This window comes from Microlunatus kandeliicorticis, from assembly GCF_014137855.1.
In the GTDB taxonomy this organism is placed as follows: domain Bacteria; phylum Actinomycetota; class Actinomycetes; order Propionibacteriales; family Propionibacteriaceae; genus Microlunatus; species Microlunatus kandeliicorticis.
The window spans coordinates 346029-403699 of record NZ_JACGWT010000004.1 but is presented as its reverse complement, the minus strand read 5'-3'; the positions used below and the strand labels follow the sequence as shown (position 1 = coordinate 403699).

The following is a 57671-nucleotide window of genomic DNA, read 5'->3' as shown; positions in this document are numbered from 1 at the left end:
GGGCTCAGCGCGGCGCTGGCCGACCCCGGGCAGCCGGTCGGCGAGGTGCTCGACCACGAGGTGGACGGCGGACCGGTCCGGCACCGGGTCGAACGGATCGACGACCCGGACCGAGTGGAGGCGATCGCCGCGCTGCTGGCCGCCGACGACGTCCTGATCGCCGACGGCCACCACCGCTACGGCGTCGCCCGCGAGTATCGCGACGAGCGGCGCGCGGCCGCACGGGCGGACAGCACCGAGGTCGCCGCCGCGGAGCGGACCCTCGCCTTCGTCAACGAGCTCGCGCCCGAGCAGCTCAGCGTCGAGGCCATCCACCGGCTCTACCGCGGGGTCGGGCCGGACGCGTTGCGGGCCGCGCTCGACCGGCGGTTCGTCCGCGACCCGCTGCCCGCCGGGCGAGCCGGGGACACCGACCCGTCGGCCGACGCCGCGCTGCTGGCCGCGATGGCCGCGGACGGGTTCCTGGTGCTGCTCGGGCCCGACGGAGCCGAGCGGCTCACCCCGCGGCCCGGCGCCTTCGACGGTGTCCGCGCCCTCGACGGGCTCTGGCTGGAGGAGTCGCTGGCCGACCTGGCCGGACTCGAGGTGGACTACCAGCACGGCGTGGCGCAGGCCCGAGCCGTGGTCGCTGACGGACGCGCGGTCGCGGCCGTGCTGATCCGCCCGGTGGGGGTCGCCGAGATCGAGCGGACCGCTCGCGAGGGGCTGCTGATGCCGCCCAAGTCGACCTTCTTCACGCCGAAGCTCAAGACGGGTCTGCTGGTCCGCCCGCTCGACTGAGCGGACCGGCGCGGGCCGGGGCGGGCCGTGCGCGCACCCTAGGATGGTCGGTCGGGAGTGCCGCCGTCCGCGGTCGGCCGCCCTCAGCGACGACGAACGAAGGAGTGACCCCGTGGCCTTGAGCCCGGACGACGTGGCCGCGCTGGCCCAGCTGGCCCGGATCGACCTGACCCCGGAGGAGCTCGCGCACCTGGCGCCGCAGCTCGACGACATCCTGGCCAGCGTCCAGCAGGTCTCCGAGGTGGCCGCGGCCGACATCCCGCCGACCTCGCACCCGCTGCCGCTGACCAACGTCTTCCGCACCGACGAGGTGCGTCCGGGGCTGGACCGGGAGGCTGCCCTGGCCGGCGCCCCGGCCGCGGAGGACGACCGGTTCCGGGTGCCGCGGATCCTCGGGGAGGCGCAGTGAGCGCCCCGACCACCCCGGCCGCCACGGCCACCGGTGACCCGACCCGGCGCACCGCGGTCGACCTCGCCGCCGCGATCGCCGCGGGCGAGACCAGTGCCGTCGAGGTCACCCGGGCCCACCTGGACCGGATCGAGGCGGTCGACGAGGCCGTCCACGCGTTCCTGCACGTCGACGGCGAGCGCGCGCTCGCGTCCGCCGCGGAGGTCGACCGCCGGCGCGCCGACGGGGAGCCGCTCGGTCCGCTGGCCGGCGTCCCGCTGGCCCTCAAGGACGTCCTGACCTACGCCGGCGCGCCGACCACCTGCGGATCCAAGATCCTCGAGGGCTGGCGTCCGCCGTACAACGCGACGGTCACCCAGCGACTGCTCGACGCCGGCATCGTCATCCTCGGCAAGACCAACCTCGACGAGTTCGCGATGGGCTCCTCGACCGAGAACTCGGCCTACGGGCCGACCCACAACCCGTGGGACCTCGACCGGATCCCCGGCGGGTCCGGCGGCGGTTCGGCGGCCGCACTGGCCGCCTTCGAGGCGCCGCTCGCCATCGGCACCGACACCGGCGGCTCGATCCGCCAGCCGGCCGCGGTGACCGGCACCGTCGGGGTCAAGCCGACCTACGGCGGCACCTCGCGCTACGGGCTGGTCGCGCTGGCCTCGAGCCTCGACCAGCCGGGCCCGTGTGCGCGCTCGGTGCTCGACACCGCGCTGCTGCACGCGGTGATCGCCGGACACGACCCGCGCGACTCGACCTCGATCGACGCCCCGGTGCCCGACGTGGTCGCCGCGGCCCGCTCGGGCGACGTCGCCGGCCTCCGGGTCGGCGTCGTCCGCGAGCTCGGTGGCGAGGGCTACGCCCCCGGCGTGGAGCAGCGGTTCCGCGAGAGCGTCGACCTGCTCGCCGCGGCCGGGGCGGAGATCGTCGAGGTGTCCTGCCCGCACTTCCGCTACGCCCTGCCCGCCTACTACCTGATCCTGCCGAGCGAGGCGAGCTCCAACCTGGCCAAGTTCGACGCCATGCGGTTCGGGCTGCGGGTCGGCGACGACGGCGTGGCCAGCGCCGAGCAGGTGATGGCCGCGACCCGCGAGGCCGGGTTCGGCGCCGAGGTGAAGCGCCGGATCATCCTCGGCACGTACGCGCTGTCGTCGGGCTACTACGACGCCTACTACGGCCAGGCGCAGAAGGTCCGGACGCTGGTGATCCGCGACTTCGAGAACGCGTTCGCGGCCGCCGACGTCCTGGTCAGCCCGACCACCCCGACCACGGCGTTCCGGCTCGGGGAGCGGGTGGACGACCCGCTGGCCATGTACGCCAACGACCTGTGCACCATCCCCTCGAACCTGGCCGGCAACGCGTCGGCCTCGTTCCCGGTCGGGCTGTCGCCCGACGACGGCCTGCCGGTGGGGCTGCAGGTGATCGCCCCGCCGCTGGCCGACGACCGGCTCTACCGGGTCGGCGCCGCGCTCGAGCGGGCCCTCGGGGAGCAGTGGGGCGGTCCGCTGCTCGACCGGATCCCCGAACCGACCGCCCGACCGTCCGTGGAGGTGCAGGCATGAGCGAGCCGGTGCTCGACTACGACGAGGTGCTCGAGCGCTTCGACCCTGTGCTCGGGCTCGAGGTTCACGTCGAGCTCAACACCGCCTCGAAGATGTTCTGCGGCTGCTCGACCGCGTTCGGTGCCGAGCCCAACACGCAGGTCTGCCCGGTCTGTCTCGGGCTGCCGGGATCGCTGCCGGTGGTCAACGGGACGGCGGTGGAGAGCGCGATGCGGATCGGGCTCGCGCTGAACTGCTCGATCGCCGAGTGGTGCCGGTTCGCCCGGAAGAACTACTTCTATCCGGACATGCCGAAGAACTTTCAGATCAGCCAGTACGACGAGCCGATCGCCTACGACGGCTGGACCGAGGTGGAGGTCGACGGCACCAGCTACCGGATCGGCATCGAGCGCGCCCACATGGAGGAGGACACCGGCAAGTCGCTGCACGTCGGCGGCGCGACCGGGCGGATCCACGGCGCCGACCACTCGCTGCTCGACTACAACCGGGCCGGCGTGCCGCTGATCGAGATCGTCACCAAGCCGATCGAGGGCACCGGGGCCAAGGCGCCCGAGGTGGCCCGGGCCTACGTGGCGATGCTCCGCGACCTGTTGCGCGGGCTCGGCGTCTCCGACGTCCGGATGGAGCAGGGCTCGCTGCGCTGCGACGCGAACGTGTCGCTCCGGCCGCGGCCCGAGCCGGGTGAGCCGGAGGCGCCGTACGGCACCCGGACCGAGACCAAGAACGTCAACAGCCTGCGCAGCGTCGAACGGGCCATCCGCTACGAGATGACCCGGCAGGCTGCCCGGCTCCAGGCCGGTCAGACGGTCACCCAGGAGACCCGGCACTTCCAGGAGAACAGCGGGACCACCATCGCCGGCCGGAGCAAGGAACAGGCCGAGGACTACCGCTACTTCCCCGAGCCCGACCTGGTGCCGGTCGCCCCGGACCGGGAGTGGGTCGAACGGCTCCGCGCCGGGCTGCCCGAGGCGCCGGCGGTCCGGCTGCGCCGGGTCAGCGAGGCCTGGGGCTTCAGCGAGCTCGAGCTGCGCGACGTGGTCAACGCCGGTGCGGTGGGGCTGATCGAGGAGACCGTGACCGCCGGCGCCAGCCCGCAGGCGGCGCGCAAGTGGTGGCTGGGCGAGCTGGCCCGTCGGGCCAACGAGACCGGCGTCGAGCTCGACGCGGTGGGGGTGACCCCCGCCCAGGTGGCCGCCGTCCAGCGGTTGATCGACGCCGGCACCATCAACGACAAGCTGGCCCGACAGGTCTTCGACGGCGTGCTGGCCGGCGAGGGCGACCCGGAGCAGGTGGTCGCGGCCCGCGGGCTCGCGGTGGTCTCCGACGACGGGGCCCTCGGGGCCGCCGTGGACGAGGCGATCGCCGCAAACCCGGACGTCGCCGACAAGATCCGGGCCGGCAAGGTCGCCGCCGCCGGTGCGCTGATCGGTGCGGTGATGAAGCAGATGCGCGGTCAGGCGGATGCGGCCCGGGTGCGCGAGCTGATCCTGAGCAAGCTCGGCTGAGCGCCGGTCGGGCCGGACCGGAGGAGGAACCGTGACCGTTCTCGTGACCGGGATCGGCGGCCGGATCGGCCGGCTGACCGCGGACCTGCTCCGTGCCCGCGGCGTCGCGGTGCGCGCCACCTCGTCCCGGCCCGAGCGGCTCGGCGATCTGGGCTTCCCGGTCGTCGCGGCCGACCTCCGCCGGCCGGAGAGCCTCCGGCCGGCGCTCGAGGGTGTCGACGGGCTGCTGCTCTACTCCGCCGGCGGTCCGGCCGAGGCGCTGACCCCCGTGCTCCGCGAGGCCGGAGCGTCCGACGGGCTGCGCCGGGTCGCGGTGGTCTCGTCGCTGTCGGTCGAGGCGCCGGAGATGGACGCGATGGCCGAGCACTTCGTGGCCGTCGAACGGGCCGTCGAGGCCAGCGGTGTCTCCTGGACGTCGCTGCGGGGCGGCTACTTCGCCACCAACACCCTGGCCTGGGCCCACGAGCTGCGGGCCACCGGAACGGTGTCGCTGCCGTTCCCGGACAGCTACGCCGAGCCGGTGCACGAGGCCGATCTCGCCGACCTCGCCGTGGCCGCCCTGACCGGCGACGAGCACGCCGGCCGGGCCTATCCGGTGACCGGTCCGGAGAGCCTGACCCAGGCGGCGATGGCCGGGCTGATCGGTGAGGTGACCGGCCGATCGGTGACCGTGCGGCCGGTCGATCCGGAGGAGTGGCAGGCGAACGTCGCCCGACACGCTCCGGCGGGCGTCGCCGAGTCGCTGGTGGCGATGATGCGCGCCGCCGACGGCCGGCCCGGGCGGACCGACCGGACCGTCGCCGCAGCCAGGCTCATGCCGCGTCCCTTCCGCACCTGGGTCAGCGACCACGCCGAGGACTTCACCGGCTGAGCGTGGGACCGAGCGAATACCGGTCGTCGGCGCTCGTCGCCTAGTTTCAGCGTATCGTGAACGTTGTGAACAGCCCGAACGGCGATCCGGTAGCGGTCGACCGGTTCGTCGAGAGCTTCGCCGCCCAGCTCACCGACGCGGGGATGCCGCGGATGGCCTCGCGGGTCTTCGTGCTGCTGCTGACCCGGCAGGAGGGCGCGGCCACGGCCACCGAGCTCGCCGAGCGGCTGCGGGCCAGCGCCGGCGCGGTCTCCGGCGCCGTCCGCTACCTGATCCAGGTCAAGCTCGTCGACCGCGAGCAACTGCCGGGCTCACGGCGCGACTACTACCGCGTCCGTCCGGGCGTCTGGTACTCCGCCGTGCTCGACCAGCAGCCCCGCTACGTCCGCTGGCACGCCCAGCTCGGCGAGGGGATGGACGCGGTCGGCCCGGACACCGAGGCGGGCCGGCGGCTCGCCGAGACCCGTGACTTCTTCGACTACCTGGCGACCGAGATGCCCGCGCTGGTCGAGCGCTGGCAGGCCCGGCACCGTCCCTGAACCGGTCCGACCCGGACCGGATCCACACCTGACCCACTCCCGACCCACCCCGTCAGCCGCGTGCAGATCCGCGGCAGAAGGACGCACTGATGTCCGACCTCGACACCTCTCCGGATCCCGCAGCGGCGCCCCGGACCCCGCACCAGCCGGAACCGCTGGTGCTCGACCTGACCGAGCTCGGCCGCGACGACGTCGCCGTGGCCGGCGGCAAGGGCGCGAACCTCGGTGAGCTGACCCGGGCCGCCTTCCCGGTCCCGGCCGGCTTCGTGGTCACCACCGCGGCGTACCGCCGGTTCGTCACCGCCGCCGGACTCGACGACCTGATCGTCACCGCGCTCGCCGGACCCGGCACCGAGCCCGCGGCGGCCGCCCAGCGGATCGCCTCCGCCTTCGCCGCGGCCGAGCCGGACCCGGAGCTGCGCGCGGCGGTCCTCGACCACTGGCGGCGCTCGGTCGGCGCTGACGAGCCGCTCGCCGTCCGGTCCTCGGCCACCGCCGAGGACCTCGCCGACGCGAGCTTCGCCGGCCAGCAGGAGAGCTATCTGAACGTCCGCGGCGCCGACGACCTGCTGGTCGCGATCCGCGACTGCTGGGCCTCGCTGTGGACCGAGCGCGCCATCGCCTACCGCGCCCGGCAGGAGGTCGACACCGAGTCGATCGCGCTCGCCGTCGTCGTCCAGCGGCTGGTGCCGGCCGAGGCCGCCGGGGTGATGTTCACCGCCAACCCGGCCAACGGCCGCCGCGACCAGCTGGTGATCGCCGCGTCCTGGGGGCTGGGGGAGTCGGTGGTCGGCGGTCACGTCGACACCGACGAGGTGGTGGTCGACGCCGCCAGCCGGGTCGTGGTCTCCCGCCGCACGGCCGACAAGCGGACGATGACCGTCACCACCGAGCACCGGACCACCGAACAGCCGGTGCCGGACGCGCTGGCCCGCGCCACCGTGCTCGACGACGCCGCCGCGGCCGAGCTGGCCGGGCTCGGGCTGGCCGTCCAGGAACACTTCGGCGCGCCGCAGGACCTCGAGTGGACCCGCACCGCGGACGGCTTCGCGCTGGTGCAGTCCCGGCCGATCACCGCGCTGCCCGAGCCGGAGGGCCCGGTCCCGGACCGCTGGCCGGTCGAGCCCGGCAGCTGGTATTTCCGGGCCAGCATCGTCGAGCAGCTGCCCGACCCGCTGACCCCGCTGTTCGCCGACCTCATCGACCCCGCGGTCAGCACCTCGCTGCGCGAGATGATGAGCGAGCTGATCGGTGCGACGGTCGTCCGGCCCGAGGACGCGTCGCTGCCGACCGTGAACGGCTACGCCTACTACCGCTACTCCTACGGCGGGATGGTCCGGCTGACCCTGCGCACGCCGCTCGCCCTGATGCTCTATCTCCGGCGTGGCGACCAGGGCGTCATCCCGCGCTGGCGCGAGCACGCGCACCCGCGCTACCAGGCGGCGGTCGCCGCCTGGCACGACCGCGACCTGACGACGGTCGGGTCGCGCGAGCTCCGCGAGGGCGTCGCCGCGCTGCTCACCGAGGGCTGCGCCTACTACACCTCGGTCCAGACGATCATCCCGTACGCGGCCACCACCGAGGTGGTGCTGACCCGGTTCTGGGCCGGTGTCCGCCGTCCCGACGAGCCGAGCGCGGCGACGCTGCTGCTCGGCTTCGACAGCGCGCCGATCCGGGCCGAGAAGTCGCTGTGGGACCTGGCCGCCTGGGCGCGGAGCCGGCCTGGGCTGGCCGAGTGGCTCGCGCGGGCCGACGACGCCACGGTGCTCGGTCTGCTCGACCGGAGCCCGTCGGAGGCGGCGGACGGAGAGGGCGAGGACGGAGAGGGCGAGGACGCCGACCGCGCGGCGTTCGGGCGTCGGTTCGCCGCCCACCTCGACACCTGGGGCCACAGCGTCTACAACCTCGACTTCGCCAACGCCGTCCCGGCCGACGACCCGGCCCCGGTGCTGGCCACGCTGCGCTTCTACCTGCGCGGCGAGGGCACCGACCCCTACGCCCGGCAGGCGGCCGCCGCCGAGCGCCGGGACCGGCTGGCCGGGCAGGTCCGCGCCCGGCTCGATCCGGTGCGCCGCCGGGTGTTCGACCGGTTGCTCCGCTGGGCCCAGCAGGGCGCGCCGGTCCGCGAGGACGCGCTCGCCGACGTCGGTCTGGCCTGGCCGCAGCTGCGCCGGATGCTCGCCGAGCTGGGGCGCCGGCTGGTCGCGGCCGGTGCGCTGGAACGTGCCGAGCAGGTCTACTGGCTGACCGCCGCCGAGCTCGACGCCTGGATCGCCGAGGACCCGAGCGCGCCGGCCGCCGACGTCCTGGCCGAGCGGATCGCCGAGCGACGCCGCGTGTGGCGGGGTCGCCGGCGGGCCACGCCGCCGCAGGGACTGCCGGTCAACGGGGCGATGGCGCTGATGGAGTCGGTGATGCCGGCCCGCAGCCAGGAGGCCGGCGGCTCGGTGCTCCGCGGGATCGGGGCCAGCGCCGGCCGGGTGACCGCACCGGCCCGGGTGCTCGCGGGACCGGAGGAGTTCGGCCTCATGCAGCCGGGGGAGGTGCTGGTCGCCTCGATCACCACGCCCGCGTGGACGCCGCTGTTCGCGATGGCCTCGGCGGTGGTGACCGACATCGGCGGCCCGCTCAGCCACAGCTCGATCGTGGCCCGCGAGTACGGCATCCCCGCCGTGCTCGGCACCTCGGAGGCCACCCGGCGGATCCGCAGCGGTCAGCCGGTGACCGTCGACGGCGACACGGGTCTCGTCTCGCTCGAGGCCGAGGACCAGGACGGTGACCCCGGTGCGGGGGACGATCGGGGAGCGGGTGACGGCCGGGCCGCAGCCGGGCGTCGGGGCCGGGCGGTCGCGCTCGGCGCTCTGGGCGCCGGTGCGGTGGCGCTAATCGTCCGTCGCCGCCGGGCTGCCCGGCAGGAGTGACCGGGACGGCGTCCGATCGCGATCAGCGGGGCGATCGGCGCCGGTTCCGCCCGCGCGAGCCGACGATCAGCAGCACACCGGCGACCGCCACCACGATGCCGATCACCAGCCAGGTCGGGTCCCCGGTCATGAAGCTGCCCGGGATCAGGTTGGCCCCCTGGCCGATCCACAGCAGCCCGACCAGGATCATCACGACGCCGACGACGAGCAGCACGGTCCGGACCACAGGCTTCATGCCCCGATCCTGACAGCCGGCACCAACGCGACCGGCGTGGCGCTCCGGCCGAGCGGCGCTCAGCCTGTCGGAACGTGCGCTGAGCCTGTCGAAGCGCCGCGCCCGACCGCACGCTGAGCCTGTCGAAGCGGGCCAGGCGGACCGTGCGCTGAGCCTGTCGAAGCGCCGCGCCCGACCGCGCTCAGACCCCGAGCGGACCGCTGGTGAGAGCGTCGACGGCGTCGGGTTCGCCGACCAGAGTGACGTCGGCGGCCCCGGTCCTGCCGAAGGCGAACAGGGTGATCTCGCTGGGCCGGCCGACCACGGTGACGATCCGGGAGCCGCCCTGGGCCCGGATGGTCTCCGGCTCACCGGAGGTGCCGTCGCCGGCGGCCCGCTCGAGGGTGACCCCGACCGGGGAGCGACGGAAGAAGGCCCGGCCCATCAGGTGCAGCCGCTTCCAGAGCCAGTCCTCGGTGGGCCGGTCCAGTCCGCGTGGCGGCAGCGGTGGGTCGCCCGCCCGCCGGACGTCCTCGTGGTGCACGAAGAACTCGATCGCGTTGGCCGGCTCGTCGACCCCGGGCAGCGCGAACAGCGAGAAGGGTCCGGGCCCTCGGCGGATCCGGTCGACCAGCTCGGGCCACGGCCAACGGGCCCGGGTCTCGACCATCCGCCGCTCGGTCAGCCCGGCCAGCGGCTTGGCCACCAGCCCGGCCGCCCCGACCGGGTCGTGCTCGCGCATCCAGAGGTGCGCGGCCAGGTCCGCGGCGTCCCAGCCCTCGCAGAGCGTCGGCGCGTCCGGGCCGACCGCGTCGAACAGGTCGGCCAGCTGGGTGCGCTCGGACTTCGCGAAGCTCATGACGCTCGATGCTAGGCGAGCGTCCCGAGCCGGTCCGCTGCGGTCGACACCCCACCCGGCGGGACGGCTGCCGGGTCGCGCACCCGGTGGGGAAACAATGGAGCGGTGAACGACGCCGCACCCACCGACACCGCGCCGGGTCTCGACCCGACCGTCGCCGCCCGGCTCAAGCGGGACGCCGCCGGGCTGGTCGCCGCCGTCGTCCAGGAGCAGCGCACCGGCGAGGTGCTGATGGTCGGCTGGATGGACGACGAGGCCCTGCACCGCACCCTGACCACCGGGCGCACGACCTTCTGGTCGCGGAGCCGCCGCGAGTACTGGGTCAAGGGCGAGACGAGCGGGCACCGGCAGTGGGTCCACGACGTCCGACTCGACTGCGACGGCGACACCCTGCTGGTCGCGGTCCGGCAGGAGGGCCCGGCCTGCCACACCGGCACCCGGAGCTGCTTCGACGCGTCCCGCCGGCTGGCCGCCGCCGTCACCGACCCGGAGCGGGCGGCGTGAGCGCCGCCACCACGGGTCCGGGCGGACCCGACGGCACCGTACGCCCGAGTCTCGAGGAGTTCCGCGAACTCGCCGCCTCCCGCCGGGTGATCGCCGTGCACCGCCGGCTGCTCGCCGACACCGAGACCGCGGTCGGCCTCTACGCCAAGCTCGCGGCCAACCGCACCGGCACCTTCCTGCTCGAGTCGGCCGAGCACGGCGTCTGGGCGCGCTACTCGTTCATCGGCGTCCGCACCGCGGCCACGCTCACCGAGAGCGGCGGGCAGGCGCTCTGGAGCGGCGACACGATCGCCGGTCTGCCCGACGGCGGAGAGCCGCTGCGCGCGGTCGCCGACACCCTCGCGCTGCTGCACACCCCGCGCGACGAGACGCTCCCGCCGTTCACCTCCGGCCTGGTCGGCTTCCTCAGCTACGACGCGGTCCGCCGGGTCGAGCTGCTGCCCGACACCAACCCCGACGACCTGAGGATCCCCGAGCTGGGCTTCCTGCTGGTCGGGGACCTCGCCGTGCTCGACCACCGGACGGGCGAGGTCTGGTTGATCGCGAACGCCATCAACGGCGACGGCACCGACGAGCGGGTCGACGAGGCCTGGGCCGACGCGGTCGCCCGGGTCGAGGCGATGACCGCCGCGATGGCCGCGCCCGCGCCGGCCGCCACGGTGGCCGCCGACCCGACGGCCACCCGCGCGCCGCGCCGGCAGCGCACCCCCGAGGAGTACCAGGACGCGGTCCGCGCCGCGGTCGAGGAGATCCACGCCGGCGAGGCCTTCCAGATCGTGGTGAGCCAGCGGTTCGAGCTGGAGACCAGCGCCGACGCGTTCGACGTCTACCGGGTGCTCCGGGCCACCAACCCGTCGCCGTACATGTACCTGGTGCGGATGGAGGGCTTCGACATCGTCGGGTCGAGTCCGGAGGCGCTGGTCACGGTCAGCGGCCGGCGGGCCACCACCCACCCGATCGCCGGTTCCAAGCCCCGCGGGGCCGACCCGGCCGCCGACGCCGCCTACGAGGCCGAGCTGCGGGCCGACCCCAAGGAGCGCTCGGAGCACGTGATGCTGGTCGACCTCGGTCGCAACGACCTGGGCCGGGTCAGCACCCCCGGCACCGTCGAGGTGGTGGAGTTCATGGACGTCCGCCGCTACAGCCACATCATGCATCTCGAGTCGACGGTGGTCGGCGAGATCGCCGAGGGCCGCAACGCGCTCGACGTGCTGCTGGCCGCCTTCCCGGCCGGCACGCTGTCCGGGGCGCCCAAGGTGCGGGCGATGGAGATCATCGACAAGCTCGAGGTCAGCCGCCGCGGGCTGTACGGCGGGGTGGTCGGCTATCTCGACCTCGCCGGCGACGCCGACGCCGCGATCGCCATCCGCACCGCGGTGATCGCCGACGGTGTGGCCTACGTCCAGGCGGGCGGGGGGATCGTGGCCAACTCCGACCCGGCCAGCGAGGACCTGGAGAGCCGGAACAAGGCCGCCGCGGTGCTCCGCGCCGTCGCGGTCGCCGAGACCTTCCGCCCGATCAGCGACCGGTGAGCGCGCCGACGGAGACCCGCAGCCGCAGCCTCGCGCTCGGCGGGCTGGCGCTGGCCGGGCTGGCCGGGCTCGTCACCGGCAGCCAGGCCTGGTGGCGGGCCCGCGGCGCCGGCGACCGGTCCTCGGGCGGGCTCGGCACCGCGATCGACGTCGCGTTCACCGGGACCGACGCCACCGGCGGGCTGACGGCCGCGCTCTCGGTGGTGGTGCTGGCCGGGACGTTGCTCGCGCTCGTGCTGCGGGCCACCGGGCGCCGCGTGCTGGCGGTGCTGGTCGCGGTGGTCGCCGGGGCGATGGCGGTGGTCGGGTTCCTCCGGCTCCGCCCGTCGGCGGCGGTGGTGGCCGACCGGGTGCAGCAGACGACGCTGCTCGACGCCTACCGGCTCGAGCCGACCTGGTGGAACCTCGGCTACGCCGCCGCCGGGCTGGTCGGTCTGGCCGCGGCCGTGCTGATGCTGCTCCGCGCCGGACGCTGGCCGCGGCGTCCCGACCGGTTCCGTCGGGACGCCGGGAGCCCGGCGGTGGCCGCGGCGAGCGTGCCCGCCGACCCGGACACCGACCCGGCCCGGTGGTGGCGTGCCCAGGACGCCGGGATCGACCCGACGACGCTCGAGCCGGGTGCGGACCCGGCGAGGCTCGAGCCCGCGGGGGACCCCGCCGAGGACGTCGCCGTCGACCCCACCGAGGAGGCTGGAACCGGGGCATCCGGATTTGGCGGAGGACCGAATCCCCTGGTGGGACGGCGGACCGCTGCGAAGCGGACCGCCGACGGTGATCTCCCGCGCAGGGACGCGCCCGACACCTGATCGTGACCTGGATTCGGATTCCGGAACCGGGAGAGCGACAATGACCGCGGGCCGTCCGTTCACCCCCGTCCGGGCGGAACCGTCACAGATCACACCTGACCACGACCAAGGTCGCCCCGGGGGCGGCCGTGACCGAGAGTGGGGACAGATGAGCGAGACGACCCGCCGGATCGACCCGTCGATCGAGGCGCTGCGTCAGGGCAAGCACGTCCACCACGGCAAGACGCCGGCGGCCTGGGCCGGATCGATGATCGCCCTCGCGGCGTTCTTCGTCGGCGGGATCGGGCTCGTCCTCGGACCCAACTGGGTCGTCTTCGGGGTCGGGGTGGCCATGCTGGTGCTGGCGCTGGTCGTCACCCGCGTGCTCCAGGTGACGGGCCACGGCGCCAGCAGTCGCCGCAGCCGCTGAGCGGCCGCACGGGAACTCGGACGAGGACACGGGCGGGACACGACATGGGAGTGCTGGACGAGATCGTCGAGGGCGTCCGCGCCGACCTGGCCGAGCGTGAGGCCGAGGTCGATCTGCAGACGCTGAAGGACCGGGTCACCAAGGTCGACCCGGCGCTGGACCCGATGCCGCGGTTCCGCGACGACGGGGTCGCGGTGATCGCCGAGGTCAAGCGGTCGAGCCCGAGCAGGGGCTCGCTGGCCGACATCCCGGACCCGGCCGCGCTGGCCGCCGAGTACGCGGCCGGTGGCGCCGCCGCGATCTCGGTGCTGACCGAGCGCCGCCGGTTCGGCGGCTCGCTGGCCGACCTGGTCGAGGTCCGTTGCGCGGTGGAGATCCCGGTGCTGCGCAAGGACTTCATCGTCACGCCGTACCAGTTGTTCGAGGCCCGCGCCGCCGGGGCCGACCTGGCGCTGCTGATCGTGGCCGCGCTGACCGACGACGAGCTGATCTCGCTGGTCGAGCGGGCCGTCTCGATCGGGCTGACCCCGCTGGTCGAGGTGCACACCGAGACCGAGATCAGCCGGGCCGTCGACGCCGGCGCCCAGCTGATCGGCGTCAACGCCCGCAACCTGCAGACCCTCGAGGTCGACTCGACCACCTTCGCCCGACTGGCCCCCAAGATCCCCGACGGGATCGTCCGGGTGGCCGAGTCCGGCGTCCGCGGCCCGCACGACGTGATCGAGCTGGCCCAGGCCGGCGCCGACGTGGTGCTGGTCGGCGAGGCCCTGGTCACCGGACGCGACCCGCGAGCCGGCGTGGCCGACCTGGTTGCGGCCGGGGCACATCCCGCGCTCTCGCACCGATGGTGAGGCCGGTCCGGGGCTGACCGCGCCCTCCGGCGAGCTGTTCGCCGGGGCCGCTCGGCCCACACGGCTTGTCTGCAGCGTTTCGACCGAGCACCGTGGAGGAATCATGTCCGCACCGACCCAGACCAGCGCCCGCACCGACGACGGGACCCCCGGCACCTCCGGCCCGAACGGCGGCGAGGCCCGACTGCTGCCCGACGCCGGTGGCCACTTCGACGCCTTCGGCGGCCGGTTCGTCCCGGAGGCCCTGTTCGCCGCCCTCGACCAGCTCGACCGCGAGTTCACCGCGGCGATGACCGATCCGGACTTCGCCGCCGAGCTGCGGGGGCTGCTCACCGACTACACCGGGCGGCCGAGCCCGATCACCGAGGTGCGCCGGTTCGCCGAGCGGGCCGGCGGCGCCCGGATCGTGCTCAAGCGCGAGGACCTCAACCACACCGGCAGCCACAAGATCAACAACGTCCTCGGCCAGGCCCTGCTGACCCGCCGGATGGGCAAGACCCGGGTGATCGCCGAGACCGGCGCCGGCCAGCACGGCGTGGCCACCGCCACCGCCGCGGCCCTGTTCGGGCTCGAGTGCCGGGTCTACATGGGCAAGGTCGACACCGAGCGCCAGGCCCTCAACGTCGCCCGGATGCAGCTGCTCGGCGCCGAGGTGATCGCCGTCGAGTCGGGCACCCAGACGCTCAAGGACGCGATGAACGAGGCGATGCGCGACTGGGTCGCCTCGGTCGACACCACCCACTACCTGATCGGCACGGTGGCCGGTCCGGCCCCGTTCCCCAAGGTGGTCCGTGAGTTCCAGCGGGTGATCAGCACCGAGGCCCGCGCCCAGCTGCTCGACCGCTACGGCCGGCTGCCGGACGCGGTCGCCGCCTGCGTCGGTGGTGGGTCGAACGCGCTCGGGATCTTCGCCGACTTCGTCCCCGACGACGGCGTCGCGCTGTGGGGCTTCGAGGCCGGCGGAGACGGGCTGGAGACCGGCCGGCACGCGGCCACCATCAGCGCCGGCGAGATCGGCGTGCTGCACGGGATGCGCACCTACGTGCTCCAGGACGAGGACGGCCAGACCAAGGAGAGCCACTCGATCTCCGCCGGTCTCGACTACCCGGGCGTCGGACCGGAGCACAGCTGGCTGGCCGCCACCGGCCGCGCGCACTACGAGCCGGTCACCGACGCCGAGGCGATGGACGCCTTCCGGCTGCTGGCCGAGACCGAGGGCATCATCCCGGCGATCGAGTCGGCGCACGCGCTCGCCGGCGCGCTCCGGCTGGGTCGTCGGTTGACCGCCGAGAGCCCCGACGCCGACCCGCTGATCCTGGTCAGCTTGTCCGGTCGGGGGGACAAGGACGTCGACACCGCGATGGCCTGGTTCGCCGACCTCGACGGTCGCGCCGACACCCTGGACAGCGCGGCCAACCCCGACCCGACCGCGCCCGAGGTGGAGCCCGGTGAGCCCGACGCGGGCGTCGGCGCCGATCCGGTGGGCAGCGGCAGCGGGGAGATCCAGCGATGAGCACCGCCGCGCCGGACCCGCGCGCCTTCGACCCCGGGATCAGCGGGCGGGTGCTCGCCGCCGCCCGGGCCGAGGGCCGCGGGGCCCTGGTCGGCTACCTGCCGGTCGGCTACCCCGACGTCGAGAACTCGCTCCGCGCCGTCCGCGCGCTGACCGGCGAGGGGGAGCGTCCGGGTGTCGACCTGGTCGAGGTCGGGATGCCCTACAGCGACCCGGTGATGGACGGTGTCACCATCCAGAAGGCCGGCACCCGGGCGCTCGAACGCGGCGTCCGCACCGCGGACGTGTTCCGGGCCGTCGAGGCGGTCACCGCCACCGGGACCGCCGCGGTGGTGATGATCTACTGGAACCTGGTCGAGCGCTACGGCGCCGAGCGGTTCGCCCGTGACCTGGCCTCGGCCGGCGGGGCGGGCCTGATCACCCCCGACCTGACCCCCGACGAGGCCGACGACTGGCTGGCCGCCTCCGAGGCGCACCACCTGGACCGCATCTTCCTGGTCTCGCCGTCCTCGACCGACCAGCGGCTGGCGGCCACCGTCGAGTCCTGCCGCGGCTGGATCTACGCCACCTCGGTGATGGGTGTCACCGGCACCCGGACGCAGAGCTCGACGCTCGCGCCGTCGCTGGTGGCCCGGGTCCGCGCGCACGCACCGGACGCGCTGGTCGGTGTCGGCCTCGGGGTCTCCAACGGCGCGCAGGCCGCCGAGATCAACCGCTACGCTGACGCCGCGATCGTCGGCTCGGCCCTGGTGCAGACGCTGGTCGACGCCGACGAGGCCGGGCGTCCCGACGACCTCGCCGGGTTGCGCGCGGTGGTGGCCGACCTGGCCGCCGGCGTCCGCACCCCGGCGGCAGGCGGGCCGACCCCGGCGTCCGCCGCGACCTCCACCCCCGACCCCGCTGGTGCCCCCGCTCCGGCCACCCACACCCCGGTGACCGCAGGCACCCCTGGGTCGTGAGCCCCGCGCGGCGGCCCGGCACCCCCGGGCCGCGCTGGTCGGTCTGGGCCCGCACCGTGGTCCGGCTGCTGCTGGCCGCGGTGTTCGTGGTCGCCGGCGCCAACAAGGTGCTCGACCTGCGGATCTCGATCGACTCGGTGGAGGCCTACCAGCTGCTGCCGGCCCCGCTCGCCCACGTGGTCGGCGTCGGGCTGCCGTTCGCCGAGATCGTCCTCGGCCTGGTGCTGGCCGCCGGCCTGGTCACCCGGGCCGCGGCCGCGGTCGCCGCCGTCGTGCTGGCCGGGTTCACCGCCGCGGTGGTCTCCGTCGCGGCCCGAGGGATCGACATCGACTGCGGTTGCTTCGGCGGCGGGGGACCGGTCGCGCCGGGCCAGACCGGCTACGGCCTGGAGATCGTCCGCGACCTGCTGCTGCTCGCCGCCGCGGTCTGGCTGGTGGTCCGGCCGGCCACCCGGCTCAGCCTGGCCGGCGGCCTGCACCGGCCGGACGACCCGGCCGAGCCCGCCCCCGAGGAGCCTGTGACCACGTCCGGGTCGGCCTCCGCCGACGACCTCGGCGAGCTCGACCGGCTCGACGCCCTCGACCGGCTCGACGGGTCCGGCGACCCGGACGGCGCCTGGGCCCAGCCTCGTCGAAGGACATAGCGGCCCGGTCGGCATAGGGTTCCAGGGTGCCGGATCCAGCCAGCCTGCCCAGTCTCGTGCCGCTGTTCATCCCCAGCCCCGCTCGCGGGGTGTGGGAGCCGTTCGGCTTCCCGATCCGGGCCTACGCGCTGTGCATCATCGCCGGGATCGTGCTGGCGATGATCATCGGCACCAAGCGCTGGGTGGCCCGCGGCGGGCAGCGCGAGACCGTCGAGTCGGTGGTCGTGGTCGCGGTGCCGTTCGGGATCGTCGGCGCCCGGATCTACCACGTGATGACCGACCCCGAGCTCTACTTCGCCCCGGGCCGGGTCTGGTACCACGCCTTCTTCATCTGGCAGGGCGGGCTCGGGATCTGGGGTGCGGTGGCGCTCGGTGCGCTCGGCGCCTGGCTGGTCTGCCGGCGTCGGAAGGTCCGCTTCCCGGCGCTGCTCGACGCCCTCGCCCCGGGCGTGGTCGTCGCGCAGGCCGTCGGCCGGATCGGCAACTACTTCAACCAGGAGCTGTTCGGGCGTCCGACCACGCTGCCCTGGGGCCTGGAGATCTCGCTCGCGCACCGGCCACCCGGGTACGAGCAGTACGCCACCTTCCACCCGACCTTCCTCTACGAGCTGGTCTGGGACCTGGCGGTGGCGGCGGTGCTGGTCCTGGTCGACCGCCGGTTCCGGCTCGGGCACGGCAAGGTCTTCACCCTCTACGTGATGCTCTACTGCGCCGGCCGGTTCTGGATCGAGGCGCTGCGGATCGACGACGTCAACCGGATCGGCGGCTTCCGGCTGAACAACTTCACCTCGGCCATCGTCTTCGTGGTCGCGCTGGCGGTGTTCGTCTACCTGGTGCGGACCCGGCCCGGCCGCGAGCCGGTGGTCGAGGGGCCGGGCCCGACCGCCGGCGACGATCCTGCGGCGTCGTCCGGGACGGCCGAAGAGACGGGCGAGACGACCGGCGCGACGGCGGAGCAGGAGACCGGTGCGGGGGACCGCGCCACCGCCGACGCGGCCACCGACCGCGGCGGTCCGTCCGGCGGTGACCGGGCCTGACCTCCTTGCCGGTTTTGCCACCAGCGCTGTAAACGACCCCTAGGCTGCCCGTGGTTCATAGCGACGGGGGACGACATGACCACGGTTTCGGCGCGCCTGAAAGTTTCATCGCGACTGAAGAGGCTCTACGAGCTCGATGACCACCGCGACCGCATCCTGCCGATGGAGGGGTTGCGGGGCTTGGCGGTGCTGCTCGTGTTCTGCGTGCACATCCGGCTCTTCAACGTGTGGGTGCGGCCCGACGCGGGGATCGAGGTGCCGATCAACGTCGGCTGGCAGCTCGGCCAGTCCGGCGTCGACCTGTTCTTCGTGCTCAGCGGCTACCTGATCTACGGGGCGGTGATCCGCCGGCCGATCCGCTACGACCGGTTCCTGACCCGCCGCGTGCAGCGGATCTACCCGGTCTTCCTGGTGATGTTCGCCGCCTACGTCGTGCTCGACCTGGTGCTGCCCGACAGCCACCGGATCCCGTCCGGCGTGCTGCCGGCGATCGGCTACCTGGCCGAGAACCTGGCGCTGCTGCCCGGGATCCTGCCCATCACCCCGCTGCTCACCGTGGCGTGGTCGCTGAGCTTCGAGTTCTGCTACTACCTGCTGATCCCGGTCGCGGTCCTCGCGCTGCGGATGCGGGCCTGGCGCCCGTGGGCGCGGATCGCCTTCTTCGCCGGGGTGTCGGTGCTGATGTTCGTGCTCGGCTGGGCCGGGCACGCCGACCTGATCCGGATGGCGATGTTCCTGGCCGGCGTGATCGTGTTCGAGATCCTCAACGGGTTCGGCTGGCGGCCGACGCCGCGCTGGGAGCTGCTGGCCGTGGTGGTCGCGGTGCTCGCGCTCGGGTGCCTCACGCTGTTCGAGGTCGACCCGCGCGGCGGTCCCGGTCTGCTCGGGCTGCCCGGCGCGGTGGCCGCGACCGACCGGCTGCTGGTGCTGTTCGTCGCTTTCGGGCTGCTCTGTCTGGTCGGCTTCCACGCCCAGGGGCCGCTGCGCCGGGTGCTGGTCTGGACCCCGCTGCGCTGGCTGGGCAACATGAGCTATTCGTTCTACCTGGTCCACAGCCTGGTGCTGAAGGCGCTGGCGATGGTGCTCGGCCGGGTGCTGCCGGCCCAGCCGCAGTCGCCGGTGGTCTACGTCGGGCTCTTCGTGGTCGCCTTCGCCACCGCCTGGGTCGCGTCCAGCGCCCTCTACGGGCTGGTCGAGCGGCCGTTCTCGCTCGGTCGGGCGGCCCGGCGGGCGCGGCGATCGACGGCTGCGGCGGTGGCGCTGCTCCCGGCCGCCGTCGTGCCCGCGGTGCTGCCGGCTGTCGCGCCCGTCGCGGCGGACGAGGTCGCCCCGGGCTGATTCGACGCTTTTCCGCCCACACACGCATCCGGGCACACCGGTCCGGAGAGAAACACCACTGGTCGCACTCCTGCTCTAGACTCGATCGGGCCGCCGCCGGAGCGACCACATTGCGGGCAGACCAGTCCGTGATGCGGGACGCGCTGCGCTAGGCTCGCCCGACACATGGGCCAATGCCGTCCCGCACGACGACGACTGATGTCCGACGTCCCGTCGGCAGGGCAGGACCGCCCGCTGCCACCCCCGGGACCCGCATCCCGGAGCCGCCCGGCCACGCCGCGGCGGAGCACACCACGCCCCCGGACCCAGGTCCCGGGGTGTTCGCCATGATCCGCGTCCAGCCGGCCGACCAGCCCGGCTCCGACCACGGGAGTAGCCATGTCTGTGGGGCAGTCTCTCCAGCCGACGAACAGCCAGCCGAACCGTCCCGGTTTCCCGGTGGCGCAGGGCCTGTACGACCCCGACTTCGAACGCGACGCGTGCGGGGTCGCCTTCGTCGCGACGCTGACCGGCGAGGCGAGCCACGACATCGTCGCGCAGGGCCTGCGGGCGCTGCGGAACCTCGACCACCGCGGGGCGACCGGCGCCGACGCCCAGGCCGGTGACGGTGCGGGCATCCTGATCCAGGTCCCGGACGCCTTCCTCCGCGCCGTCTGCGCCGAGGCGGGCATCGAGCTCCCGGCCGCCGGGAGCTACGCGGTGGGCAACGCCTTCCTGCCCGCCGAGCCGGAGGCCGCCGCCGCGGCCAGGAGCCGGATCGAGGAGATCGCGGCCGAGGAGGGCCTGCGGGTGCTCGGCTGGCGCGAGGTGCCCACCGACGCCACCCTGCTCAGCGAGATCTCCAAGTCGGTGATGCCGCACTTCGAGCAGCTGCTGGTCGCCGGCGCGCACACCCCGCTCCAGGGTCTGGCCCTCGAGCGGCTGGTCTACTGCCTGCGCCGTCGCGCCGAGCACGAGGCCGGGGTCTACTTCCCCTCGCTGTCGTGCCGGACCCTCGTCTACAAGGGCATGCTCACCACCGAGCAGCTCGAGCTGATGTTCCCCGACCTCGGCGACGGCCGGATGACCAGCGCGCTCGCCGTCGTCCACTCGCGGTTCTCGACCAACACCTTCCCGGCCTGGGAGCTCGCGCACCCGTACCGGATGATCGCCCACAACGGCGAGATCAACACCGTCAAGGGCAACCGCAACTGGATGCGGGCCCGCGAGGCGCTGCTCAAGTCCGACCTGATCCCCGGCGACCTGGAGCGGCTGTTCCCGATCTGCACGCCGGGCGCCTCGGACTCGGCCTCCTTCGACGAGGTCGTCGAGCTGCTCCACCTCGGCGGCCGGTCGCTGCCGCACGCCGTGCTGATGATGATCCCCGAGGCGTGGGAGAACAACGCCGAGATGGACCGGCTGCGGCGCGACTTCTACGCCTTCCACTCCTGCCTGATGGAGCCGTGGGACGGCCCGGCGGGCGTGGTGTTCACCGACGGCACCGTGGTCGGCGCCACCCTCGACCGCAACGGTCTGCGTCCGGGCCGCTACTGGGTCACCGACGACGGTCTGGTGGTGCTGGCCTCCGAGGCCGGCGTGCTCGAGCTCGACCAGTCCCGGATCGTCTCCAAGGGCCGGCTGCAGCCCGGCAAGATGTTCCTCGCCGACCTCGAGCAGCACCGGATCGTCTCCGACGAGGAGATCAAGAACTCACTGGCCGCGGCCGAGCCCTACGGCGAGTGGCTGACCGCCGGCCGGCTCGGTCTGTCCGACCTGCCCGAGCGCGAGCACGTCGTGCACAGCCACGCCTCGGTCACCCGGCGCCAGCAGGTGTTCGGCTACACCGAGGAGGACCTGCGGGTCATCGTCGCCCCGATGGCGGCCAAGGGCGCCGAGCCGATCGGCTCGATGGGCACCGACAGCCCGGTCGCGGCGATCAGCGACAAGCCGCGGCTGCTGTTCGACTACTTCAGCCAGCTGTTCGCGCAGGTCACCAACCCGCCGCTGGACGCCATCCGCGAGGAGCTCGTCACCTCGCTGTACAACACCATCGGCCCCGAGCAGAACCTGCTCGAGCCCGGTCCGGCGTCCTGTCGCCGGCTGGTGCTGCCGTTCCCGGTGCTCGACAACGACGACCTGGCCCGGATCCGGCTGATGAACCGGGACGGCGACCTGCCCGGCTACGCGGTCTACGTGGCCCGCGGTCTCTACGAGGTGGCCGGCGGCGCCGAGGCGCTCGAGGCCAAGCTCGACGAGCTGTGCGCCGAGGTCAGCGCGGCAATCGAGGCGGGGGCCCGGACGATCATCCTGTCCGACCGGCACTCCAACGCCGAGCTCGCGCCGATCCCGTCGCTGTTGTTCACCGCGGCGATCCACCACCACCTGGTCCGGGAGAAGACCCGCACCCAGGTCGGGCTGGTGGTCGAGGCCGCCGACGTCCGCGAGGTGCACCACGTCGCGCTGCTGATCGGCTACGGCGCCGCCGGCGTCAACCCCTATCTGGCGATCGAGACCGCCGAGGACCTGGCCCGGCGCGGGGTCTACCTCGACACCGAGCCGGAGATCGCGGTCAAGAACGTGGTCAAGGCGCTCGGCAAGGGCGTGCTCAAGGTGATGAGCAAGATGGGTGTCTCCACCGTCGCCTCCTACACCGGGGCGCAGATCTTCGAGGCGCTCGGGCTCAGCCAGTCGGTGGTCGACCGCTACTTCACCGGCACCACCAGCAAGCTGGGCGGGATCGGGCTGCCCGAGATCGCCCGCGAGATCCAGGCCCGGCACCTGCGGGCCTACCCGGCCGACGGCATCCCGCTGGCGCACCGCCGGCTCGAGGTCGGCGGCGAGTACCAGTGGCGCCGCGAGGGCGAGCCGCACCTGTTCGACCCGGAGACGGTGTTCCGGCTCCAGCACTCGACCCGGTCCGGCCGCTACGACATCTTCAAGGCCTACACCAACCACGTCGACACCCAGTCCGAGCGGCTGATGACGCTGCGCGGCCTGCTCAAGTTCAAGACGGCGGACAACGGCGGCCGTCCGCCGGTGCCGATCGAGGAGGTCGAGCCGGCCAGCGAGATCGTCAAGCGGTTCTCCACCGGCGCGATGAGCTACGGCTCGATCTCGCAGGAGGCGCACGAGACGCTGGCCATCGCGATGAACCGGCTCGGGGCGCGCTCCAACACCGGCGAGGGCGGCGAGGACAGCGAGCGGCTGCACGACCCGGAGCGGCGCAGCGCGATCAAGCAGGTCGCGTCCGGCCGGTTCGGGGTGACCAGCGAGTACCTCACCTACGCCACCGACCTGCAGATCAAGATGGCCCAGGGCGCCAAGCCCGGCGAGGGCGGGCAGCTGCCCGGGCCGAAGGTCTACCCGTGGGTGGCCAGCACCCGGCACTCGACGCCCGGCGTCGGGCTGATCAGCCCGCCGCCGCACCACGACATCTACTCGATCGAGGACCTCAAGCAGCTCATCCACGACCTGAAGTGCGCCAACCCGGCCTCCCGGGTGCACGTCAAGCTGGTGGCCGAGGTCGGGGTCGGCACGGTCGCGGCCGGGGTGAGCAAGGCCAAGGCCGACGTGGTGCTGATCTCGGGCCACGACGGCGGCACCGGCGCGGCACCGCTGACCTCCCTCAAGCACGCCGGCGGCCCGTGGGAGCTCGGCCTGGCCGAGACCCAGCAGACCCTGCTGCTCAACGGGCTGCGGGACCGGATCGTCGTCCAGGTGGACGGCCAGCTGAAGACCGGTCGTGACGTGGTGATCGGCGCCCTGCTGGGGGCCGAGGAGTTCGGCTTCGCCACCGCGCCGCTGGTGGTGAGCGGCTGCGTGATGATGCGGGTCTGCCACCTCGACACCTGCCCGGTCGGCGTGGCGACGCAGAACCCGGAGCTGCGGGCGAAGTTCGGCGGCAAGCCGGAGTTCGTGGTCAACTTCTTCACCTTCATCGCCGAGGAGGTGCGCGAGTACCTCGCCGAGCTCGGCTTCCGGTCCATCGAGGAGGCCGTCGGCCACGTCGAGGCGCTCGACGTCGCGCCGGCGGTCAGCCACTGGAAGGCCCACGACCTCGACCTCGGTCCGGTGCTGCACCGTCCCGAGCTGCCCGAGGGCAGCCCGCTGCACAACGTCACCGGTCAGGACCACGGCCTGGACGCCAAGCTCGACCAGCAGCTGATCGAGCTCTGCCAGCCGGCGCTGACGAACGGCGAGCTGGTCCGGGCGACCCTGCCGATCCGCAACGTCGACCGGACCGTGGGCACGATCCTCGGCCACGAGGTGACCAAGGCCACCGAGGGCCGGGGGCTGCCCGAGAACACCATCGACATCACCTTCACCGGCTCGGGCGGCCAGAGCTTCGGCGCGTTCCTGCCGGCCGGGGTGACCCTGCGGCTCGAGGGCGACACCAACGACTACCTCGGCAAGGGGCTGTCGGGCGGGCGGCTGATCGTCCGGCCGGCCCGCGACGCCGGCTTCGTCGCCGAGGAGCACATCATCGCCGGCAACGTGATCGGCTACGGCGCGACCTCGGGAGAGATCTTCATCCGCGGTCAGGTCGGCGAGCGGTTCTGCGTCCGCAACTCCGGGGCCACCGCGGTGGTGGAGGGGCTGGGCGACCACGGCTGCGAGTACATGACCGGCGGCACCGTGGTGGTGCTCGGCGGGACCGGGCGCAACGTCGCGGCCGGCATGTCCGGCGGCGTGGCCTACGTGCTCGACCTGGACGCCGGCCGGCTCAACCGCGAGATGGTCGACCTGGTCGAGCTCGACGCCGAGGACGAGGCGACGCTGCGGCGCCTGGTCACCCGGCACCACGAGGAGACCGAGTCGGCGGTGGCCGAAGGGCTGCTCGCCGACTGGGATGTCGTACTCGGCCGGTTCGTCAAGATCCTGCCGCGCGACTACGCCCGGGTGCTCAAGGCCCGGGCCGAGGCCGAGGCCGAGGGCCTCACCGAGAACGAGACCACCCTGCGCATGATGGAGGCCGCGAATGGCTGATCCCCGAGGGTTCATCACCACCCCGCGACGGGTCGCCGAACGGCGTCCGGTCCAGGAGCGGGTGCACGACTGGAAAGAGGTCTACCCGGGGTCGCCCGGCCGGGCCGTGCTGCCGATCATCAACGAACAGGCCGGACGCTGCATGGACTGCGGCATCCCGTTCTGCCACACCGGTTGCCCGCTGGGGAACCTGATCCCGGAGTGGAACGACCTGGTCTGGCGCGACGACTGGGAGGAGGCGCTGCAGCGGCTGCACGCCACCAACAACTTCCCGGAGTTCACCGGGCGGCTCTGCCCGGCACCGTGCGAGACCGCCTGCGTGGTGGGGATCAACCGTGATCCCGTGACCATCAAGAACGTCGAGGTCGCGATCATCGACAAGGGCTGGGACGACCGTCGGGTCACCCCGCAGCCGCCCGAGTGGCACACCGGCCGGACCATCGCCGTGGTCGGCTCGGGGCCGTCCGGACTGGCCTGCGCCCAGCAGCTGACCCGGACCGGCCACACCGTCGCCGTGTTCGAGCGGGCCGACGCGCCCGGCGGTCTGCTCCGCTACGGGATCCCCGAGTTCAAGATGGAGAAGCGGGTCCTCGACCGCCGGATCCGGCAGATGAAGGACGAGGGCACGATCTTCCGCTGCGGGGTCGAGGTCGGCAAGGACGTCAGCTGGCACGAGCTGCAGAAGCGCTACGACGCCGTGGTGCTGGCCATCGGCTCGACGGTGGCGCGCGACCTGCCGGCACCGGGGCGTGAGCTGAAGGGGATCTACCAGGCGATGGAGTTCCTGCCCCAGGCCAACCGCGCCGCCCGGGGCCACGCGCCCGAGCAGCAGGTCACCGCCGAGGGCAAGAACGTGATCATCATCGGTGGCGGCGACACCGGCGCGGACTGCCTCGGAACCGCGATCCGGCAGCAGGCGAAGTCGATCACCCAGCTGGAGATCATGCCGACCCCGCCGTCGGATCGCCCGGCCCACCAGCCGTGGCCGACCTACCCGATGACCTACCGGGTCTCCTCGGCCCACGAGGAGGGCGGCGAGCGGGTGTACTCCAGCTCGACCTCGGAGTTCCTCGGCGACGAGGACGGCAACCTGCGGGCGCTCAAGATCAGCGAGGTGACCTTCGAGAACGGCCGGTTCAACCCGGTCGAGGGCACCGAGCGCGAGATCCCGGCCGAGCTCGTGCTGCTGGCCATGGGCTTCGTCGGCCCCGAGTCGACCTCCGTGGTCGAGGACCTCGGCGTCGAGCTCGACCAGCGCGGCAACATCGCCCGGGCCGACAACTACGGCACCAACGTCGACGGGCTGTTCGTCTGCGGCGACGCGGGCCGCGGCCAGTCGCTGATCGTCTGGGCCATCGCCGAGGGCCGGGCCTGCGCGGCCGGGGTGGACGCCTTCCTGTCCGGCACCACCAAGCTGCCGCGGCCGATCCCGCCGACCGCCCGCCAGATGATGGTCTGAGCGCCCCGGACCACGCAGGACCAGGCACGACGGACGGTGCCCCGAGCCACAGGCTCGGGGCACCGTGCTTTCCAAAAAGGGTGGCAATCGTCCTCTTCTCGCGCCAATGGCAGAGGACGACTAGGGTTCGACAATGCCCCCCGTCAACAAGAAGAAACAGTCCATTGCCGTCTTCGGCGAGAGTGGGAGCGGAAAGACCGTTCTCTTGTCCTCGTTCTATGGAGCCGCGCAAGAGCCCGGGTACGCGCAGGCCAACTTGTTCCACCTTCTTGCCGATGACGCTGGCCAGGGCACACGGTTGCATCAGTTGTACCTGCGCATGCGCGACGATGCACAGACGCCGGTCGCCAATAATTTCCGTGCTACGAGCTACTCGTTCTCCCTGAAGTTCACCCAGGCCCCGGCTCCGAGCTCGGGCAAGGTGCGTCCGTTCGAGGCGCTTGAACTCGTGTGGCACGACTATCCCGGCGAGTGGTTCAACGGCGACGTGTCGGGGCCAGAGGAGGCGCGCCGCCGAGTCGACACCTTCCGTGACCTGTTGAGCGCCGATGTGGCGCTTCTCCTCGTCGACGGTCAGCGGATGCTCGACCATGCAGGTCAGGAAGAGCGCTACCTTCGCAGCCTGCTGTCGTCGATGCGAAACGCGCTTCTGGGGCTGCGGGACGAGCTGCTGACGGACGGCAAACGGCTCGTGCAGTTCCCACGCATCTGGATCTTCGCGCTCTCGAAGAGCGACCTTCTGCCTGAGACCGATGTTTGGCGATTTCGCGATCTGATGATTGCGCGAGTGGGGGCCGACATCCAGGCGCTTCGAGAGGTGATCGAGACGATGGTCGAGTCGGAAGAAGCTTTGGCGGTCGGTGAGGACTTCGCGCTGTTGTCGTCGGCGAAGTTCGATGGAGGAAGAATCGAGTTCACGCAGCGTGTGGGTGTCGATCTGATCCTGCCGATTGCGGCGATGCTCCCGGTCGAGAGGCACCTGCGGTGGGCCAGCCAGAGGGCTGCCGTCGGCAGGGTGGCGGAGCAGATGATCGGTGAAGTCAGACCGCTGGTCAGCCTGCTGACCGGTGGATTGGCTTTTGTCGCGAAACGGTTCAATCTGCCGGGACCGTTGGGCGCTGTCTCCAGAGCGCTGCTCGGGCTCATGACCAGTAATGTGCTCGACGACGGCCTTCAGTTCGCGGCGAACAAGCTGAAGGAAGCGAACAGCGCCGCCATGGCCAGACACGACCATCTTCGCGCCACCTTGGCAAGATTCGGCCTAGACCTGAAGCGTGGCGAGGAAGAGCGAACACTCCTGCGCAGCGAACGATGAAGCTCATCTGGGCGACGCGTGGCTGGCGGTGGGGCTTTCGATTTCTTCGTGACGCTGGCCTCGAGGATCCCCTCATGCGCTACGAAGCCGCCTTCAACAGATTCGAAGATGACCTCGAGGTCTGTGAACGTGAGCACGATGTCACGGCTCTTCGGTTTCTTGACCCGGCGGGCCGCCGAGACGCCGCCGGGCGCCCTATCCCTCACGACTTCGTGTTGTTCGACGACCTGGCAAAGCAGGTCATGAGCGTCGACGAGGGAGTAGCCAGGGTGTGGCCACTGGTGCGGGCGGATTATTCGTCGCGCTGGGATGGCCCGGCTTCACCGGGCGCGGGGTAGCAACACTCGGTTGGACTCCCGCGGCGATGCTCCACCGGAACGTCGGAGCAGAGCTCAGGACTGGCCGGCCTTGAGCCGCCCGGTCAGCCGGCCGTGCCAGGCCAGGCTGGGCGCGTCCAGGCCGACGATCTCGGCGCGCTTGCCGCGCTGGGCGTACTTGTGCTCGATGGTGTCGAGCGCGGCCACCGAGGACGAGTCGAGCACCTGGGCGCGGCTGAGGTCGACGGTCACCCGGTCCGGGTCGCCGGCGTAGTCGAACCGGGTGGTCAGGTCGTTGCTGGAGGCGAAGAACAGCGTCCCGCGCACCTGGTAGACCCGGTGGCCGCCGTCGGCGGTCTCGATCGGCTCGAGCGGCAGCACCTCGATCAGTCCGGAGACCCGGCGGACGAAGAACAGGATCGCCACCAGCACGCCGACCAGTACACCCCAGGCCAGGTTGCCGGTGGCCACCGTCACCACCACGGTGGCGACCATGATCACCGTGGCGCTGAGCGGCATCGCCCGCAGCGTCCGCGGGGCGATGCTGTGCCAGTCGAAGGTGCCGACCGACACCATGATCATCACCGCGACCAGGGCCGCCATCGGGATCACCGCGACCAGGTCACCGAGCCCCACCACCAGCACCAGCAGGAACACCCCGGCCAGGAAGGTCGAGATCCGGGTCCGCGAGCCGGACGCCTTGACGTTGATCATCGTCTGGCCGATCATCGCGCAGCCGCCCATCCCGCCGAACAGGCCGGTCACCACGTTGGCCACGCCCTGGCCCATCGCCTCGCGCTTCTTCGAGCTCGGGGTGTCGGTCAGGTCGTCCACCAGCCGCGCGGTCATCAGCGACTCGAGCAGCCCGACCGCGGCCATCGCCACCGCGTACGGACCGATGATCCGCAGGGTGGCCAGGTCGACGGGGACGGCCGGCAGCCCGAGCGTCGGGAGGTCGTCGGGCAGGGCCCCCTTGTCGCCCACGGTGGGCACCGCGACGCCGGCGGCCACCGTGATCACGGTCAGCACCACGATCGCCACCAGCGGGGCCGGCACCACCCGGGTCAGCCGGGGGAGCAGCACGATCACCGCCAGGGCCAGCGCGACCAGCGGATAGACCGCCCAGGGCACGCCGATCAGGTTCGGGACCTGCGCGACGAAGATCAGGATCGCCAGCGCGTTGACGAACCCGACCATCACGCTGCGCGGGACGAACCGCATCAGCCGGGCCACCCCGAGCAGTCCGAACACGACCTGGATCAGTCCGGCCAGCAGCACCGTGGCCACCAGGTAGTCCAGGCCGTGGGCGCGGACCAGGGGAGCGACGACCAGCGCGACCGCGCCGGTGGCCGCGGAGATCATCGCCGGTCGGCCGCCGACCACGGCGATGGTCACCGCCATGGTGAACGAGGCGAAGAGCCCGACCCGAGGGTCGACCCCGGCGATGATCGAGAACGAGATCGCCTCGGGGATCAGCGCGAGGGCGACCACCAGCCCGCCCAGCACCTCCGTCCGCAGCCGGCGGGGCGAGCGGAGCGCGGAGAGTACAGTCCAGCGCTGCGGGTCGGTCCCGGCCACGGTGGGTCGGGGCAGGTCGGTGTCGGTCGGCGTGACGGCGGCAGGCACAGCAGGTCCTCGTGGGAGCGGGTCAGCAGCAGGTGTGGGCGCTCCGCCGCGCAGCGAACGCGGGAGCAGCAGGCGGGAGCAGCAGGTCGGGCGCGACGACGGCCTCGTCGTCGGGACGACGCTACTCTCACGTGAGGGGAGAGTCGAGTCGTGGACCGCTCCGAGGCCGACCGCCGCGATAGATTTCCGGCACGACGACGGGGCCGACCAGTGGAGGGCGATGACGAAGCGGCTGGTGGTCTTCCTCCGCGGGATCAACGTCGGGGGCAACCGCACGGTGGCCATGCCCGCGCTCCGGTCGCTGGTCGAGGAGCTCGGCTACACCGACGTCGCCACCTACATCAACAGCGGCAACCTGGTCGTCGGCACCACCCGGGCGGCGGCCGCCGTCACCCGCGAGCTCGAGCAGGTGTTCGCCGACACCTACGGCTTCCCGATCCCGGTGATGAGCCGGACGCCGCGCGCGCTCCGCCATGTGCTCGAGGCCAACCCGTTCCCCGAGGGCGACCCGAAGCAGGTGACCGTCGGGTTCGTGGCCGGCCGGGTCCCGGCCGGTGCGGCGGAGCGGATCGCCGCGCTGGCCACCCCGGAGGAGCGCTTCGAGCTCCGGGCCGGCGAGGTCTTCGTCGACTTCGCCGGCGGCCTCGGCCGCAGCAAGCTCGCCGCGGCACTCGACAAGGCGGTCGGGGCGCCGGTGACCGCCCGGAACGTCCGGACCGTCGAGAAGGTGCTGGCGCTCGCCGAGGGCTGACCACCGTCCCGGGGCCGTCGGCGGCGGGTGGAAGGATCGTCGCCGTGACCGGCCCGACCCCGCCCACCCTGCCCGTCGGCTTCGTCGCCGGACCCGACCCGGCGCCCCGGCTCGACCAGCTCGCCACGCCGGCGCTGCTGGTCGACCGGGTTCGGCTGGAGCGCAACATCGCTACCACCGCCGCCGCGATCGCCGGGGCCGGGGTGGCGCTGCGTCCGCACGTCAAGACCAGCAAGTGCTGGGAGGTGGCGCGGCGCCAGCTCGAGGCCGGCGCCGTCGGCTTCACCTGCTCCACCCCGGCCGAGGTCTCCTGGCTGCTCGGCCACGGCGTCGAGGACCTGTTCTGGGCGCACCTCCCGGTCGGCCCGGCCAAGGTCGCCTTCGCCGTCGAGGCCGCCGCCACCGGCCGGGTGCTGCTGGAGGTCGACTCGCTCGAGGTGGCGCTCCCGCTGGCCGAGGCGGCCGCTGCGGCCGGGGTGGTCGCCCCGTACCTGCTGGAGATCGACACCGGTCAGGGCCGGACCGGGATCGATCCGGACGACGCGCTCGCGCTGCTCGACGCCCTGGCCGACCGGCCCTCGCTGCGCTGCCGGGGGATCACCACTCACGAGGGCCAGCTGACCGGCTACGCCGGCGTCGAGGAACGCGGCCGGGTCGGTCGCGGGGTCGGCGCCGGGATGGTCGCGCTGGCCGAGCGGCTCCGGGCCGCCGGGCACCCGGTCGAGATCGTGTCGGTCGGCTCGACGCCGGGCGCCGCCTCGGTGCCGTTCAGCCCGGGGGTCACCGAGGCCCGGCCGGGCACCTACGTCTACTCCGACCTGACCCAGATCCGGCTGGGCAGCGGGCGACTCGAGGACGCGGCGCTGACCGTCCTCGGTCGGGTGGTCAACCGCAGTCGGGACGGCCGGGCGATCCTCGACGCCGGGACCAAGGCGATGAGCATGGACGCGTTCGGGGCGCTCGGCGGTCTCGGGCTGGTCTGCGACCTGCACCTCCAGCCGCTGCCCGACGTGGTGTTCGAACAGGGCAACGAGGAGCACGGCTTCCTCACCGGTCGCGGGGTGGCCGCGCTGCACGTCGGTGACCTCGTCCGGATCGTGCCCAACCACGCCTGCGGCACCGAGAACATGTGGAGCCGGGTGCACGTCGTCGACGAGGGCACCGAGCACCCCGGCGTGAGCGAGGTGTGGGCGGTCGAGGCCCGGCACTGAGCCCGCCCGGTCGTCCTCGGAGGTTTCCGACGCCCGGCGGCAACTTTTCTCCTCGGGCGTGCATCGAGAGGGATGAAGGCACATCCCAACCGACCAGGAGCACGACCATGACCCACAGCACCCGCTTCGCCGGCCTCTCGATCCGCACCGCCGGCACCGTCGCGGCGGTGGCCACCAGCGCCGTCGGCGGCGGCGGCTTCCTCGGCGGCGGCAACCAGGCCGTCGCCGCCCCGAGCTCCTCGGGCGCGCAGGCCGCCCGGTCCGCGCCCGCGCTCCGGCACGGCATCGTCACCGCCCGCACCAGCCTGACCGGCCGTTCGTTCCCCACCACCCACTCCGAGGCCGGGCCGAGCTTTCGGCGGGGCGCCAGGATCGATCTCGACTGCAAGGTCCACGGCCCGAGCGTCGGCGGCAACGACCTCTGGTACGGCATCCCGATCACCGGCGGCGGCCGGATCTGGGTGGCCGCGAAGTACGTCGCCAACGACGGCCCCGCGCCCGACTTCTGCCGGCCGTCCGGCACCGTCTCGGGTCACGCCCGCGCGACGGTGACCGTCCGACGGGGCCCGAGCAGCGCCGACGCCGCCGCCGGTCGGTACACCCGGGGCCAGCGGGTCGGCCTGGTCTGTTTCGTCGGCCCGACCACCCATCGCTGGCACTACACCGACCGCGGTCGCTGGGTGTCCTCGACGGCGGTCAGCGGCGCCGGGGCGACCCGGTTCTGCGCCGACGCCTGACCGCCGAGCACCCGCCGGCCCGAGCGGTCAGCCGAGCAGTCGCAGCGTCGCGGCCCGACAGGTCGCCCAGGCCGGGGTGCCGACGGTGATCTGCTCGAAGTGGCCGCCGGGCACCCGGCGCAGCTCGGCGGTGCCGCCGGCGGCCCGGTCGGCGGCCACGAAACGCTCCGACTGGCTGATCGGCACCACGTCGTCGTCGGTGCCGTGGACGCAGCAGACCGGGACCCGGATCGGTACCCGCGCGGTTGGTGAGGCGCCGGCGTAGGCGCGCGGGCGGCTGTCGGGCGTGCCGCCGAGCAGGCTCTCGACGGCGCCGCCGCCCAGCCCGAGCCGGGCCGCCTCGACCAGGTCGAGCACCCCGGCCTGGCTCACCGCTCCGCGGAGCCGGACCTGCCCGCCGGTTCCACGCCCACCGCTCGCACCGCCGCTCCCGCCGGACCGCGCCGCCAGCCAGCCGACCAGCTGACCGCCCGCGGAGTGCCCCAGCCCGACCACCCGGGCCAGGTCCAGCGAGACGCCCGCCCGTCGGGCGGCGGTGACCACCGCGGAGCCCGCCAGGGCGTCGAGCGCGGCGGCGACGTCGTCGCCGGTGGCCGGCCAACCGCCCCCGCCGCCCGGTCCCTCGCCGACCCGGCGGTACTCGACGTTCCAGACCGCCACCCCGGCGCGGACGAGGTCGGCGGCCAGCGGACGGCCGAGCTCGAGCCCGTAGCCGGTCGACCAGTAGCCGCCGTGCACGACCACCACCACCGGAAGGCCGGCCGGGACGGACGACGCCGTCGGACCCGGCCCGGGCAGGCTCAGCTCGGCGAACTGGCTCGGATCGCTGCCGTAGGCCACCCGGACCGTCCCGTCCGGAGCCGGGGCTGCGGCGGGAGAGTCCGCGCCGCACGCGGAGAGACCCAGCAGACCGCCGGCCAGCCCGGTCCCGGCGCCCGCGACCACACCCAGCCGGGCGGTGGCGGCGAGCAGCTGGCGGCGGGTCGGCACACCGGTGATTCGGAGCCGGTCGGCGGCCCCGATGCCCGGCCGCGACGGGCCGCCCGGGACGGCCCGACGGGATCTGTGCTGGGATGGCGGCTGGGCCGTGTCGGTCGGCGTCGACTGTCGGTGCGCGGGGCTAGTCTGGCTCCTCTCGCTGTCTTCCCCCAGCGACCCGGCGGCCGTGGCGCGAGCCCGTCCGCCCGACCCGAACAGCGGCCACGCGCCGACCACGATCCTGGAGGTAGTGCACGTTCATGGCGGGTTCCGGGGGCAGGTCCGGCGGCACGGACTCGTTCGTCCACCTGCACGTCCACTCCGAGTACTCGATGCTCGACGGTGCCGCCCGCATCCCCGACCTGTTCGACGGGTGCGAGCGGATGGGGATGCCGGCGCTGGCGGTGACCGACCACGGGTTCCTCTTCGGCGCGCACGAGTTCCACGCCGCCGCGCAGGGCACCGGGGTCAAGCCGATCGTCGGGCTCGAGGCCTACGTCACCCCGAAGACCCACCGCAGCGAGCGCAAACGGGTCCGCTGGGGCGACGCCAAGGACGCGGCCAACGGCGACGACGTCTCGGGCGGCGGCGCGTTCACCCACATGACGATGTGGGCCGAGAACACCACCGGGATGCACAACCTGTTCCGGCTCGGCTCCCGCGCCTCGCTCGAGGGGTTCTTCTACAAGCCGCGGATGGACCGCGAGCTGCTGCAGACCTACGCCCAGGGCCTGATCGCCACCACCGGCTGCCCGTCGGGGGAGGTGCAGACCTACCTGCGGCTCGGCAAGTACGAGGAGGCGGTGGCCAGCGCCGCCGAGTTCCGCGACATCTTCGGCGCCGACAACTACTACGTCGAGCTGATGGACCACGGTCTGAGCATCGAGAAGCGGGTCCGCTCCGGGCTGCTCCAGATCGCCAAGGACCTCCACCTGCCGCTGGTCGCCACCAACGACCTGCACTACTCCAGCCGGGAGGACGCGGCCAGCCACGAGGTGCTGCTCTGCGTCCAGTCCGGCTCGTCGATGGCCGACGCCAACCGCTTCAAGCTCGACGGCGACGGCTACTACCTGAAGAGCCCGGCCGAGATGCGTGCGCTGTTCGCCGAGCTGCCCGAGGCCTGCGACAACACCCTCGAGATCGCCGAGCGGTGCAACGTCGAGTTCACCCACGGCGAGGGCCGGTACATGCCCCGGTTCCCGTGCCCGCCGGGCTACGACGAGACCAGCTGGTTCCTGCACGAGGTCGAGGAGGGGCTCCGGCAGCGCTACCCGGACGGGGTCAGCGCGGCGGTCCGGGCCCAGACCGACTTCGAGACCGAGGTCATCATCGGCAAGGGCTACCCGGGCTACTACCTGGTGGTCGCCGACTTCATCAACTGGGCCAAGGACCACGGCGTCCGGGTCGGCCCCGGCCGCGGTTCGGGTGCCGGCTCGATCTGCGCGTACGCGATGCGGATCACCGACCTCGACCCGATCGAGCACGGGCTGATCTTCGAGCGGTTCCTCAACCCCGAGCGCAAGTCGATGCCCGACTTCGACGTCGACTTCGACGACCGTCGCCGCGGCGAGGTGATCCGCTACGTCACCGAGAAGTACGGCGACGACCGGGTGGCCCAGATCGTCACCTACGGCACCATCAAGGCCAAGCAGGCGGTCAAGGACGCCGGCCGGGTGCTCGGCTACCCCTACGCGGTCGGCGAGAAGATCACCAAGGCGATGCCGCCGGCGGTGCAGGGCAAGGACGTCCCGCTCACCGGGCTGTTCGACAGCGACCACCCGCGCTACACCGAGGGCGGTGAGTTCCGCCAGCTCTACGACACCGACCCCGACGCGCACCGGGTGGTCGACACCGCGATGGGGCTCGAGGGGCTCAAGCGGCAGTGGGGCGTGCACGCGGCCGGCGTGATCATGTCGAGCGACCCGCTGGTCGACATCATCCCGATCATGAAGCGCGAGCAGGACGGCGCGATCATCACCCAGTTCGACTACCCGACGTGCGAGTCGCTCGGGCTGGTCAAGATGGACTTCCTCGGGCTGCGCAACCTGACCATCCTCGGCGACGCGCTCGACAACGTGAAGCTCAACCGGGGGATCGAGGTCGACCTCGACGCTCTGGCCAAGACCCTCGACGACCGGGAGACCTACGAGCTGCTCGCCCGCGGCGAGACGCTCGGGGTGTTCCAGTTCGACTCCTCGGGCTACCGCCAGCTCTGCCGGCTGATGCGGCCCACCGAGTTCAACGACATCTCCGCGCTCGGCGCGCTCTACCGCCCGGGCCCGATGGGGGCCGACAGCCACACCAACTACGCGAAGCGGAAGAACGGCCAGCAGGCCGTCAGCTACGTGCACCCGGAGCTGGCCGAGGCGCTGGCCCCGATCCTCGGCGAGAGCTACGGCCTGATCATCTATCAGGAGCAGGTGCTCAAGATCGCCCAGGAGCTGGCCGGCTACAGCCTGGGTGGCGCGGACCTGCTCCGCAAGGCGATGGGCAAGAAGAAGAAGGAGGTGCTCGACGCCGAGTTCCCGCCGTTCCGCGACGGGATGCGGGCCAAGGGCTTCTCCGACGCCGCGATCCAGACGCTCTGGGACGTGCTGGTGCCGTTCTCCAGCTACGCGTTCAACAAGGCGCACTCGGCGGCTTACGGGCTGGTCTCCTACTGGACGGCCTACCTCAAGGTGCACTACCCGGCCGAGTACATGGCCGCGGTGCTCCAGTCGGTGCAGGACGACAAGGACAAGATCGCCATCTACCTGGCCGAGTGCCGGCGGATGGGGATCAAGGTGCTGCCGCCCGACGTCAACGAGTCCGAGGCCAACTTCACCCCGGTCGGCGGCGACATCCGGTTCGGGCTGACCGCGATCCGCAACGTCGGCGCCAACGTCGTCGAGGGCATCGTCGCGGCCCGGCAGGAGCACGGCCCGGCCAAGGACTTCTACGGCTTCCTCGACCAGGTGCCGCTGGTGGCCTGCAACAAGCGGGTCATCGAGTCGCTGATCAAGGCCGGCGCCTTCGAGTCGATGGGCCACACCCGGCGGGCGCTGATGAGCGTCTACGAGTCCGCGGTCGACGGCGTGATCGACCTCAAGCGGAACGCCGCCAACGGCCAGGACGGCTTCGACTTCGGCTTCGGCGACGAGGGCGAGGCGGCCACCCTGACCGGGACCGTGCCCGACCTGGACGACTGGGACAAGCGGACGAAGCTGGCCTTCGAGCGCGAGATGCTCGGGCTCTACGTCAGCGACCACCCGCTGCAGGGCCTCGAGCACGTGCTGCACCGCGAGCGCGACATCGGGATCGGCGAGCTGATCGGCGGTGACGAGAGCGGCGAGGGCGGCGGCCGGCGCGAGGGCATGGTCACCATCGCCGGGATGATCACCGCGGTGACCCGCAAGACCACCAAGCGCGGGGACATCTGGGCGGTGATCAGCGTCGAAGACCTGGAGGCCTCGATCGAGGTGTTGCTGTTCCCCAAGGCCTACGACCTGGTCTCGACCGTGCTGGCCACCGACACCGTGGTCCGGGTCAAGGGACGGGTGCGCGCCGACGAGGACGGGGTGGCGCTGATCGGGCAGGAGCTGACGCTGCCCGACGTCACCGACGCCCCGACCGGCCCGGTGGTGATCTCGCTGCCCGCGGTCCGGTGCACCCCGCCGGTCGTCGAGCAGCTGCGGTCGGTGCTGGCCGCGCACCCCGGCATGACCGAGGTGCGGCTGCGGCTGCTGACCCAGAACAAGACCACGCTGATGCGGGTCGACCAGCAGCTGCGGGTCACCCCGTCGCAACCGCTGATGGCCGACCTCAAGGCGCTGCTCGGTCCGTCTTGTCTGGCCTCGTGAGCGCCTGCAGCAGGCGGCCGACCCGAGCCGAAGAGCGGGTGCGGTGAGCAGCCCGGAGAATGAGCTGGCTCCGCCCGACGTCCCGACCGCGGAGCCGGGGAGCACTCCCGACCCGGTCGAGGTCGACAGCCGGCTCAGCCCGAGCCGGGTGGCCGCCTGGCTGCTCGGCTTCCTGCTGCTCTGCCTGGCCGTGGGCGCGGTGTCCGGCGTGTTCTGGGTGCAGGCCGTCGACCTGCCCACCTACACCGTCGGTCAGGACGGGGTGGCCACCACCACCGAGCGCGGGCTGGCCGAGATGTTCGGCTCCGACGCCTGGTACTGCGCGATCGGGTTCTGCGTGAGCATCGGGCTCGGCGTGGTGGCCTGGCGCTGGTTCCACCGGCTCGGCTGGCCGACCGTCCCGGTCGCCGTGGCCGGCTCGGTGATCGCCGCGCTGGTCTGCTGGTACGTCGGGTCGCAGCTCGGTCCGGGACCGTTCGTCGCCCGGATGGCCGCGGCCCGGCCGGGCGACGTGGTGCCGGTGCAGCTCACCCTGCAGACCAAGGTGTCGATCGTGGTCTGGGCCTTCGCCGTGGTCATCCCGGTGCTGCTGCGCGCCTCGCTCGGCCGCGACGAGGAGGACCTGGCCCGCCGCGAGGCGGCCAGCAGGGAGCTGCCCTACCGCTCGGAGCTGCGGTGACCGGACGGACGCACCACTACCGGGTGGAGGTCGTCTGGACCGGGGACCGGGGCGAGGGCACCCGCAGCTATCGCTCGTACGCGCGCGACCACGAGGTGCGGATCGGTGGCAAGGTCGCCACCGCCGCCGGGGTGCTGGCCGGGTCGTCCGACCGGACCTTCCACGGCGACGCGACCCGCTGGAACCCCGAGGAGCTGCTGACCGCGGCGCTCAGCCAGTGCCATCTGCTGAGCTATCTGCACGTCTGCGCGGTCAGCGGCGTGGTGGTCACCGGCTACACCGACGAGGCGGTCGGGACGATGGTCACCGACGCCGACGGCGGTGGGCACTTCACCGAGGTGGTGCTCCGGCCGCGGGTGACGCTCTCCCCGGGCTCGGACCGGGAGCTCGCGCTCGCGCTGCACGACCGGGCCCACCGGCTCTGCTTCATCGCGAGCTCGGTCGCGTTCCCCGTCCGGCACGAGCCGACCGTCGCGGACTGAGCTCGCTCAACGCGCCGAACGCGCCGAACGCGCAGTCGAACGCGCACTGAGCCTGTCGACGTGCTCGAGCGCAGCCCGTCGACGTGCGGCAGGTGACGAGGACTCAGCCGGCGGTGGGGGCCACCCGGCTCCGCACCCGGCGGTAGACGAACACCGCGACGGCGGCGACCACCGCGAGCAGCACCAGCAGCTGGAACACCTCGGCGTACCGCTCGACCAGCATCCAGTTCTCGCCGAGCAGGTAGCCGGCGACCACGAAGACGGTGTTCCAGATCCCGCTGCCGGCGGCCGTGAGCGCGACGAAGCGCACCGGTGACATCCGTTCGACCCCGGCCGGGATCGAGATCAGGCTGCGGAACACCGGGATCATCCGACCGAAGAACACCGCCTTCGAGCCGTGCCGGGCGAACCAGCCTTCGGCCCGGACCACGTCGTCGGCGCTGGTGAGCGGGAGCTTGTCGGCGATCCGCTTGAGCCGCGCCGCGCCGAGCACCCGGCCGAGCAGGTAGAGCGCGACCGCGCCGACCACCGAGCCGACCGTCGTCCAGACCAGCACCTCGACCAGCCCGAAGGTGCCACGGCTCGCGGTGAAGCCGGCCAGCGGCAGGATCAGCTCGCTCGGCAGCGGCGGGAACAGGTTCTCCAGCGCGATGGCCAGGCCCGCACCGGGGCTGCCGAGTCGCTCCATCAGGTCGACGGCCCAGCCGGCCACCCCACCCAGCTCACCCTCCGCACCCGGCTCCATGCCCGTCAACGGTACGGAACCGGGGCAAACGCGGGTCGGTTCCGCGGTCCCGCGCGCGGGTCGTAGGGTGGTGTCCGTCGGTGAAGTTACCCGCGTTGACAATCGCGTCGGCGCCGGGCTCGCCGGCCTCACGGACGCCGCGCCCGGGCTCGCGCCGGGCGCCCACCAGCAACTGACCGCAGACCTCGGAAAGGACCACGTCCCCACCATGAAGATCGGTGTCATCGGTACCGGGCAGTTCGCCCGCAGCTTCATCTCGCTCTGGCAGCTGCACCCCGACGTCGAGGAGGTGTGGGTCACCGACCTCGTTCCCGAGCGGGCCGCCGAGCACGTCGAGCGGCACCAGCTGGCCGGGAGCTTCCCCGACGCGGACGCGCTGATCGCCTCCGACGTCGACGCGGTCGCGGTGATGACCCAGCGCTGGACCCACGGCGAGCTGGTGCTCAAAGCACTCGACGCCGGCAAGAACGTCTACTCCGCGGTCCCGATGGCGATCACCGCCGACGAGATCGCCGCCATCGTGGCCAAGGTCGAGGAGACCGGGCTGATCTACATGATGGGCGAGACCAGCTACTACAACCCGGCCGTGGTCTGGGCGCGGAAGCAGGTCGCCGAGGGCGCCTTCGGCCGCGTGTTCTACTCCGAGGGCGACTACGTCCACGACATGGACAACGGCTTCTACGCCGCCTACCAGTTCAGCGGCGGCGAGGACTGGAAGAAGACCGCCTCCTACCCGCCCATGCTCTACCCGACGCACGCCATCGGCGGCGTCCTCGGTGCGCTGCCGACCCACGCCACCTCGGTCTCGTGCATCGGCATCCACGACGACCGCGGCGACGGCGTCTTCGACACCGAGGTGTCGCTGTGGGGCAACGACTTCTCGAACATGTCGGCGCTGTTCCAGCTGGCCGACGGCGGCGCGATGCGGACCAACGAGTTCCGCCGGGTCGGCTACTGGAAGGGCCACGAGTCGCGGTTCCGCTTCTACGGCACCGAGCAGGTCTTCGAGCAGACCGGCCAGGGCGCCACGCTGGCGGTCAAGACCGAGGGCGAGGACTACGCCAAGGGCGAGGTGCTCGACGTCAGCGACCTCTTCTACACCGGCGGCGGCCAGGTCCCCGAGGGCTTCGGCGACATCGACCCGGCCCTGATGCAGAGCTTCGCCTCCGGCACCGCCAAGGTGCAGGACCGGTCGCGGTTGCCCAAGGAGTTCGAGGGCGCGCACAACGGGCACGAGGGCAGCCACCACTTCCTGGCCGACGACTTCGTGCGCGCGGTGACCACCAAGACCCAGCCGCCGGTCAACGCCTGGCGGGCCGCCCGGTTCACCATCCCCGGTGTGGTCGCCTTCGAGTCGGCCAAGCAGGGCGGCAAGCGGCTCGAGATCCCCGACTTCGGCGACGGCCCGGCCGATCCCGGCTGGGACAGCTGAGCGAACGTGCGCTGAGCCTGTCGGAGCGCGGGAGGACCGCGCACTGAGCCTGTCGGAGCGCGGGAGGAACGTGCGCTGAGCCTGTCGGAGCGCGGGAGGAACGTGCGCTGAGCCTGTCGAAGCGCGGGAGGAACGTGCGCTGAGCCTGTCGAAGCGCGGGAGGAACGTGCGCTGAGCCTGTCGAAGCGCGGGAGGAACGCGCGCTGAGCCTGTCGAAGCGCGGAGGAACGCGCGCTGAGCTTGTCGAAGCGCCCATCCGCCCTTCGACAGGCTCAGGGCACGGTGGTGCTATCCGCGCGCTGAGCTTGTCGAAGCGCCCACCCTTCGACAGGCTCAGGGCACGTGGTGCGGTCCGTGCTCATGGCACGGTGGTGCGGGCCGTGCTCAGGGCACCGTCGTTGGTCCGTGCGCTGAGCTTGTCGAAGCGCCGTTTCGTCCGTCGACAAGCTCAGGGCGCGGTCAGGGCTCCTCGCGCCGGACGTCCTCGGGGGACTTGTCGTCGCGCCAGCCGCGCCAGGACGGGTGCCGGAGGCGGTCGTCGTCGGTGAACTCGCCGTAGCGGACCTCGCCCACGAAGCGCGGCGTCACCCAGCGGGCGTCCTTGGCGTCGAGCCGGGGGACCTCGAGGAACGGGCTGGTCTTGCGTTCCAGCGGGCGCAGCCGGGCCTCGATCTCGGTGAGCATCGCGTCGGTCCAGCCGGTGCCGACCTTTCCGACGTAGGCGAGCCCGTCCGGCCCGGGGATCCCCAGCAGCAGTGAGCCCACCCCGCCGTCGCGGCGGCCCTGCCCGGGCTTCCAGCCGCCGACCACCACTTCCTGGGTGTGGAAGTTCTTGATCTTGAGCCAGGTGTGGGCGCGGCTGCCCGGCTGGTAGACCGACGTCCGCCGCTTGGCCACCACCCCCTCGAGGCGGAGCTGTCGGCTCGCCGCCTCGGCGCCGGCCAGATCGCCCTCGAAGGTCGGCGGCACCTGGATCCGGGTGCCGGCCCCGTCGCCGAGCAGCGCGTCGAGCGCAGCGCGGCGCTCGTCGTAGCTGTCGCGGAGGAGCGACCGCCCGTTCAGGTGCAGCAGGTCGAACACCACCAGCTGCACCGGCGTGTGCCGGCGAGCGGCGGCCACGTCGGCCGGGCGGGTCAGACCCATCCGCTGCTGGAGCCGGGAGAAGCTGGGCACGCCGTCCGAGCCCATCGCCACCACCTCGGCGTCGAGCACCGCCGTCTCGACGTCGACCGCCTCGAGGGCGGAGACGATCTCCGGGTAGGTGACGGTGGCGTCGTTCCCGCGCCGGCTGAGCAGCCTGACCCGGCCGCCGGCCAGGTAGCAGACGGCGCGGACGCCGTCCCATTTCATCTCGAACGCCCAGCCCTCGGAGCTGCCGAACCGCTCCGGGAGGATGGCGGTGGCCAGCATCGGCTCGATCTCGTCCGGGAACGGGATCTCCGCCTCGTCGCCGGACCCCGCCGCCTTCTGTCCTGTGCCGGTCGCCTCGCGCCCTGAGCCCGTCGATTCGCGCCCTGAGCCCGTCGAAGGGCCGAGCGGCACCCTCCCGTGCTCGGGCGACCAGGTGGCTTCGGCGGCCACGTGCCGCCGCGGGTCGGTGGAGCCGGGGGAGACGTCGACCGGGTCCGGGACGCTCGGCGAGCCTTCCATCAGGTGCATCAGCCAGTTCTTCTCCGGCTGGTTGCCCTTGCCGCCGGTGTGGATGATCGCCACCTTGCAGCCGGTGCCCACGCCGCCGGGGCGGGTGCCGTGCAGGGTGACGATCACCTCCTTGCCGTCGCGCCACTTCTCCAGCTCGTAGCGGCCCTCGTCGAAGATGAACACCTCGCCGCCGCCGTACTCGCCGTGCGGGATCGAGCCCTCGAAGCTGCCGTACTCGAGCGGGTGGTCCTCGGTCTGGACGGCCAGGTGGTTGGTCCTCGGGTCGGTCGGGACGCCCTTCGGCACCGCCCAGCTGACCAGCACGCCGTCGTGCTCGAGCCGGAAGTCGTAGTGCAGGCGGCGGGCGTGGTGCTCCTGGATGACGAAGCTCTGCCCGTCACTGGTCGGCGGTGCCGCGGCCGGGACCGGTTCGGGCGTCTTCCGCGGGTCGCGCATGCTGCGGTAGGTCGATAGCCGGTCGGGTCGGCCCGGCGCCGGCACCGCCTGCGGGGCCAGCGGCGCGAAGAGGTCGCCGACCTCCCGGACCCGGGCCAGCACCTCGGTGAAGTCGAGGTGCTCGAGGTCCTCGTCGAGCTCGTCCCAAGTGCGCGGGACGGCCACCGTCGGACGCGACCGGCCGCGGAGCGAGTAGGGCGCGATGGTGGTCTTGTTGCCGTTGTTCTGGCTCCAGTCGATGAACACCTTGCCCTTCCGCTGGGCCTTGGCCATCTCGGAGACCACCAGGTCGGGGTGCGCGCGTTCGAGGGTCTGGGCCAGCTCCCTGGCGATCATGGACGCGTCGTGGCTGGTGTAGCGGCCGTCGAGGTGGGCGTACAGGTGGATGCCCTTGCTGCCGCTGGTCACCGGGAACAGCTCGAGGTCGATGCCGGCCATCAGCTCGCGTGCCCACCGGGCCACCTCGGCGCACTCCGGCAGCCCAACACCGGGTCCGGGGTCGAGGTCGAGCACCAGGCGGTCGGGGTTCTGCGGGCGGCCCCCGTCGTCGAAGCGCCACTGCGGCACGTGGATCTCCAGCGAGGCCAGCTGGGCCAGCCAGACCAGCGTGACCAGGTCGTCGACGATCGGGTAGTGGTTGGTCCGGTCGGAGTGCTCGATCGGGTACCGCGGCACCCAGTCGGGCGTGTTGGTCGGGTTGAGGTTCTTCTCGAAGAACGGGTTGACCGGCGCTCCGGCGTGGCCGACCCCGTTCGGCCAGCGCTTCCGGGTCACCGGCCGGTCGGCCAGGTGCGGCACCATGATCGCGCCGATCTCGTGGTAGTAGCCGATCACCTCGCCCTTGGTGGTGCCGGTCTCCGGATAGAGCACCTTGTCGAGGTTGGTCAGCTTGAGCCGGCGGCCGTCGATCACGACGGTCTGCGGCTCCGACCCGGGCATGGACCCATGATGCCCGCTCGCCCGCCCGACGAAACGCCGGTGGAGCAGACTGGGGGCCATGCGATCGATCTGGAAGGGCGCGATCAGCTTCGGTCTGGTCAGCGTGCCGATCAAGGTCTACAGCGCCACCGAGGACCACGACGTGTCGCTGCACCAGGTGCACCACGCCGACGGCGGCCGGATCCGCTACCAGCGGCGCTGCGAGGTGTGCGGCAAGGTCGTCGAGTACGCCGACATCGACAAGGCCTACGACGGCGGCGACCGCACGGTGATCTTGACCGAGGAGGACCTCGACGCGCTGCCGGAGGAGCGCAGCCACGCGATCGAGGTGGTCGAGTTCGTGCCCAGCGAGCAGATCGACCCGATCATGTTCGACCGCAGCTACTTCCTCGAACCGGACAAGACCGCGCTCAAGGCGTACACCCTGCTGCGGCGCACCCTCGACGAGAGCGACCGCACCGCGGTGGTGCAGTTCTCGCTGCGGCAGAAGACCCGGCTCGGGGCCCTCCGCAGCCGGGGCAAGGTGCTGATGCTCCAGTCGCTGCTCTGGGACGACGAGGTCCGCGAGGCCGACTTCGACGTCCTCGACGGGTCGACCAAGATCAGCGAGCAGGAGCTGCGGATGTCGGCGCAGCTGGTCTCGAGCATGAGCACCGACTTCGCCCCCGACCGGTTCTCCGACGACTACCAGGAGCAGCTGCGGACGCTCATCGAGGCGAAGCTGGCCGAGGGTGACGCGGTCGACACCGCGGCGACGTTCGGGGAGGAGAGCGACGACGAGGACGACGGCGACGCCGACGTGATCGACCTGGTCGAGGCGCTGCGTCGCAGCGTCGGGCAGCACGGGGGCGGGTCGTCGGGCCGGGCAGCCGCCGAGCCGAAGACCGCGAAGAAGACGGCGTCGACGAAGACTGCGAAGAAGGCGGCGTCGAAGAAACCGGCGTCGAAGAAGACGCCCGCCAAGAAGTCGACCGGGAAGAAGGCGACCGCGAAGAAGTCGACCGGGAAGAAGGCGACCGGCGGGAAGACCAGCGAGAAGAAGGCGAGCTGAACCGTTGCCCGAGGGGGACAGCGTCTGGCTGGTGGCGCGCAAGCTCGACGTGCTGGTCGGACGTCCGCTGGTGCGGGCGGAGCTGCGGCGCGGCAAGCTCGCCGGCGTCGAGCTGGTCGGCCGCACGGTCACCGAGCAGGCCACCTGGGGCAAGCACCTGCTGACCCGCTTCGACCACGGCTGGACGCTGCACACCCACCTCAAGATGGACGGCGGCTGGACGATCGTCGGGCCCGGCAAGCAGCTGCCGCGGCGGATGGAACCCGACGTCCGGGTGGTGCTCGGGGTCGAGGGACGGACCGCTTACGGGCTCAGCCTGCCGGTCACCGACCTGGTCCGGACCACCGAGGAGGACCAGGTGGTCGGGCACCTCGGGCCCGACCCGCTGCGCCGCGACTGGGACCCGGCGGCCGCGGTGGCGCGGATCGGTGCGGACCCCGAGCGGCCGGTCAATGCCGCCCTGCTCGACCAGCGGACGATGGCCGGGCTCGGCAACCTCTGGGTCAACGAGCTCTGCTTCCTCCGCGGGGTGAGTCCGTGGACACCGGTCGGCGAGGTGGACCTGCCCTCACTGGTGGCCCTGGCCGCCCGGATGCTCCGGCACTCGGCGACCACCCCGGGCGCCTACCAGGTCACCACCGGCAACAACCGTCGCGGCCGCGAGCACTGGGTGGCCGGCCGCGCCCACCGGGCCTGCCTGCGGTGCGGCACCATGATCGAGGTCCGGGACCAGGGCGACGGTGGCGACGACGAGGAAGGTCGCGAGCGCCGGACCTGGTGGTGCCCGCACTGCCAGCCCGGCCCGGTGCCGGCCTCCCGTACTCCGCGCAGCCCTGTGCGTTGAGCCGCCCGCACGCTGAGCCCGTCGAATCCGTGCGCTGAGCCTGTCGAAGCGCCGAGATGCGCGCGCTGAGCCTGTCGAAGCGCCGAGGTGCGCGCGCTGAGCCTGTCGAAGCGCCGAGGTCCGCGCGCTGAGCCTGTCGAAGCGCCGAGGTACGCGCGCTGAGCCTGTCGAAGCGCACACACCCGCACCGCGAGGGCCGCGTCAGCCGATCGTCGCGCTGAGCAGCACCGTCTGGTCCGGCAGCAGCCGGAGCTCGATCCGGCGCATCTGACCGATGGTCGTCGCGGTCGCGGCGGTGGTGACGATGGGCGACTTCGGGACGCTCCGCCAGCTCGACACCAGCGTGGCCGACCCCTGGGCGTCGATCACGTAGACGCCGTACTGCTCGTCCTCGGGCGGCTGCGCCGCATCCACCCGGTGCCGGCACTCGGTGTCGACCTCGGTGCCCCAGGCCTTGGCGTAGAGCCGGACCGACCCGCTGAGCTCCTCGGGCGGGACCGGGTGCGGGCCCGCCGGACGCAGCTCGGCGACCAGTGTCGGGGCCGGGCCGGTGGCGACCGGCGCGCTGGTCCCACGCAGCCCCAGCACGGCGACCACCGCGACGACGGCCGCGGCCAGGCCGGCACCGACCGCAGTCCAGACCCGGCGGCGCGACCGCAGCCGGTGACTCCGCAGCAGCCGGTCGGCCAGATCGGCCGGTGGTTCCGGGGCGGCCGGCTCGGGCGGGGCGATCCGGGCCCGGGACGTCGCGGCGTCGGCGTCCGGTGTCGCGGACGGGACGGCCGGCTCGAGCAGCGAGAGCCCCTGCGCGTCGGGCAACCGGTGCAGCAGCCCGGGCAGACCGTTGAGGTCGGCCACCTCGGCGCGGCAGCGGGCGCAGCCGGCCAGGTGCTCCTCGTAGGCGCGGCGGTCGGTCGTCGACAGGGCGCCCAGCACGTAGGCGGCGTCCCAGCGGTCGAAGCGCGGGTCGTGCTCGGTCATCGGGTCACCCCCTTCTCCTGCAGCGCCAGCCGCAGCGCGCGCAGTCCGTAGTGCAGCCGCGACTTGACCGTGCCCTCCGGGACGTCGATCTCGCGGGCGATCTCCGGCACCGTCCGTCCGCCGTAGTAGGCCAGCACCACCGCCTGGCGGTGCTCGGCGCTCAGCCCGGACAGCGCGTCGGCGACCAGCATCGCGTCGAAGACGGCGTCGCTCCGGTCGGTCACCGGCTGTTCCGGCAGCTCCTCGGCGACCCGTTCGTGCCGGTGCCGGGCGGACCGGACGTCGTCGATCACCAGGTTGCCCGCCACCCGGAACAGCCACGGCCGCAGGCTGCCGGTCGCCGCGTCGAGCCGGGCCCGGTGCCGCCAGGCCCGCAGCAGCGTCTCCTGGACGACGTCCTCGGCCAGCGAGGCGTTCCCGGTGAGCCGGGTGACGTGGCGCCACAACGCCGGCGCGTGCTCGGCGTAGAGGTCGGCCAGCTCCCACCGGCCGGTCTGCTCCACGCTCACCCTCCTGACACGACACCCCGGCCCGGATCGTTCAGTCCCGGGGGCTTGAACCATCCGGACCCGCTGATCGTAGAAGAGGCATGACCGTCTCCGGCCTGCCTCTGCACCCGCTGCTCGTCCACGCCGTCGTCGTGCTGATGCCGCTCACCGCCATCGCCGCCGTGCTGCACGCCGTGTGGCCGGTGGCCGCCCGCCGGCTCGGGGTGGTGACCCCGCTGGCCGCGCTGGTCGTGCTCGTGCTCACCCCGATCACCAAGGAGGCCGGCGAGGCCCTCCAGCGCCAGCTCGGGATCGGGGTCGCACAGCACGCCGCCTACGGCGACCGGCTGGTGATCTGGGCGATCGGGCTCTTCGTGGTGGCGGTGGCGGTCTGGTTGTTCCACGGCCCGGTGCTCGCGAGCCGGCGCGAGGCGATGGCGGCCGGCACGGTCACCGGGATCCGCGTCGGGCTCGCGGTGGTCACCGTGGTCGTCGCGGTCGGTTCGATCGTCTGGGTCTTCCTGACCGGCGACTCCGGGGCACGCGCGGTCTGGGGCGCCGCGACCGGCTCCTGACCCGGGGTCCGCGCCGCATCCGACCCGGCTCCGCAGCCGGCCTTCTCACCCGGCGACCGCAGCCACCGTCGCGTCGGTCACCCGGACCAGGTCGTGCGGGTCGAGCTCGACCTGCAGCCCGCGCCGGCCGGCACTGACCAGCACCGTGGCGTGGCCGAGCGCGGACGCGTCCAGCACCGTGGGCAGCGGGGTGCGCTGGCCGATCGGCGAGATCCCGCCCACCACGTACCCGCTGCTCCGGGCCGCCGCTGCCGGGTCGGCCAGCTGGGCCCGCTTCGCCCCGACGGCGGCGGCCAGCGCCTTGAGGTCGAGCTGGTGCGAGACCGGAACCACCGCGACCACCAGGCGGCCGGCGTCGACCACCAGCGTCTTGAAGATCCGGTCCGGGTCGACGCCGAGCGCGGCGGCCGCCTCCTCGCCGAACGCGGTCGCGTCCGGGTCGTGGTGGTAGGGGTGCAGGGTGTGCGCGATCCCGGCCCGGGTCAGCGCGACCGTCGCGGGGGTGCCACCGCCGTGCTCGGACCTGCGATCCTTCTTGCTCATCGGGTCTCCACCTCCTCGGCGACGGGTTCAGGTCAGCAGCCGGAGCAGTGCGGTGACTCCGATGGCGACCAGGAACACCACCAGGAAGCCGCGCCGGAGCAGCAGCATGACCACCCCGGCGAGCACGCCGGCCACCGTCCGCCAGTCGACCGCGTACTGCCCGCCGCTGCTGAACAGCTGCACCGCGGCCAGCGCCGCCAGCATGGCGATCGGCAGGTAACCCGCGATCCGGCGGACGGTCGGCTGGTCGAGCACCGCCTGCGGCAGCGAGACCCCGGCCAGCTTGAGCAGGTAGCAGCCGACCGAGGCGATCAGCACCGTCGCCCAGAGCGCGGTCACGCCGCGCCCCGGTCGGCCCGGTCGGCTCGCGGGCGGAGCAGCCCGGCGATCACGGCCACCCCGGCGGCGGCGAGCACCGGCAACCCGGCCGGCAGCACCGGCACCAGCACCAGGGCCAGCAGCGCCCCGGTCACCGCGACCAGCCGCGCCCGCGCGGTGGTCAGCCCGGGCCAGAGCAGGGCCAGGAAGACCGCCGGAGCGGCCGCGTCCAGCCCGAAGTCCTTCGGGTCGACGACGGTGCCGAGCAGCGCCCCGAGCACCGTGCCGACCTGCCACAGCGTGAAGAGGATCAGCCCGGTGGCCCAGAACGCGTACCGCTTCGACCGGGTGCTGGGCTGCGCCACGGCCATCGCCGTGGTCTCGTCGATCACGAAGTGGGCGGTGACCGGCCGGCGCCAGCCGCGCAGGTCGACGATCTCCGACAGGGTCACGCCGTAGAAGGCGTTGCGGGCGCCGAGCAGGAGCGCCACGGGGATGGCCGCGAACGGCGAGCCGACGCCGACCGCGCCGACCAGCGCGACCTGCGAGGCGCCGCTGAACATCACCAGGCTGAGCACCGCCGTCTGCGCCAGCGAGAGCCCGCTGCCGGTCGACAACGCGCCGAACGCGGCCCCGAACGCCGCGGCGTAGAGGCCGAGCCCCACCGCCGCGCGGAGGATGCGGCCGCGGTCGGGGAGTGGTGACGGGTGGGGCACGTCCGGTTGCGGGTCGGGCACGTCCGCACGCTAGCCAGCCGGTCCGACGTCCGGCCCGCTTTTCCACGCCTCGGCCCGCTCCTCGGCCCGCGCCGCCCACCCGTCCTCGGGCGCAAAGGTTGGGGAGGGGTCGGGACGGCAGGGACGGCCGGAGGGCGCTGCGTAGAGTGCCCGTCGTGACCGACCGGAACGACCACGGGGCGCGGGCGCTGGTCATCAACGGGACGGTCGGGGTCGGCAAGACCACCACGGCCGACCTGGTCGGCGACCGGTGGCGCGAGGCCGGCATCCCCGGGGCGGTGATCGACGTCGACGGGCTCCGCCGGGCCTGGCCGGCGCCGCCGGACGACCCGTTCCACGCCACGCTCGGGCTGACCAACCTGGCCGCGGTGGTGGCCAACCACGTCCGGGCCGGAGCCCTCCGGCTGGTGCTGGCCGACGTGCTCGAGGACCGGTCCCAGCGCGACCGGCAGCAGCGCGCCATCGGGCTGCCCACCACGGTGGTCCGGCTCCGCGCCGACCCCGACCGGATCGTCCCGCGGCTGGCCGCACGGCACCGCGACGACCACGACGGCGGCGCCGGGCTGGCCTGGCACCTGGCCCGGGTCACCGAGCTGCAGGCGATCCTCGACGCCGCGGACGTCGACGACGCGGTGGTCGACGTCACCGAGTTCGACGCCCTCGCCGTGGTCGACCGGGTGCTGGCCGTCACCGGGTGGCCCGAATCCACACCCGAGTCCTGACCCCAGCCTTGACCCAGCCCTGACCCCGCGGTCGAGACGAGCCGATACCCGCTCGACCACGCTTCGTAGACTCGGACCCGTGCTCCGGACCCTCGACCTCCGCAACCGCGCGGGCGGCGATCGCGACTACCGCGACCTGCTGCCGCGTGCCGAGTTCGACGTGGACGCCGCCGTCGAGGTGGTGCGCCCGATCTGCGACGCCGTCCGCGACCACGGCGAGCACGCGCTGCGCGAGTACTCCGAACGGTTCGACCACGTCGTCCCGGAGCGCTTCCGGGTCCCGGCCGAGGCGCTGGGCCGCGCGCTCAACGAGCTCGACCCCGAGCTGCGGGCCGCCTTCGAGACCTCGATCACCCGCCGACGCACCGTGTCGCAGGCCGAACGCGGCGAGACCTCGGTCGAGGTCGAGCTCGCGCCCGGCGCGCACGTCGGCCAGCGGATGATCCCGGTCGGCCGGGTCGGGCTCTACGTCCCCGGCGGGCTCGCCCCGCTGGCCTCGAGCGTGATCATGAACGTGGTGCCGGCGCAGGTGGCCGGGGTCGGCTCGCTGGCCCTCGCCTCACCGCCGCAGCGGGAGTTCGGCGGGCTGCCGCACCCCAACATCCTGGCGCTCTGCGCGCTGCTCGGGATCGACGAGGTGTACGCCGTCGGCGGTGCCCAGGCGGTGGCGATGTTCGCCCACGGCGTCCCCGGGCTGTGTCCGCGGGTCGACCTGATCACCGGCCCGGGCAACATCTACGTGGTGGCGGCCAAGCGGCTGCTCAAGGGTCTGGTGGGCATCGACTCCGAAGCCGGCACCACCGAGATCGGGATCCTCGCCGACGACAGCGCCGATCCGGTCTTCGTGGCCGCCGACCTGGTCTCGCAGGCCGAGCACGACCCGAACGCGGCCGCCGTCCTGGTCACCGACTCCGAGCCGCTGGTCGCCGCGGTGGCCGCCGAGCTCGACCGCCAGGTGCCGGCCAGCAAGCACGCCGACCGGATCCGCACCGCGCTGACCGGCCCGCAGTCCGCGGTGATCATGGTCGCCGACCTCGAGCAGGGGCTCGACGTGATCAACGCCTATGCCGCCGAGCACCTCGAGCTGCAGGTCCGCGACGCGGCCGGGGTGGCCGGCCGGATCCGCAACGCCGGCGCGATCTTCGTCGGGTCCTACAGCCCGGTCTCGCTCGGCGACTACTCGGCCGGCAGCACCCACGTGCTGCCCACCGGCGGCTGCGCCTGCCACTCGTCCGGGCTCAACGTCAAGAGCTTCCTCCGCGCCGTCCACGTGATCGACTACGACGCCGACGCGCTGGCGGCGATCGGGCACGGCGTCGAGCTGTTCGCCGAGGCCGAGGACCTGCCCGCGCACGCCGCCGCGATCACCGCCCGGCTGGACCGGGTCGCGGACCGGCGGGGGACTGGGCGGCCGGGCACCGGAGCGGACGCGTGACCGCCTCCGCACCGGGCCGGGCCGGCACCGCCGCGCCGCGGCTCGCCGACCTGCCGCTGCGTCCGGAGCTGGCCGGGGAGGAGCCGTACGGTGCCCCGCAGCTGGACGTCCCGGTCTGCCTCAACGTCAACGAGAACCCCTACCCACCGGGGGAGCAGGTGGTGGCCGACGCCGCCGCCGCGGTGGCCGCGGCGATGCGCGGGCTCAACCGCTATCCCGAGCGCGACGCCCTGGCGCTCCGCGCCGACCTGGCCGGATACCTCGGCCACGGGTTGACCGCCGACCACGTCTGGGCGGCCAACGGCAGCAACGAGGTGATGCTGCACGTCCTGCAGGCCTTCGGCGGCCCCGGACGCAGTGTGCTGTCGTTCGCCCCGACGTACTCGATGTACCCGGAGTACGCGCGCGACACCCACACCCGGTTCGTCACCCACCCGCGCCGCGACGACTTCACCCTCGACGTCGACGGGTGTCTCGCCGCCATCGCCGACCAGCGACCGGACGTCGTGCTGGTCGCCAGCCCGAACAACCCGACCGGCACCGCGGTGGGGCTCGACGTGGTCACCGCGATCTGCCGGGCCGCCCCGGGGGTGGTGGTGGTCGACGAGGCCTACCACGAGTTCGCCCGGCCGGGGACGCCGAGCGCGCTCGAGCTGCTGCCCGAGTTCGGCCGGCTCGCGGTCAGCCGCACCATGAGCAAGGCGTTCGCCTTCGCCGGCGGCCGGCTGGGCTACCTGGCCGCCGCCCCGGCGTTCGTCGACGCGCTGCGGATCGTCCGGCTGCCCTACCACCTCTCGGCGGTCACCCAGGCGGTCGCCCGGGTGGCGCTGGCCCACGCCCGGGAGATGCTGGCCCAGGTGGCCGCGCTCCGCGCGGCCCGGGACGACCTCGCCGGGTGGCTCCGCGGCCGCGGGCACGAGGTGGCCGACTCCGACGCCAACTTCGTGCTGTTCGGCCGGTTCGCCGACCGGCACGCGGTCTGGCAGGGCCTGCTCGACCGCGGGGTGCTGATCCGCGAGACCGGGCCGGACGGCTGGCTGCGGGTCTCGGCCGGCACCCCGGCCGAGATGGAGGCGTTCAAGACCGCGCTCACCGAGGTGCTCGACGCCTCCGCGGGCGGGACCACCGACCATGATCAGGAGCAGAGCCGATGAGCCACCGGACCGCCGAGCTGGCCCGCTCCACCTCGGAGTCCAGCGTCTCGGTGTGGATCGACCTCGACGGCACCGGGGAGTCCGAGATCTCCACCGGGGTGGGGTTCTACGACCACATGCTCACCGCGCTCTCCCGGCACGGGCTGCTCGACCTCAAGATCACCAGCCACGGTGACACCCACATCGACGCCCACCACGTGGTCGAGGACACCGCCATCGTGCTCGGCCAGGCGATCCGCACCGCGCTCGGCGACAAGCGCGGCATCCGCCGGTTCGGGGACGCGCTGGTGCCGCTCGACGAGGCGCTGGCCCGGGCCGTGGTCGACGTCTCCGGTCGGCCCTACTGCGTCCACACCGGCGAGCCCGCCGGCCAGGAGCACGTGCTGATCGGCGGTGGCGTCGGGCCGGGCTTCCCGCAGGGCGGCGCGCCCTACACCGGGTCGCTCACCCGGCACGTGATGGAGACGCTGGCCTTCCACGCCCACCTCTGCCTGCACCTCACGGTGCTCGCCGGCCGGGACCCGCACCACGTCGTGGAGGCGCAGTTCAAGGCGCTGGCCCGGGCTCTCCGGTTCGCGGTCGAGCCGGACCCGCGGGTCAGCGGCATCCCCAGCACCAAGGGCGCGCTGTGACCGTTCCCGGTCGCCGGGTGGTGGTGCTCGACTACGGCTCGGGCAACCTGCGTTCCGCCGAGCGAGCGCTGGCCGCCACCGGCAGCAGCGTCACCGTGACCGCCGACCGTCGAGCCGCGCTCGAGGCGGACGGGCTGGTCGTCCCCGGGGTCGGCGCCTTCGCCGCCTGCATGGACGGGCTGCGCGCCGTCGGGGGCGACGAGATCATCGCCGAACGGGTCGCGCACGACCGGCCGGTGCTCGGGATCTGCGTCGGTCACCAGGTGCTGTTCAGTGCGGGCGTCGAGCACGGCGAGCGCACCCCCGGTTGCGGCCGCTGGCCCGGGGTGGTCGAGCAGCTGCGGAGCACCCGGCTGCCGCACATGGGCTGGAACACCGTCGACGTCACCCCCGGGTCCCGGCTCTTCGCCGACGTCGAGGACGAGCGCTTCTACTTCGTCCACTCCTACGGGGTGCGGGCCGCGGCCGACGACCGGCCGGACGCCGCCCTCAGCTGGACCGAGCACGACGGCGACACCGTGCTGGCGGCGGTCGAGGACGGCCCGCTCAGCTCGACCCAGTTCCACCCCGAGAAGTCCGGCGCGGCCGGCGCCCGGCTGCTCCGCAACTGGGTCGCCACGCTGTGACCGCGCCGGCCAGCGACCCGGTCCCCGGCGGTGAGCCCGACGCCCCGGTCGAGGCGGTGATCTTCGACCTCGGTGGCGTGGTGCTGCGCTGGGACCCGCGGCTCGCCTACGCCCGGGTGCTGCCCGAGGACGAGATCGACGGCTTCCTGGCCGAGATCGACTTCCCGGCCTGGAACCGCCTGCACGACGCCGGGCGTCCGTGGGCCGACGGCGAGCAGGAACTGCTCGAGCGGTTCCCGCACCGCGAGGAAGCGGTCCTGGCCTACCGGCAGCACTTCGACCACGCGATCCCGGGCATGGTGCCCGGCACCGCCGCGGTCGTCGCCGAGCTCCAGCGCCGCGGTACGACCCTGGTCGCGCTGACCAACTGGGCCGCCGACACGTTCGCCGCGACCCGGCCGCGCTTCGACGTCCTCGACCGGTTCGCCGGGATCGTCGTCTCGGGCACCGAGAAGCTGGCCAAGCCCGACCCGGCGATCTTCCGGTTGCTGCTCGACCGCTACGGGCTCGACCCGGTGACCACGGTGTTCGTCGACGACTCGGCCGCGAACTGCGCGGCCGCCCGCCGGCTCGGGCTGCGCACGGTCACCTTCACCGACGCCGCCGCGCTCCGCTGCGAGCTCGCCGCGCTCGGGCTCGTCGGTGCTCCGCCCGCGCTCGACGTCGACGTCCACCACCTGGTCGAGCGGGCCGTCTGGGAGGAGGCGCGGGTGATCGGTCGCTACCCGTGGTCGACCCGCGGCCTGGACTACGAGCAGGCCGGCTTCGTCCACACCGCGTTCGCCGACCAGGTCGAGGGGGTCCGGGCCCGCAGCTTCGCCGACATCGACCCGGACGACCTGCTCCGGGTCACGCTGCCGGCCGGCACCGCACCGATCCTGGTCGAGCCGGCCCCGGCGAGTCTGACCACCGGGCCGGACGCCGACCCGACCGCCGCCCGGGGCTTCCCGCACCTCTTCGCGCCGCTCGACCCGGCCGGGGTCAGCGTCGTCGCGCCGCTCGGCTGATCCGGCCGAGCACCGCCGCGGTCGCCTGGTGTGCGACCCGGTGCACGGTGCCTCCGGTCCGCGGACGCGCCGGGACCGGAACGCGGCCGTTGCTGCGCCTGGCCCCGTCCGGCCCGGTGAGCGCCGTGCCGACCACCGTCCCGACCACCGGCAGCCGCAGGGTCCGCCGCTTGAGCCGGCTGAGGGCCCGCCGGTGGGCGGACGGCTGTGGCGGCTGACCGGGGAGGTCGAGCCGGGTCAGCCGGCGCCGGGTGAAGTAGCGGGTCAGCGTCCGCCGGTCCTCGGCGGCCAGTCGGGCCAGCTGCGCCACCGCCACGGGCCGCAGCTGCGGCACCACCGTCGGCTGCATGCAGTAGGCCACCGCCGCCACCAGCCCGTCGAGCTCGGCGCCGGGCGCCACCGCCCCACCGCCCCTGCCGGCGAACAGTGCGTCGGCGATCACCAGGGGGATCCGGTTGCTGTTCGCGTACGGGGTGAGCCGGCCGAGCACCAGCGGCGTGCCCACCGCGACCGCGTCCAGCCCGAGCAGGAACCGGGCGGTGGCCAGCCCGGTGGAGAAGCAGCTCACCACCAGCGCGGGCGGGTCGTCGATCATGGCCAGCTCGGCCACCCCGGGGCCGTCGTCGACCACCAGCGTGACGCCGAGCTCGGCCGCGATCTCGCGCAGCGCCCAGCCGGCGGCCGGCGGCGCGCTCGGGTGCTTCTTGAACACGCAGCGGTCGATCCCGCGACCGGCCACCTCGGCGATCATCGCCCGGTGCAGCTCGGTCTCCTCCTCGGTGCTGATCAGCCCGAGGCTGGGCAGGTACTGGCCGAGCACCAGGGCGTGCGGGCGGTGGCCGGCCCCCCGGTCGTGATCACGGTCGTGATCAGCGTCGTGATCATGGTCGTGATCAGGGGCGGTGCCGACCACGCCGCGGAGCACCTCACGGACCGCGGCGGCCGGCACCGTCCGGTGCTCGGGTCGGTGCTCGGCGAGCAGCTGGGGACGCAGCCCGGGCACCAGGTCGACGTAGCAGAGCCCACGGATCCGCTGGCCCAGCTCGGTGGGCAACGGTTTGCGGGTGGGGGAGTAGGTCATCAGCCCGTCCGAGTGCGTCCACAGCTCGGCGTGCCGGAAGATCCGGGCCAGCGCCGGCGCCGGGTTCACCTGCACCGAGTCCATGATCACCGAGCCGGGCGCGGCGTCGAGCTCCCAGAAGCGGACCAGCAGCTGCGACCACATCTCCAGCTCGTCGGCGCGCGGCGCGAACTGCACTGGCCGCCGCGGGGCGACCAGCGGTGCCAGGTCGATCACCCGGTCGAACCGCTTGGCCACCTCGGCGAACCCGGTCTGCCGGTCCAGCGGCACCGACAGCTCGGGAGCCTGGCTGGAGTCGGCGAGCAGCAGGATCCGTTCGCCGTCGGGGTCGGGCAGCGCGCCGACGTCGACCGCGGCGGCCAGGCTGAGGCACTGGTAGAAGGTCGAGGCGACCACCAGCTGGCTCACTCGATCACCGCCTGGTGCGCGAGGCTGCCGACGACCCGGCCGCGGACTGCCGCCACCCGGCTGTGCCCGGACCAGAAGCCGGCGTCGACCTCGTCACCGACGGCTCGGCCGACCACCGGCCGGAGCAGCCGGCGACGCTCCTCCGACAGCCCGGCGAACGCGTGCGCCAGGGCCGCCTCCGGCACCTGCTGGACCAGCGGCCGGGCCCGGCGGTGCAGCGCGGTGGCGTCGGCCAGCCGCATCAGGTGCTGGCGCGACAGGTGGTGGGCCAGCACGCCGAGGAACATCCGGGCCGCCTTGGGCCAGAACCGGTCGGCCTCGTGATCATCGCGGACCAGACCGAAGACCTGCGCGAAGGCGGGCAGGAAGTCGAGCTGACGCCGGTCGACGATCTGGGTCAGCGAGGTCGCGCTGCCGCGCCGGTAGAGGATGCCGGGGCTGTCGACCACCGCGTAGGACGCGGCGCGCAGGTGCAGACCCCAGCACCACGGCCGGTCCTCGGCGGTGAACAGGCCTTCGGGGAAGGACAGCAGCGGCAGCACCCGGCGGTCGAACAGCCCCGCCCAGGCGTAGCAGTAGTCGATCATGGTCGTGGCGGTCTCGGGCAGGATCGAGGCGCGCGGGTCGAGCCGGACGTGCCGGACGGCCTGGGGCGCGCGGACCTGCTGCCGGCGACCCGCGGTGCTGCGGACGTGATCGGTCCGGACGAAGTCGACGTCCAGCCGGCGGATCCACCGCAGCAGGGTGGACAGCTGTCCCGGGGACAGCCAGTCGTCGCCGTCGAGGAACCCGAGGTAGTGGCCCCGGGCGGCCCGCAGTCCCTGGTTGCGGGCCGAGGCCAGCCCCACCGGGGTCGCGTTGCGGAGGATCTCCAGACCGGGCAGCCGGTTCCGGAACGAGGCGGCGACGTCGGCGGTCCGGTCGGTCGACCCGTCGTCCACCACGACCACCTGCAGGGCGTCGGGTCCGGAGAGGTCGTCGAGCTGCCGGACCAGGCTGGTCAGGCAGTCGGCCAGGTAGTGGTCGAGGTCCTTGGCCGGGACGATGATCGAGATCTCGGGTGCACGGGGATCGGGTGCGGACATCTGGTCCTGTCGGGGTAGCGGACGACCCTGCCGGGCCCGGTCGTGACCGACGCTAGGCGGGCCCGGCAACGAGTCGGTGACGCCGACGTGAACACCCACCGTGCCGTCCGGGACCCGGCCACCCAGCGTCCGTCGGCTGTTCACGTGTCGTTCGTCTGCGGATGGGTGTCCGTCCGGTTCGCCTTCCTAGCTTCGGGTTCGACGCAGACGCGACCGCCGTCCCGGATCGGCCGGGACACGACCGGAAGGCCACCCCAGGTGAGCAACCACGACGCCCGCACCCGCACCATCGGCACCAAGACTGTCGGCCCCGGCCACCCGGTATTCGTCACCGGCGAGATCGGGATCAATCACAACGGCGAGCTGGAGAACGCCTTCGGGCTGATCGACGCCGCGGCCGCCGCCGGCTGCGACGCGGTCAAGTTCCAGAAGCGCACCCCCGAGATCTGCACCCCGCGCGACCAGTGGGACATCGAGCGCGACACCCCGTGGGGCCGGATGACCTACATCGACTACCGGCACCGGGTCGAGTTCGGGTTCGACGAGTACCGCGCCATCGACGCCTACTGCGCGCAGCAGGGGATCGCCTGGTTCGCCTCCCCGTGGGACGTCGAGTCGGTCGACTTCCTCGAGCAGTTCGACGTGGCCGCGCACAAGGTCGCCTCGGCCTCGCTGACCGACGACGAGCTGCTCCGCCGGCTCCGCGCCACCGGCCGCACCGTGGTGCTGTCCACCGGGATGTCCACCCCGCGGCAGATCCGGCACGCGGTCGAGGTGCTCGGCAGCGACAACATCGTGCTCTGCCATGCCACCAGCACCTACCCGGCCAAGGCCGAGGAGCTCAACCTCCGCATGATCAACACGCTGGCCGCGGAGTTCCCGAACGTCCCGATCGGCTACTCCGGGCACGAGACCGGCCTGCAGACCACGCTGGCCGCGGTCGCCCTCGGCGCCACCTTCGTCGAGCGGCACATCACCCTCGACCGGGCCATGTGGGGCTCGGACCAGGCGGCGTCGGTCGAGCCGGGCGGTCTGCAGCGGCTCGTCCGCGACATCCGCGCGGTGGAGGCCTCGCTCGGCGACGGCGTCAAGAAGATCTACGAGGGTGAGCTGGCGGCGATGAAGAAGCTGCGCCGGGTGCGCGGCGACGTCGACGAGCAGGTGCTGG

General features: G+C 73.1%; 50 protein-coding genes and 1 pseudogene (2 of these 51 cut by a window edge). 38 read left to right on the top strand and 13 right to left on the bottom strand.

Going from position 1 to position 57671, the window contains the following annotated elements:
* From FHX74_RS14085 to FHX74_RS14055, 7 genes are all read left to right on the top strand, one after another.
* Window positions 1–780, top strand: partial view of a DUF1015 family protein gene (locus FHX74_RS14085; protein WP_182560795.1) — the 3' portion only. The gene continues 462 nt to the left of window position 1, outside the view; 780 of the gene's 1242 nt are visible here — the last part of the coding sequence; its start codon lies beyond the left edge, outside the window; the stop codon is at window positions 778–780.
* A gap of 112 nt (window positions 781–892) precedes the next feature.
* Window positions 893–1189, top strand: a complete 297-nt coding sequence (gene gatC, locus FHX74_RS14080) for an Asp-tRNA(Asn)/Glu-tRNA(Gln) amidotransferase subunit GatC (RefSeq protein ID WP_328823827.1) — start codon at window positions 893–895, stop codon at window positions 1187–1189.
* Window positions 1186–2742, top strand: coding sequence for an Asp-tRNA(Asn)/Glu-tRNA(Gln) amidotransferase subunit GatA (gatA, locus tag FHX74_RS14075; RefSeq protein ID WP_182560793.1), 1557 nt, complete (start codon window positions 1186–1188; stop codon window positions 2740–2742). Before gatC ends, gatA begins: the two co-directional genes overlap by 4 nt.
* Window positions 2739–4247 carry an Asp-tRNA(Asn)/Glu-tRNA(Gln) amidotransferase subunit GatB gene (gene gatB, locus FHX74_RS14070; RefSeq protein WP_182560792.1) on the top strand — a complete coding sequence of 503 codons (1509 nt, stop codon included), beginning with the start codon at window positions 2739–2741 and terminating at the stop codon, window positions 4245–4247. Before gatA ends, gatB begins: the two co-directional genes overlap by 4 nt.
* A gap of 31 nt (window positions 4248–4278) precedes the next feature.
* The gene (locus tag FHX74_RS14065) at window positions 4279–5118 is read left to right on the top strand and encodes an NAD(P)H-binding protein (protein WP_182560791.1); all 840 of its coding nucleotides are present in this window, start codon (window positions 4279–4281) and stop codon (window positions 5116–5118) included.
* Between the two features lie 65 nt (window positions 5119–5183).
* Entirely contained in the window at window positions 5184–5657 is a 474-nt protein-coding gene (locus tag FHX74_RS14060; protein WP_220483932.1) for a GbsR/MarR family transcriptional regulator, read from the top strand.
* Between the two features lie 89 nt (window positions 5658–5746).
* Window positions 5747–8578, top strand: a complete 2832-nt coding sequence (locus FHX74_RS14055; RefSeq protein ID WP_220483931.1) for a PEP/pyruvate-binding domain-containing protein — start codon at window positions 5747–5749, stop codon at window positions 8576–8578.
* Window positions 8579–8600: 22 nt separating this feature from the next.
* On the opposite strand, the gene FHX74_RS14050 is transcribed toward FHX74_RS14055, so the two are convergent.
* The gene (locus FHX74_RS14050) at window positions 8601–8813 is read right to left on the bottom strand and encodes a hypothetical protein (protein WP_220483930.1); all 213 of its coding nucleotides are present in this window, start codon (window positions 8811–8813) and stop codon (window positions 8601–8603) included.
* Window positions 8814–8994: 181 nt separating this feature from the next.
* Window positions 8995–9651, bottom strand: coding sequence for a TIGR03085 family metal-binding protein (locus FHX74_RS14045; RefSeq protein WP_182560790.1), 657 nt, complete (start codon window positions 9649–9651; stop codon window positions 8995–8997).
* A gap of 105 nt (window positions 9652–9756) precedes the next feature.
* Here FHX74_RS14045 and hisI point away from each other — a divergent pair, with 105 nt between their 5' ends.
* The 14 genes and pseudogenes from hisI (at window position 9757) to FHX74_RS13975 (ending at window position 27321) form a co-directional block, all read left to right on the top strand.
* A complete protein-coding gene (gene hisI, locus FHX74_RS14040; RefSeq protein WP_182560789.1) occupies window positions 9757–10155 on the top strand; it encodes a phosphoribosyl-AMP cyclohydrolase in 399 nt (132 codons plus the stop codon).
* Entirely contained in the window at window positions 10152–11687 is a 1536-nt protein-coding gene (locus FHX74_RS14035) for an anthranilate synthase component I (RefSeq protein ID WP_182560788.1), read from the top strand. Before hisI ends, FHX74_RS14035 begins: the two co-directional genes overlap by 4 nt.
* Window positions 11684–12493, top strand: coding sequence for a Trp biosynthesis-associated membrane protein (locus FHX74_RS14030; protein WP_182560787.1), 810 nt, complete (start codon window positions 11684–11686; stop codon window positions 12491–12493). The genes FHX74_RS14035 and FHX74_RS14030 overlap by 4 nt, the downstream gene beginning before the upstream one ends.
* Window positions 12494–12641: 148 nt before the next feature.
* A complete protein-coding gene (locus FHX74_RS14025; RefSeq protein WP_182560786.1) occupies window positions 12642–12902 on the top strand; it encodes an HGxxPAAW family protein in 261 nt (86 codons plus the stop codon).
* A gap of 44 nt (window positions 12903–12946) precedes the next feature.
* Complete coding sequence (gene trpC, locus FHX74_RS14020; protein WP_182560785.1) at window positions 12947–13753, top strand: indole-3-glycerol phosphate synthase TrpC; 807 nt, start codon at window positions 12947–12949, stop codon at window positions 13751–13753.
* A 103-nt stretch (window positions 13754–13856) separates the two neighbouring features.
* Window positions 13857–15149: pseudogene (trpB, locus tag FHX74_RS14015) on the top strand (tryptophan synthase subunit beta); the annotation flags it as partial.
* Window positions 15150–15262: 113 nt separating this feature from the next.
* Window positions 15263–16225, top strand: a complete 963-nt coding sequence (trpA, locus tag FHX74_RS14010) for a tryptophan synthase subunit alpha (protein ID WP_182560783.1) — start codon at window positions 15263–15265, stop codon at window positions 16223–16225.
* Window positions 16222–16869: a DoxX family protein gene (locus tag FHX74_RS14005; protein WP_182560782.1), complete on the top strand. Its 648-nt coding sequence runs from the start codon at window positions 16222–16224 to the stop codon at window positions 16867–16869. The genes trpA and FHX74_RS14005 overlap by 4 nt, the downstream gene beginning before the upstream one ends.
* Before the next feature lie 56 nt (window positions 16870–16925).
* Window positions 16926–17906 carry a prolipoprotein diacylglyceryl transferase gene (lgt, locus tag FHX74_RS14000; RefSeq protein WP_407941484.1) on the top strand — a complete coding sequence of 327 codons (981 nt, stop codon included), beginning with the start codon at window positions 16926–16928 and terminating at the stop codon, window positions 17904–17906.
* A 75-nt stretch (window positions 17907–17981) separates the two neighbouring features.
* A complete protein-coding gene (locus FHX74_RS13995) occupies window positions 17982–19244 on the top strand; it encodes an acyltransferase family protein (protein ID WP_182560781.1) in 1263 nt (420 codons plus the stop codon).
* A gap of 378 nt (window positions 19245–19622) precedes the next feature.
* Window positions 19623–24209 (top strand): glutamate synthase large subunit, encoded by a 4587-nt coding sequence (gene gltB / locus FHX74_RS13990; RefSeq protein ID WP_182560780.1) that lies wholly within the window; start codon window positions 19623–19625, stop codon window positions 24207–24209.
* The gene (locus FHX74_RS13985; protein WP_182560779.1) at window positions 24202–25668 is read left to right on the top strand and encodes a glutamate synthase subunit beta; all 1467 of its coding nucleotides are present in this window, start codon (window positions 24202–24204) and stop codon (window positions 25666–25668) included. The genes gltB and FHX74_RS13985 overlap by 8 nt, the downstream gene beginning before the upstream one ends.
* 133 nt (window positions 25669–25801) lie before the next feature.
* Window positions 25802–26983, top strand: coding sequence for a TRAFAC clade GTPase domain-containing protein (locus FHX74_RS13980; protein WP_182560778.1), 1182 nt, complete (start codon window positions 25802–25804; stop codon window positions 26981–26983).
* Between the two features lie 74 nt (window positions 26984–27057).
* On the top strand, window positions 27058–27321 hold the full coding sequence (locus tag FHX74_RS13975; protein ID WP_220483929.1) for a hypothetical protein: 264 nt from the start codon (window positions 27058–27060) through the stop codon (window positions 27319–27321).
* 54 nt (window positions 27322–27375) lie between these two features.
* Here FHX74_RS13975 and FHX74_RS13970 read toward each other — a convergent pair whose 3' ends face one another.
* Entirely contained in the window at window positions 27376–28926 is a 1551-nt protein-coding gene (locus tag FHX74_RS13970) for a SulP family inorganic anion transporter (RefSeq protein WP_328823826.1), read from the bottom strand.
* Between the two features lie 220 nt (window positions 28927–29146).
* Here FHX74_RS13970 and FHX74_RS13965 point away from each other — a divergent pair, with 220 nt between their 5' ends.
* From FHX74_RS13965 to FHX74_RS13955, 3 genes are all read left to right on the top strand, one after another.
* Window positions 29147–29677, top strand: coding sequence for a DUF1697 domain-containing protein (locus FHX74_RS13965; protein ID WP_182560775.1), 531 nt, complete (start codon window positions 29147–29149; stop codon window positions 29675–29677).
* 44 nt (window positions 29678–29721) lie between these two features.
* Window positions 29722–30888, top strand: a complete 1167-nt coding sequence (locus tag FHX74_RS13960; protein WP_182560774.1) for an alanine racemase — start codon at window positions 29722–29724, stop codon at window positions 30886–30888.
* Between the two features lie 107 nt (window positions 30889–30995).
* Window positions 30996–31625, top strand: a complete 630-nt coding sequence (locus FHX74_RS13955) for a hypothetical protein (RefSeq protein WP_182560773.1) — start codon at window positions 30996–30998, stop codon at window positions 31623–31625.
* A 27-nt stretch (window positions 31626–31652) separates the two neighbouring features.
* Here the strand turns inward: FHX74_RS13955 and FHX74_RS13950 are convergent, their stop codons facing one another.
* On the bottom strand, window positions 31653–32615 hold the full coding sequence (locus FHX74_RS13950) for an alpha/beta hydrolase family protein (RefSeq protein ID WP_220483928.1): 963 nt from the start codon (window positions 32613–32615) through the stop codon (window positions 31653–31655).
* 248 nt (window positions 32616–32863) lie between these two features.
* Between FHX74_RS13950 and dnaE the strand changes: the two genes are divergently transcribed.
* Genes dnaE through FHX74_RS20400 form a run of 3 tightly spaced genes read left to right on the top strand, consistent with a single transcriptional unit; the run spans window position 32864 to window position 37603 of the window.
* A complete protein-coding gene (gene dnaE, locus FHX74_RS13945; RefSeq protein WP_182560772.1) occupies window positions 32864–36442 on the top strand; it encodes a DNA polymerase III subunit alpha in 3579 nt (1192 codons plus the stop codon).
* Between the two features lie 43 nt (window positions 36443–36485).
* A complete protein-coding gene (locus FHX74_RS20405; RefSeq protein WP_182560771.1) occupies window positions 36486–37121 on the top strand; it encodes a hypothetical protein in 636 nt (211 codons plus the stop codon).
* Window positions 37118–37603 carry an OsmC family protein gene (locus FHX74_RS20400; RefSeq protein ID WP_182560770.1) on the top strand — a complete coding sequence of 162 codons (486 nt, stop codon included), beginning with the start codon at window positions 37118–37120 and terminating at the stop codon, window positions 37601–37603. The genes FHX74_RS20405 and FHX74_RS20400 overlap by 4 nt, the downstream gene beginning before the upstream one ends.
* 103 nt (window positions 37604–37706) lie before the next feature.
* Here FHX74_RS20400 and FHX74_RS13930 read toward each other — a convergent pair whose 3' ends face one another.
* Window positions 37707–38348 (bottom strand): DedA family protein, encoded by a 642-nt coding sequence (locus FHX74_RS13930; RefSeq protein ID WP_182560769.1) that lies wholly within the window; start codon window positions 38346–38348, stop codon window positions 37707–37709.
* A gap of 208 nt (window positions 38349–38556) precedes the next feature.
* Between FHX74_RS13930 and FHX74_RS13925 the strand changes: the two genes are divergently transcribed.
* Window positions 38557–39780, top strand: coding sequence for a Gfo/Idh/MocA family protein (locus tag FHX74_RS13925; protein ID WP_182560768.1), 1224 nt, complete (start codon window positions 38557–38559; stop codon window positions 39778–39780).
* A gap of 459 nt (window positions 39781–40239) precedes the next feature.
* Here the strand turns inward: FHX74_RS13925 and FHX74_RS13920 are convergent, their stop codons facing one another.
* Window positions 40240–42816 (bottom strand): ATP-dependent DNA ligase, encoded by a 2577-nt coding sequence (locus FHX74_RS13920; protein ID WP_182560767.1) that lies wholly within the window; start codon window positions 42814–42816, stop codon window positions 40240–40242.
* A 58-nt stretch (window positions 42817–42874) separates the two neighbouring features.
* Between FHX74_RS13920 and ku the strand changes: the two genes are divergently transcribed.
* Window positions 42875–43867, top strand: coding sequence for a non-homologous end joining protein Ku (gene ku, locus FHX74_RS13915; RefSeq protein ID WP_182560766.1), 993 nt, complete (start codon window positions 42875–42877; stop codon window positions 43865–43867).
* Between the two features lie 4 nt (window positions 43868–43871).
* Window positions 43872–44711 carry an Fpg/Nei family DNA glycosylase gene (locus tag FHX74_RS13910; RefSeq protein WP_182560765.1) on the top strand — a complete coding sequence of 280 codons (840 nt, stop codon included), beginning with the start codon at window positions 43872–43874 and terminating at the stop codon, window positions 44709–44711.
* A gap of 201 nt (window positions 44712–44912) precedes the next feature.
* Here the strand turns inward: FHX74_RS13910 and FHX74_RS13905 are convergent, their stop codons facing one another.
* Window positions 44913–45692 carry an anti-sigma factor family protein gene (locus tag FHX74_RS13905; RefSeq protein ID WP_182560764.1) on the bottom strand — a complete coding sequence of 260 codons (780 nt, stop codon included), beginning with the start codon at window positions 45690–45692 and terminating at the stop codon, window positions 44913–44915.
* On the bottom strand, window positions 45689–46195 hold the full coding sequence (locus FHX74_RS13900) for a sigma-70 family RNA polymerase sigma factor (RefSeq protein ID WP_328823825.1): 507 nt from the start codon (window positions 46193–46195) through the stop codon (window positions 45689–45691). Before FHX74_RS13900 ends, FHX74_RS13905 begins: the two co-directional genes overlap by 4 nt.
* Window positions 46196–46281: 86 nt before the next feature.
* On the opposite strand from FHX74_RS13900, the gene FHX74_RS13895 reads away from it, so the two are divergent.
* A complete protein-coding gene (locus FHX74_RS13895; protein ID WP_182560762.1) occupies window positions 46282–46755 on the top strand; it encodes a DUF2231 domain-containing protein in 474 nt (157 codons plus the stop codon).
* Window positions 46756–46800: 45 nt separating this feature from the next.
* Here the strand turns inward: FHX74_RS13895 and ybaK are convergent, their stop codons facing one another.
* From ybaK to FHX74_RS13880, 3 genes are read right to left on the bottom strand one after another with little or no spacing between them, the layout of a single operon-like run.
* A complete protein-coding gene (gene ybaK / locus FHX74_RS13890) occupies window positions 46801–47298 on the bottom strand; it encodes a Cys-tRNA(Pro) deacylase (RefSeq protein ID WP_182560761.1) in 498 nt (165 codons plus the stop codon).
* Between the two features lie 27 nt (window positions 47299–47325).
* Window positions 47326–47637 carry an AzlD domain-containing protein gene (locus FHX74_RS13885; RefSeq protein ID WP_182560760.1) on the bottom strand — a complete coding sequence of 104 codons (312 nt, stop codon included), beginning with the start codon at window positions 47635–47637 and terminating at the stop codon, window positions 47326–47328.
* On the bottom strand, window positions 47634–48353 hold the full coding sequence (locus tag FHX74_RS13880) for an AzlC family ABC transporter permease (RefSeq protein WP_328823824.1): 720 nt from the start codon (window positions 48351–48353) through the stop codon (window positions 47634–47636). The genes FHX74_RS13885 and FHX74_RS13880 overlap by 4 nt, the downstream gene beginning before the upstream one ends.
* 155 nt (window positions 48354–48508) lie before the next feature.
* Here FHX74_RS13880 and FHX74_RS13875 point away from each other — a divergent pair, with 155 nt between their 5' ends.
* The 6 genes from FHX74_RS13875 (at window position 48509) to FHX74_RS13850 (ending at window position 53929) form a co-directional block, all read left to right on the top strand.
* Window positions 48509–49075, top strand: coding sequence for a hypothetical protein (locus tag FHX74_RS13875; protein ID WP_182560759.1), 567 nt, complete (start codon window positions 48509–48511; stop codon window positions 49073–49075).
* Window positions 49076–49154: 79 nt separating this feature from the next.
* On the top strand, window positions 49155–50510 hold the full coding sequence (gene hisD / locus FHX74_RS13870; RefSeq protein ID WP_182560758.1) for a histidinol dehydrogenase: 1356 nt from the start codon (window positions 49155–49157) through the stop codon (window positions 50508–50510).
* Window positions 50507–51664: a histidinol-phosphate transaminase gene (locus tag FHX74_RS13865; protein ID WP_182560757.1), complete on the top strand. Its 1158-nt coding sequence runs from the start codon at window positions 50507–50509 to the stop codon at window positions 51662–51664. The genes hisD and FHX74_RS13865 overlap by 4 nt, the downstream gene beginning before the upstream one ends.
* The gene (hisB, locus tag FHX74_RS13860; RefSeq protein WP_182560756.1) at window positions 51661–52296 is read left to right on the top strand and encodes an imidazoleglycerol-phosphate dehydratase HisB; all 636 of its coding nucleotides are present in this window, start codon (window positions 51661–51663) and stop codon (window positions 52294–52296) included. Before FHX74_RS13865 ends, hisB begins: the two co-directional genes overlap by 4 nt.
* Window positions 52293–52922, top strand: coding sequence for an imidazole glycerol phosphate synthase subunit HisH (gene hisH / locus FHX74_RS13855; RefSeq protein WP_328823823.1), 630 nt, complete (start codon window positions 52293–52295; stop codon window positions 52920–52922). Before hisB ends, hisH begins: the two co-directional genes overlap by 4 nt.
* Window positions 52919–53929, top strand: coding sequence for an HAD-IA family hydrolase (locus FHX74_RS13850; RefSeq protein WP_182560755.1), 1011 nt, complete (start codon window positions 52919–52921; stop codon window positions 53927–53929). The genes hisH and FHX74_RS13850 overlap by 4 nt, the downstream gene beginning before the upstream one ends.
* On the opposite strand, the gene FHX74_RS13845 is transcribed toward FHX74_RS13850, so the two are convergent.
* Entirely contained in the window at window positions 53904–55418 is a 1515-nt protein-coding gene (locus FHX74_RS13845; RefSeq protein WP_182560754.1) for a polysialyltransferase family glycosyltransferase, read from the bottom strand. The genes FHX74_RS13850 and FHX74_RS13845 overlap by 26 nt on opposite strands.
* Window positions 55415–56503, bottom strand: coding sequence for a glycosyltransferase family 2 protein (locus FHX74_RS13840; protein ID WP_182560753.1), 1089 nt, complete (start codon window positions 56501–56503; stop codon window positions 55415–55417). The genes FHX74_RS13845 and FHX74_RS13840 overlap by 4 nt, the downstream gene beginning before the upstream one ends.
* A 258-nt stretch (window positions 56504–56761) precedes the next feature.
* On the opposite strand from FHX74_RS13840, the gene FHX74_RS13835 reads away from it, so the two are divergent.
* A protein-coding gene (locus FHX74_RS13835; RefSeq protein WP_182560752.1) for an N-acetylneuraminate synthase family protein crosses the window boundary here: on the top strand, window positions 56762–57671 show its 5' portion. 11 nt of this gene lie beyond the right edge of the window; the window shows 910 of its 921 coding nt (coding positions 1–910); its start codon is at window positions 56762–56764; the stop codon falls past the right edge of the window.

What these genes read in the sequence shown, in the direction of transcription:
- ku (WP_182560766.1), top strand. Translation starts at nt 42,875, where the DNA reads ATGCGATCGATCTGGAAGGGCGCGATCAGCTTCGGTCTGGTCAGCGTG.
- FHX74_RS13905 (WP_182560764.1), bottom strand. Translation starts at nt 45,692, where the DNA reads ATGACCGAGCACGACCCGCGCTTCGACCGCTGGGACGCCGCCTACGTG.
- FHX74_RS13955 (WP_182560773.1), top strand. Translation starts at nt 30,996, where the DNA reads ATGACCCACAGCACCCGCTTCGCCGGCCTCTCGATCCGCACCGCCGGC.
- FHX74_RS13975 (WP_220483929.1), top strand. Translation starts at nt 27,058, where the DNA reads ATGCGCTACGAAGCCGCCTTCAACAGATTCGAAGATGACCTCGAGGTC.
- FHX74_RS14050 (WP_220483930.1), bottom strand. Translation starts at nt 8,813, where the DNA reads ATGAAGCCTGTGGTCCGGACCGTGCTGCTCGTCGTCGGCGTCGTGATG.
- FHX74_RS13985 (WP_182560779.1), top strand. Translation starts at nt 24,202, where the DNA reads ATGGCTGATCCCCGAGGGTTCATCACCACCCCGCGACGGGTCGCCGAA.
- dnaE (WP_182560772.1), top strand. Translation starts at nt 32,864, where the DNA reads ATGGCGGGTTCCGGGGGCAGGTCCGGCGGCACGGACTCGTTCGTCCAC.
- trpC (WP_182560785.1), top strand. Translation starts at nt 12,947, where the DNA reads ATGGGAGTGCTGGACGAGATCGTCGAGGGCGTCCGCGCCGACCTGGCC.
- FHX74_RS13980 (WP_182560778.1), top strand. Translation starts at nt 25,802, where the DNA reads ATGCCCCCCGTCAACAAGAAGAAACAGTCCATTGCCGTCTTCGGCGAG.
- FHX74_RS13840 (WP_182560753.1), bottom strand. Translation starts at nt 56,503, where the DNA reads ATGTCCGCACCCGATCCCCGTGCACCCGAGATCTCGATCATCGTCCCG.
- FHX74_RS14025 (WP_182560786.1), top strand. Translation starts at nt 12,642, where the DNA reads ATGAGCGAGACGACCCGCCGGATCGACCCGTCGATCGAGGCGCTGCGT.
- FHX74_RS13920 (WP_182560767.1), bottom strand. Translation starts at nt 42,816, where the DNA reads ATGCCCGGGTCGGAGCCGCAGACCGTCGTGATCGACGGCCGCCGGCTC.
- trpA (WP_182560783.1), top strand. Translation starts at nt 15,263, where the DNA reads ATGAGCACCGCCGCGCCGGACCCGCGCGCCTTCGACCCCGGGATCAGC.
- ybaK (WP_182560761.1), bottom strand. Translation starts at nt 47,298, where the DNA reads ATGAGCAAGAAGGATCGCAGGTCCGAGCACGGCGGTGGCACCCCCGCG.
- FHX74_RS14045 (WP_182560790.1), bottom strand. Translation starts at nt 9,651, where the DNA reads ATGAGCTTCGCGAAGTCCGAGCGCACCCAGCTGGCCGACCTGTTCGAC.
- FHX74_RS13965 (WP_182560775.1), top strand. Translation starts at nt 29,147, where the DNA reads ATGACGAAGCGGCTGGTGGTCTTCCTCCGCGGGATCAACGTCGGGGGC.
- FHX74_RS14055 (WP_220483931.1), top strand. Translation starts at nt 5,747, where the DNA reads ATGTCCGACCTCGACACCTCTCCGGATCCCGCAGCGGCGCCCCGGACC.
- FHX74_RS13895 (WP_182560762.1), top strand. Translation starts at nt 46,282, where the DNA reads ATGACCGTCTCCGGCCTGCCTCTGCACCCGCTGCTCGTCCACGCCGTC.
- FHX74_RS13925 (WP_182560768.1), top strand. Translation starts at nt 38,557, where the DNA reads ATGAAGATCGGTGTCATCGGTACCGGGCAGTTCGCCCGCAGCTTCATC.
- FHX74_RS13995 (WP_182560781.1), top strand. Translation starts at nt 17,982, where the DNA reads ATGACCACGGTTTCGGCGCGCCTGAAAGTTTCATCGCGACTGAAGAGG.
- gatB (WP_182560792.1), top strand. Translation starts at nt 2,739, where the DNA reads ATGAGCGAGCCGGTGCTCGACTACGACGAGGTGCTCGAGCGCTTCGAC.
- hisB (WP_182560756.1), top strand. Translation starts at nt 51,661, where the DNA reads ATGAGCCACCGGACCGCCGAGCTGGCCCGCTCCACCTCGGAGTCCAGC.
- FHX74_RS13930 (WP_182560769.1), bottom strand. Translation starts at nt 38,348, where the DNA reads ATGGAGCCGGGTGCGGAGGGTGAGCTGGGTGGGGTGGCCGGCTGGGCC.
- gltB (WP_182560780.1), top strand. Translation starts at nt 19,623, where the DNA reads ATGTCTGTGGGGCAGTCTCTCCAGCCGACGAACAGCCAGCCGAACCGT.